Here is a 54,492-nt window from a genome sequence, read left to right as displayed (position 1 = left end):
CACATTGGCGATGCGGGGTTCCAGAAAGGCATCATAGACACCCTGATCCCTTTGCCCGTCTTGCGCGCGAAACGCTGCCGTTTCATTGAGAAAGGCTTGCCGTCCATCGTTACCGATTGCGGCCTGCAACAGCAGAATGCCGCCATTCCAGGAGTCGATTTTGCCAGTTGCCTGCCCGTTGGCATCATAAACTTCCGGCGGCTGAATGTCTGGAGAACCACCTCTTTTATAGCGATAGTCCCGGCCATTCTCGTTGTCAGATGCAATGCCTTCATGTGCTGAGGCTGTGTCAAAATCACTGATCACCGGCACAGTGCTCTCATTGTCACGGAACAGAATGTTATCCGCCTTCAGGTCCTGATGGATGATGTTCCGGTTTTGCAAAAACGCCATGCCGGAGAGCACTCCTTTTGCGAAATCATTCAGTTGAGGCTCTTCCAGACCGCGATCATCAGGAATGCGATTTGCCAGGGTGCCACCGTTCATCTCTTCCATAATCAGGAACGGTTCCCCAAACTGGGAAATACCTGAGCCGCGATATTCAATGATGTTTTCAGCTCCCTTGGCATCCTTGAAGTGCGAGAGGGCCGTGAGGATCTTGGTCTCATGGACCACCTGATCCGCACCGATAAACTGTAAGGAGCCATCTCCGTTTTTCATCGCATGGCACCGCTTGATCACGGAGTCTTCGATATCCGGAAACTTCTGCAGGTAACCTGTCGCCCCCGTGGCAAACACACTTTGCAGGCGATCGTTCTCTATCTGATTGGGCGGCGTAATCAGCCCTTCGATGTTCATCGAATGCTGTGTGGGCTCATAAGTCACCTTATCAGGCTGCCCACGCCGGCGTTGACGCCTTGCTTTGATGGTTGCGGGCACGGACCTGCGGTCAATCACCATGGTACCATCATTGCGACGGTTGACGCGGATTGGGCTGCCGGCCCGCGGCATCTCGTTGTAAACACGAGGTTGATGCTCCCCATCCTCCGGCTGCGGATCACGCTGATGCAGCTCACGATGCTCGGGCAGCTCCAGTTCCTCAAACTCTTCGTCCTCCATATCCTCCTGTTCACCTGCTTCATAAGGTGGCGGAGGATCATATGGAGGCGGGGCCTCAAACGGGATTTCAGGTTGCCGCAGATCCATACCACGTTGCTCAACACCCCGCTCTATGTCGCGCTCGTCCTCATCATCTCCAAGCGCCAGAAACTCACCCCGCTCTTCGATGACACGACCCTGCTGATCATGCGTTGCCCGCTGCTCGATCCCTTCCTCGATGTTTTCCTGCTCATCATCCTCAACGATGGCCATGAACTCGCCGCGCTCTTCCTCAGGCCCATCAACAATCATAGGCTCGACGTCATTGTCACCCTGAGGCGGAATTTCACCCAGCCGGACGTTGAGCGCCCGCTCCACAGCATCCAGCCATTGCTCTTGCTCTGGCGGCAGGTTTTCCTGATTTCCAGCGGGGTTTTGAGGTTGAGCAGGCACGGCGTTCCTCCCACAATCGGTCCTGAGAGACATATTGTGTCATGCTAAGAGAAACGCTTTCCGTTAAGTAATGCTTGTTGGAGTTTAGGTGTAAGCAGGCTTAGCTCATCTCGCAAAATTGCATCGTACTTATTTACTTTTGCTCAAGACCCATCAGCTTTCCACGCCAGCCCCATGGCGCCCTTTGCCGTGGCTGAAAGCTGTTGCGCCGGAAACGGTCTCTCCGCTGGAGATCACCGAAAGGCCGCGTCGCATTTCGTTTTTGATGGCTTCAGTCTCTGTCATGTCCCATTGCTCAAACATGGAAAGCCGGTCGCTGCGCATGCACATTTGCGGAAACTGCGCGATGTGCGCGGCAAGCTCCTTTGCTTTAGCGAGTGCCTCACCATCTCCCACGAGCCGGTTGACGAGGCCAAAGGCAACCGCTTCCTCTCCACTCACACTGCGCCCTGTCAGGATCATATCTGCAGCACGGGACTGGCCGATTAGGCGAGGAAGACGAATGGTGCCCATATCAATCAGTGGCACACCAAACCGGCGACAATAGACGCCAAACACTGCTGATCTTCCCGCAACACGCATATCCGCCCAGAGCGCCAGTTCCAGCCCGCCAGCCACCGCATGGCCTTCAATGGCCGCAATCACCGGCTTGGAAAGCCGCATGCGGGAGGGACCCATCGGGGCAAAATCGCCCTCTTCTTTCAATATGTTGAGGTTGCCTTCGGAAATGGCTTTCAGGTCAGCGCCTGCACAGAATGTGCCTTCAGATCCAGTGAACACGGCAACGGAAAGGCTGTCATCCTGATCAAAACGGGTGAAGGCATCCACCAGCAGCTGCGCCGTCTCCCCATCCACCGCATTGCGCCGCTCGGGCCGGTCCAGCGTAATGATCGCCATCGTCCCCTCAACCTCAAAATGAACCGCCATAATCCCCTCCCCTAAAATGCACGGGGAAGCCTAGCAGAACTTCACAAGCCCCGTCAGCCATTCAAAGGTGGAGTTCTAATCCTTCGGGCGATTGTGAGGGATTTGCTCTTTGGGCTTTCTTCGGAAAATGCGCCCGAGCACGACATCCAGTGTCTTCTCAAGAGTAAAGAAACCAGCACCTGCTGCCAGTATTATTAGGACAGGAAGACGCGTGAGGGCGTAGATGCATTCCCCAATAAAGAGGAGCCAACCAAGCACACCTGTAACAATAAGCGTTTTACTCGGTCTCTTCTTTCCACCTTCATTTTCCAAAAGCTCTCCCCCTCTTCACCGCATAAGTAATATTTGGCGAGGAAAGAGGAAATTACAATCATAGGTAGATATGACATGCGATGCAGTGGGTAGTGCTGGGAGAAGCAGCCATCCAGATGGTATAGACACTTTCAAATAAATCTGTCTATACCAACTTTTTACAGGATCTTCTGCGGTTTCAGAACTGCGCTCACCTGAGGCAAGCGCAGTCCAACGCATCTTACAAGCTGAAGGACGCCAAAGCGCTTGGGGAGGTCGCATTGACCAGAGAGAAGACCTGCTTAGCGAGCTCAGACTGCGTCAGTTGCGCTTTCTCCCGCGCCTGATCCACGTTCATGTCTTTTTCAACGTTAGCGGCAGCCTCAGAAACGACAGATTCTGTTGGCTGAGACAACCCAGCAATCTTCTCGTCACGGATCGCACCAATCTTGTTGTAAGCCTGATCAAGTGCACCTTGCCAGTTAGCAAAGGCTTCTCCCAGAACACTTACAACGCTCTCAGCATCATCACCCTCAAGCACCTCGGAGAAATCAAAGGTAAGGAGATTTACCCCGGCCAAACCTGCGTTTTCAGCAGCTTCCCCTTGAAGAACCCAAGTCTGCAAGCCAGTTAAGTCGTTTGGCTCACCATCCGTGCTACCTGGCAGAATATCTACCAGCGCGTTGAGAAGTTCTTGATCCTTGAGAAAGGGATTGGCTGGATTAAACTCGATACCATTCGCAAGCAGGCTGTTGACGCCTTCCTGAAAATTCTCGAGGTGATCAGCAAGCTCTGAATAGTTTCCATTATTTTCCGCAATTGATGCATTCATCGCGGTAAATGCAGCGCGAACTGGAGCAAGCTCAAACTGAAGTTCCGCAGCATGATACTTGAGCGTCATCTCTGCCAGCACATTTCTGGTTTCTTCAGAAATCAGGCTGTCCGAAGTTCCTTCACCCATTGCAACAGGCTTAAAGTCAATCCCTGTTGCGTTCTCTCGAAGAATCTTGAGGCCCTCCTCCGCATCTTGCTGAACCGCAGGGGAGTTGGGGTTTTGAATCTCAAAAAGCTGGACACTACTATTATTTAAACCAACAGAATTCATGTTTCTGCCCCTTTCTGGAAACAACGGGACATCTCGGTTAATCCGAGTCTGCAGAATAGCCTCATGCTCTTTCATCGAAAGTCTGCAGCAAACCTGACAACGGAATCTATTTCCAAGAAAACGACGCAATCAAAGGTGCAGCTATTCTATCACAATACATGCATTAATCACATGAATTCTCATAAGCCATGCAATACGTTACTTGATAAAATCGATTCCATACATACTGTGCTGAGCATCCAGTCTCGGTATAGACATTTTCAAATTAAACTGTCTATACTACTCCCATGACAGATCTTCCTCTCGCTTATCAAAACCTCGCTGCGGATTACATTCAGAAAACGCATGATGATAGCAGGGCTCTTCGGGGCTCAGTTTATCAGCAAGCGAAGGGGAATGTTGAGAACGTCTTCGTCAAAATGCCCGTGGGTGCCGGACGCAAGAGCCTTTATGTGGGGCCTGCTTTGCAGCCGGAAACGCAGGCCAAAGTGGAGCGGATCAAACAGGCCAGTGAGCGCGCCCGAGCACGCCGTAAAGACCTGAGCGTACTCAACAAAGTTGGTGTGCTTTCCACCCATAGTTATGCCGGTCGTGTGCTGGATGCCATGGCCTATCATGGCCTGTTCCGCAATGGTGCTATTCTAGTGGGCACTCTGGCCTATCAATGCTACCCGCTGCTGTTGGGCTGCACGCTGCCCTCCACCCAGCTGGCAACAGACGACGCGGATCTCGTGGCCGCCTCACTGGCGATCAAAGCAGATGAAGGCATTGATATGCTCTCTATCCTGAAGGATGCCGACCCCACATTTGAGCCTATTCCGGAACTGGATGGCCGTGCCAAGTCCTCGCGTTTTCGCTCTGGCATCGGCTTTGTTGTGGATCTGCTCACGCCAACACGCAAACGCGGCGAAAAGCAGCCGCTGGAGCTGCAAGGGTTAGATGCGGGCGCTATGAGCCTGCAGTATCTGGCATGGCTGATCGACGATGCCTCCCCCGCTGCTCTGCCTTACGGCGCAGGCATTCCCGTGTTCGTGCCGCGTCCAGCCCGCTACGCCGTGCACAAGCTCATCCTCTCACAAAAGCGAACGCATACGGCCACCAAGGTCACCAAAGATCTGGCTCAGGCCAAGGCACTGATTGAGGTGCTGGAACAAGCCTGCCCCGGCTTGATCGGCGACGAACTGCTGGACGCACAATCCCAAGGCAAACAGGCTGGAGCGATCCCATCGCCAAAGCCCTCAAAGCCCTCTGGCCCGACGGCTCCTGGCGGGACCGCCCTGAATTCGAAGAGTTTGCCGAGGGTGTTTAGCTTGTCTCAGCAACATTCAGGGGGCTGGAAGACCGGCAGGTTTCTTGAAGGACTAGAGAAGACAGGGTATATTAGAGAGACTAGGAGCGGGAAGCCTCAACTCCCCGCCCCAGTTGTTAGGTTACTTTAATGATGGCCCGGAACCAGAGTACCAGTCTGTTTCGGGCCTTCCTTATTTTGAGTTTCAATTCAAACCTCACCTAACCACCACCTCCTTTGACCAGGCTTTGCTACTGTCGGAGTGCCTAACCTCTCCGATTGCACGGACTGGCGCGTGCTGCTGCTTTGCAAAGGGGTGGTATTGGTGAGCGTATGCTGACCGGAACAGACCAGCAACATCATGATTTATCTAGACTATTCTCAATGGCGAGATTTCAACTCTGAAACCCAATAGTATTGCAGAATTCCACCTCACCCCGCCTCAGCCACGCTTGCGTGTTTTTGGAGGAAGGCGTGGAAGAGTTGGTCGAACTCTTTGGGCTTTTCGATGTAGGCGGTGTGGCTGCAGTTGGGGATGGTGTGGCGCTCGGTGGTGCCGCCGGTTTGCTCGTAGTGGTCGAGCGCGTTGGAGGTTTGGGTGACCATGGGCTGCGGCGGGAAGATGGCTTCTCCCGGCCAGCTGGGCAGGAAGCCCAGTTTGCCCAATGAGCCGAGGTCGAACATGGAGGCATCGGAGACCACCAGATCATCTGCACCATGCACCCACAACACGGGCGGTTTCACTGGAACCTTGCAGAAACCCAGTGGGTTTGCCTGTCGGTTGGGGGCGAGTGCATTGATGCTGCCGAAGTTGCCCGGTGCAACGCCCGGCCAGTTGGCGGAGGGGATCACATCTCCCGGATAGGATTTGTCGCCGGTATGCTGGGCGAAAACGGTGGCCATATAGTCGGTGAGTCGCTTGGGTTGAAAAGGTGGCTTCCAGACAAACGTGTTCAGGATGTTGCGCGGAGAAAAGTCGCTGTCTGTGCTGGTATCCCGCGACATCAACAGCTTAACGAACTCCGGGTTAACCGCTGCCGCGCCACTGCCTGCGCCATCTTCAAAGCACGGCGTTCCATCAGCGCGAGAGCAGCCGAAACCGTAGGGAGAGGACGGGCTCACCTGTGTGAGGGAGAGCACACGCTGCGGGTAATCGGCAAGGAACTGCCACAGCACACCGCCGCCAAGGGAATGTCCAACCATATGCGCGGCTTTCACGCCCAGCTCATCCATCAGCGCGGCCAGATCATCCGAGAAATCCTTGGTACCACGGGTGGCGTCCACCGACGCAGCAGGGTCAGCGCCACCATACCCGCGCAGGTCTGGCGCGATGGCGCGGAAGATGTTCGGCAGGCGCAGCATGGTTTCCTCAAACCATGTAGCCGCAGAAAGGTTGCCATGAACAAAGATGATCGGCACGCCGTCCTCAGGGCCGGAAAACAGAACCCGTGTTTTCAAACGAGCCGATTGAACCGTCCGCGCGTCCAGAAGTGTTGGAATCTCAATCATCTTCACCCCAATTTTTTGCGCGCGTCTCGCTCAAAACTCAAATACTGACTGGGTTAAACACGCAGGTATCGCTTAAAGCAGTTTGGTTGCGGCCTCATAAAAGCAAACCGCCTCAAATATTTAAAATTTTAGGAATGATGGAGGGGTGGATGCGCTGCTGTCAAGCTTATGAGGCGCGCAGACAAAGGGAGGGCTTTGCCTGCATGCCCCGCAGAGCCTAGTAGGCGTCGTGGTGGCGGACCCATGCCATGGGGTTGCCGGAGGTCGGCTCGTTGCGCCCCATCGGTGTCAGGTCCATGAAGGTGTAGGCAGCATTGGTGCTGTCGAGACCGCGGCTATAGGCGGAGTAGGTGTGATAGATCGTGCCATCCTCGCCTTTCACAAACACGCTGACGCCCGGCATTTCATCATGAGGTGCTTTCTCCAACTGGCGGAAGTTGTAGATGATGGGCTCGTCTGCTGGCATATCCTCAGGAAAGCCCACGTTAAAGTCTTGGTTGAACGAGGTGCCGTTCGACGAGACCCAGGTGAAGTCCCAGTCCATCCGCTCTTTGAATGGCGTGATCATGGACATGGGCGCACTGGAGACCACGGCAAAGGCGATATCCCGAGCAGCCAGATGCGGATCGAGGCCGTTGAAGCCATCGGCCCAGAACGAGCAACTGACGCAACCCGCCTTCCATTTGGGGCCGAACATGAAGTGATAGATGATGAGTTGCTCGCGCCCCTCAAACAGATCTTCAAGGGACACTTCACCCTTATCGCTCTGGAACACATAGGACTTTTCCAGCGACACCCAAGGCAGGGCTTGGCGGAGGCGGGTGATCTCATCTTTTTTGCGGGTCAGTTCTTTTTCCTGCTCCAGCAAGGCTTTGCGGGCAGAAAGCCAGTCTTCTCGTGATGCAATCTGTGTCGGTTTCATCGCAGTCATCTCCTATTGGTGCACTGGTTGCGGAGCTTGCCAATGGGTTGGCATGGTCGCCTCCACACGCGGATCCTCGTTCAGCCGTGCTTTCCACGCCGCCACAAAGGGGTAGAGATCCGGCGGGTGGCCGAACCCGAGTGAGGCCATCAAGTTGGATTTAGTCTCCACCGCCCGCTGGATGAGCCTGACTTCAGGAAACGCGATGGCATCTGCTGCGCTTGGCTCATCACCGCACAGATACGCCCTGCCGTCGGAGAGGATGCCTTCCAGATAGCGACACTCTGCGTGGGCGAGCTCAGTGGCGGCGGTCAGCTGCCTCGCCGCGTCACTGCCTGCCTCTGGTGGACTCCCGTCTCCGGCAAACACGGGCACAAGCAGCTGCCGGTTGGCTTCACGCAGATAGTCGCAGCATTCCATGGTCAGCTGCCAAATCTCTGCAGCCGCCTCTGGCGAGTGGCCAAACAGCGGCTTTTCAGGATAAGCGTGATCGAGCCAGGCAAGGATCGCGATGGAATCCCGCAGCACCCCATGGTCGCTGGTCAGCACGGGCACGGTTGCGCGTGGGTTGAGCGCCGTGAACTTCGGCTGCTTATGTTCTTTTTCAGAGGCTTTTAAGTAAATGACGTCAGCAGAAAGCCCTTTAAAGGCGAGAGCCAATAAAACCCGCCAGCCACGAGGAGCTCCACTGATCGTGTACAATGATAAAACCATCTTATTTCTCCCGTTTGCTATGGGGAGAAAGATAGACCTGTGGTATTATAGAGCAAGAAGGCAGTTTTTTCGTAGATACTACGGAAAACAATACTATTGAGGACTTGTCCCCAATGACAATCGCAGAGAAAACAACTGAACCAGAATGCCAACCTACTGAAACTGAAGAGCTTTGCCCGATGCCGGATATCGCTCAACTCATCGGCGGCAAGTGGAAACTGATTGTCCTGCAAATTTTGATTTTCAAGGGCACCAAGCGCTTCAACGAGCTGCGGCGGATGATTGATGGCGTCACTCAGACCATGCTGACCAGCCAGCTTCGTGCCTTGGAGCGGGATGGATTGGTGTCACGGAAGATCTACGCAGAGGTGCCACCGCGCGTGGAGTACTCCGCAACCGAGCGCGCCATTGCTCTGACGGACATGTTCCACGCCATGCACAAGTGGTGGATGGAAACGGAAGGGCAGAAGTAAGCGGCACGGATCACCCGGCGCCGCTCTTCGCCTTGGTGAGCTCCTGAATTTCCAACAGCACCTTCACCGCCAGCTTGCGGCTGGTGACGCTCAGCTGCCGCTGCCATGCATCCTCATGGCGAGACCAGCGGAAGGCGTGGTTCTTCAGAATGCGGCAGATATCCTCGCCTGGCTGCTCATCAAAAATAAACTGAATGCGGTTGATGCGCGGTTGCTCTCTCACCACCAGCCCGGGCACACGAATGCTGCTTGGTTCAATCTGTTGCTGTTGTTGCCGAGGGTTGTTCTGGGTCATTGCCTCGATCCTTTTTCAAATGCTTTGCCTCATCTCGCAAAAGCGGGTGTCAGCGGGCAGGCAGGATGGGATGCCCATATGCCCGCTGACGGCCTCTCCGCACCACCCGGCACAGGGGTGTGCTGCTGCGATCAGATCAATCGGCGTGGGGATGCTGGAGAAGCTCAAGAACCCGGTTGGACCGGAGCTGCAGCTCATCATTGTGACCAAGAATGGCCTGATTGATGGTCAGCAGCATGTCGTATTCCCGCGTGTGCTCCAGCCTGTTGGTCAGCACGATGTTGAGTGCCTCAACAAGGTTGTTCAGGTGACAGGAGGCAAGCTGCAGGCTTTCCAACTCCTGACAAAATGAGGAGCCTTCCTCTTTCAAAAAGTCCAATTCCGCCATGTACCTACCCCCTATACTTGTCGTTGAGCGGCTACTCCATTTTCTGGTTATGCCGCGAGTGCCTTCGGTATTTTGCAGGAGACACGCCAAACTGACGCGTGAATGCGCTGATGAAATTGTTGTAGTGGCGGTAGCCGATGTGTTGCGCAATTTTGGAGAGCGAGGCATCACTCTGCTCAATGGTTTTGCGCGCAATCTCCAGCCGCTCATTGCGGTAGACCTCAAACACGGTGCCACCAAAAATTCGCTTAAATCCGCTGTTCAGGCGCTTTTCGCCAAGGTTCACCTTGTACGCCAACTCACTCAAAGACAGCGGCGTGCTGAGGCTGCCCATCAGCAGTTTGTAGGCCCGCTGCACACTGGCGACCTCATACTCATTCAGGTTGCCGCTGCTGGACACCTGATTGCTGAGAAAGCTGGCCTTCAAGGCAATCAGTTGCAGCACCGCGCCTTCAATAAAAAGGCTGCGCATGGACCCAACCAGCGGACTGCTAATGACGGAGCGTACCAACCGGCGCATCTCGGGTGTAGGGCGAAACTCCAGCAGGCTGAACTCCTCGTCCCCCTCTTTCACAAAGGGCAAAAAAGTCGCCGGAAGATCCTTTTCCAGCGCCCGCATCAGATACTCCTCCGAAATGGAGTAGGAGAGCATCTGAAGGTCCGTTCCACGGGCAATCTGAAACTTAGTTGTAGACGGTCCGTATTTGACTAGATTCGCTCTGTCGGCACTAAGTGAGAACTGCTCTACACCCGCTACAGTTGCAACCAGTGAACCTTGCAGGAGAAAGTTTCCTGATATTGTACATGCCTTGTTTCTGAAGGAAGTATAGCAAGCGCTAAAATCTCGCTTTGGAAGTATTTTGGCAATTCTGACCTGAAGCTCTTGGCTATACTCTATATTACTTATTATCGCGGAAACATTTTCATTATTTACGTATATTGGGGCAGATGCATCAAAATACTTGCGAAAATGTCCGTCATTCAAATAGGACCCTTCTGATTGCATCTAAAATTCCAGTCATAACTATTCCAAAATTAAATTCATTATGCATTTATACCTAGCGCATATTTTTAGTATCAACTAAACAACCTGACTTAACCCCAATATTACCTTTGGGAATATTTTCAGCCTTTACGCATAGAAAAGTGGGGTCAAACGGCAAAAATGGGCAGCCGAACAGGTTCGCAGAAGCCTTAAAGCCCCTTGCGCCCGGCAGATGCCCATTCTCATTATCCTACTTAAAGCTCTGGCGGCTTTGATGTTTTGCGATTACCATAACCATTTGCAAAGGCGCGCAATTACCAGAAATCAGGCGAGCTGAACCAGCTGGATCAGGTTTCCGCAGGTATCATCAAATACTGCAAGTTTTACTTCACCAAATGAAGTTGGGGCCTGAACAAAGGTAACGCCAAGATCTTGCAGGCGCTGGTGCTCTTTCTCCAGATCTTCCACGCTGAAAGAAGCCGCCGGAATGCCATCCGCCGCGAGCGCTTTCTTGAAGGGAGGAACCGCCGGATGGCTGCTTGGTTCCAGCAGCAGCTCAATGCTGTTTTCATCCTCTTTGCTGACCACCGTCAGCCAGCGGCTTTCGCCCAGAGGGATGTCGTGTTTTGTCTCAAAGCCGAGCTTCTCGGTGTAGAACTCCAGCGCTTTTTGCTGATCATCGACAAAGACGCTTGTGACATAGATCTTCATTCATTCTCTCCAAACTTAGAGAGCCATCCGGAACGCAACTCTGCCAGCGGCTTGGTGTTCAACGAATGCAACTTCGTTGTTCCCTGCCACTCGATGGTGAGTACGCCCGCTGCCTCTAATGCTGAAAGGTGCCGCGAGAAAGCTTGCCTCGTTAAGTCGACACCGTATTCCTGTAAAACCCGAGTATGGATTTCGAAGAGCGATTGCCTGTCGCGCCGGGATAATTCGTCAATTATGCGCCGCCGTGTGGGATCGCCAAGTGCTTTGAACAGTGCGTTAAGATGATCATCTGATGCAGTCATACGCCCTTATGCAACAATTTCATTGCATAGTCAAATGCACCTTTTTTGTTGCATAAGGCAGATGCCTTCAGTTTCTGCTTAAACACTCAGGAAACCGCAGTGTAATTTTCTGGCAAAACCGTCATATTTTGCAGCATTTTAGGCTTTCAAAGCCTGTTGCATAGCGCGGTAGGATTGGGTTTGCAGGGCTTCGGGTGACAGGGAGAAGGTATCCGCCAGATCAGCAATCTCGCGCTCATACTCAGCAAGCTTGTCAGCATCATCCGTCATGATCGCCAGCTCAATAAAGCGGCCAAGGCCGGGCACGTCATCAAGGGTCACGTGGAACTTGCCAAGGAAGTAGATGTCACGGTTCTTCTCAAACCGTTCAACTTCCTCAAAGCCCAGAGACACGATCATCTTGTGAGCCTGATCCGCCTCCGGCAGATCCATGGAAACGCATTTGTCCGGTCCCGGCCCTTTGCTGATCCAGAGCGCACGGCCTGACGGACGCATAATGCGCAGCACGTGTTGCTGATCGTTGTGAGCAAGGCGTCTGTCGGCAAGGTCGTAGAAAATATCCTGCTCGGTGTTGCCAAGGGTGAAGGGCACCGCCCCGCGCGCTTCCAGCTGGCTGCGGATCACCTCAAGGTCGGCAACAGCATATTTGCGTTCCACCTCATAGGCTCCAACGAAGTGATCACCCGGATCACACAGCATGCCTTTGGTTTGCAGATCTGTTCCAGTCATCCCACACTCCCTCTGCTCAGGGGAGTATCCTTAAAAAGCAACAGGGGGAGACGCAAGACAGATAAAACACGAGAGCCACTGACATGTGGCTCCCGATGCAGATTTACAGCACAGACGTATACTGCGTGCCAACTCTGTAGCGCTTCATTTCAGCTTCCGTCATCCAATGCACGTCTTCTGGCGGGGCCGCTTCCAGCGTGTACCAATAGAACTGCGGATCAATGCCGATGCTCTTGTAGTAGTTGAGGTATTTGTTGTGCTCTTCATGTGACTTGGGCAGATCCAGCGCACTGTACTCGTCAGAGGACCACGAATGCACACCAATGCGCGCGCCCTTCACAACAACGCGTGTCTTGCCCGCCAGGAAGAAGTCCGTTCCACCAGAGGCGATGATGCCGTTGGAAGGAATGACCGTCGTCAGACCGCGCTCATGCACGATGCGGGCTGCTTCCAGATTGGCATAGTCATCATCCGACCCCGGCACATCCAGCATCACGATACGCTTGGTCTTCGGGTACTTTTGCAGCGCCACCAGCAGGTCATCCGGTGTGGAGGTGCTGATCACCCCATTCATCACCAGCTCATCCCCCAGCCGATCAAACCGCGCGATCTCATAGTCATCTTCCACGGACCCACACGCCGCAACCACCAGCACAAGCAGCGCCGCAGCAGGCCAACCAACGATCTTCTTCAAGAGCAGCATTCTATTCCTCTTCCTTATCGCCCTTCGTTTCTCACCCCCTGCTTCTCATAGGAGCGATGAAGGCCGAGTGATCGGGCAGAGTTGGCTAAAGGCACCAGCATCAATGCGGCTCATTTGAATCAGAATGATCGTTCTGATATAAACTGATTCATGCCAAGAAAAGCCAATATCAGCACACAAGATTTGACCGACCGCGCACTGGAGCATTTTTGGAAGAACGGCTTCCACGCCTCCTCCATGGATGATCTGGTGAAATCAACCGGTGCCACCCGTCACGCCATTTACGGCGCATTTGGCGGAAAAAAGCAGATGTTTCTAGCCTGCTTTCAGCGCTATCAGGATCTGGTCGTCTCTCCCGCATTCACTCAAGTGGAAGAGGACGACGCGACACTGGAGCAAGTTGCCAGTTACTTTGAAATTCAGATCACCCGCGCAGAAGAAATCGGCCTACCCGGACCCGGTTGTCTTGTCGCCAACTCCGCCACCGAAGTCGCCCCGCACGACACTGAGGTTCATGCCAAGGTGGACGCACACAACACCCGCCTGAAGCAGGGCTTCCTCAATGCGTTGAACAACGAGAAGCCAGATGTGCCTCCCGAGGAGCTGGAGATGCTCGCAGGATTGCTGGTGGTGTTCACCAACGGCCTCTGGTCCACCTCTCGTCTCACCAAAGACGGCGAGTTTCTGCGCACCAGTGCAGACCAATTTTTAGAGACAATCAGAACACGGATAACTGCCCCATGACCGCACTCGCTCTCTCAAACCCCAAGCGAGCCTTTTGGCTTGCCATATTGCTCAACCTCATCTGGATCAATGCTTCCGAAGTGTTTCGCTATTTCGCGTTTGTGATGCCGCTCATGCGCAGCGCGCTGCCGCAAATCCATGATGTCGCGCCAATGAACCTGCCGGTGTTTATGGTGTGGGGCCTGTGGGACACGGTGCTTGTACTCGCTGCAACCGGCCTCAGCTGGGTGCTGCTCGAGCGGTTCGGCCCAACCATCCGCAACGCATTTTACGCAGGCAGCGCAATCTGGGCTACGGTCTTCGTCATCCTTTGGCTCGGCCTCTGGAACATGAACCTCGCCCCAACCCAAGTCATCCTCACCGCCCTACCCCTCGCCTGGCTAGAAATGATCATAGCCGCCCTCATCGTAAGATGGGCGATGAGACGGGGGTAGTTGGCTGTTGCACATTTCCGCAGTACCCTGCCCGCCGGACTGTGGGAGAGGTTTGAGATGGAACGCATAACAGGGAGTTGTTTGTGTGGGGCGGTTCGGGTTGTGGCGTCCGGGGAGCCGGATAGGGTTGGTGTTTGCCACTGCATGGATTGCCGTAAGCACCATGGAGCGGTGTTTCATGCCTCGGCAATTTATCCGGAAGATGCTGTAAGCGTTGAGGGTGAGACCAACAGCTATCAGGGCCGCTTCTTCTGCCCGCGCTGCGGCTCATCCGTCTATTCCACCAGCGAAGGCGAGGTGGAGGTTCATCTGGGCATTCTGGACGAGCCCAACCAGATGGCCCCAACTTACGAACTCTGGACCACCCGCCGCGAAAACTGGTTGCCAGAATTTCCGGTCTCCAAGACCTATGAGAGGGATCGGGTTGAGGAGGAGTAAAGCCGCCGTTGCATTCTCTTGATCGCCGGTACCCCAGATCGAAACCGACATTTACTCATCAGCTCACTCGCAGGTTCACTCAAAGAAACCTCTAATTGCCGCTTTTAAGCTTAACTAAAACCGCCCTCTTGATCGCGCTTAGAGACGTAGTGACAATTGCTCAGACGAGATTGTTTGAGGATTGTCTGCGTAAAGGTTGCTGAAGATGCCAACACTAACAAAAGCACCGGATCTCCCCAAAAGCTGGCCAAGCGGTGGTATTCCTAGTGAGAATGAGGCCAGAAGAAGCATCAAGATCCTTCAGGCCCGTGCAAAGCTGGCCGGAGACTCACAAGCCCGAAAACTAGCCGATTTGGCATTACAAAAGCTCGGAAACTTCTTACTTTTTGATGCAAAGAGGGCTGATCCAAACAAGCAAAAACAAGCGGATGACATCAAACCAAAAGTCATGAAACTGTTTGAAGCTGCGCACAAGCTGAGCGCTGGCCTGAAGCTGCCAACCGGGTCATTCACGGTCAAAGTTGTTAAACAATCTAAGCCCAAGTTTTACCACAACGCCTCAAGCGCTGGTAAAAAGGCAGTCTGGACGTTCCGCTATGAAGATGTTGGTTTTCCTGCTTCAAATGGAACCTTTGATATCGAAATGGACCGAAGTTATGCCTCGCTGAAAGGCGATGAAAACAAACAGGCCAAAAAGATCGGTGACGCGGCTATTGCTGAGACAAAAAAGCGAACAAAATCAAGCGATGTCAAAATGGTGAAGTAGGCTACAGACCTCTTGATCTGCGAAAAGCTAAACCTGCTCCTCGCAGCCTTCCCGCTCCATGAAGGCTGTCAGGCTGGTGTCTTCGTCGGCGATGAAGTGCTCACCGGTGACGGTGAGTTCGGCGATGCGGTCGAAGCGGAAGGTGCGGAAGTCCTGGCGCAGTTCGCACCAAGCGGAGAACATCCAGCCGTCGGTCAGGTTCCAGATCACGAGTGGGCGCAGGCGACGGGTTGAAGTGCTACCACCCGCATTTGTGTAGGTTATCTCAACCACTTGCTGCGTGCGGATTGCCTCGCGCAGAATACCCACATCAGCGGGTGCGCTGTTCTTGCTTTGCAGGCTGTAATAGGGCGCATCGGCCAGTTTGCGTTCTTCCGGCGCTGGCAGACCTGCCTGAATTTTTGCCCGAACCTCTCGCGCTGCACTCATCAGTGCCGGATCGCCCGTGCTTTCAACAAAGGCGAGGCCAACGGCCAGCGCGTCGATCTGGTCATGCGTAAACGTGGTGTTGGGCAGGTCAAATCCCGGCCTCAGCAAATAACCAACACCGGCCTCCCCCTCAATGGGCATGCCGGAGGCCTGCAAGTGAGCGATATCGCGGTAGATGGTGCTGACGCTGACTTCCAGATGCTCGGCCAGCTCATTAGCCCGGCTGACACCACGAGTGCGCATCTCGTTCACCAACCGGAAAAGTCTTTCTGCCCGCCGCATAACTCTCACTCACACCCAAATTCCAGCGCAGGCTACTCTGCCTCCGTCGTGCAGAGCATAGCACAGCTTAAGCGCCTCGAAACTATGGACTTTCGAGGCGCAGCTGATGGTGTTGATCAATCCGCAGCGGTGGCTTCAATCTCAAACATCAGCGGGGGAATGGCGAGCCGCGTAACGCCAAGCAGCGTCATGGGAGGAGCCGCCTGCACCGGACCAAAGCGGGCGCCAAGCAAATCGAAATGCTTCATGGCCTCATCCACGTCGGTGGCATAAATCCGCAGCTGGGTGATGTTGGCAAGGCCCATATCCGCAGCGCTGAGAACAGCCTCCAGATTATCCAGAGCAAGCGCAATCTGGCTGCGCATATCGCCGGGATGCTGCGGATTGCCCTCGTCGTCCACGGAGGTCTGGCCCGCGCAGACCACCTGCCGCTTGGTGCCCTCAATCACCTCCGCCTGATTGTACCCCAGCTTCAACGACCACGCCCACGGATTCACAGCAGTTCTCTTCATAGGATTTTGCTCCCTCATCAAGTTGTCAGAGAGCCCCTTAAAACCACAGGCCTCCTCTCACCGTTGTGAGAGGAGTATCCGAAACTTCACAGGTAACTGAGCCACTCAGTTTCCTGCAAGTCGCCAGGAATTGAGCGCAATTTCAATATCTTCCTGAGTACGGCAGTACCAAATCCGTTGAGTTTTCGCCGTTTCCAGATGAGCCAGGATCTTGCTTTGGAAAGTAGAGCTGTTCCGAAGGCTGCGGAACGCGAACCGATACTGCTGAACAGGCTAGTCAAAGTTCCCAGCTGGAAGTTCTGCCCGCGTCTTACCTCGGTTCTGCCAAGGCCGAACCAGTAAGCGCCAAGCCCGTAAAATCAAAGGCGGGTCGAGCCAGATAATGGCATCAGCTTTTGGCAGAGCATGGGTCAGCAGACTTGGGCCGCCCTCAAGTATCCAAGCCTCCTTCGAAATAACCTGCTCCAGACCTTGCTCAATCTCAGCCCTTGGCCGGTGCTGCCAATCGCTAGTGAGCTTGATCTTGTCAAAAGAAATCAGCGGAATCTCTGGCCTCACCGCACTTAGGCGAGCAGCCACAAAGCTTTTGCCAGCGCCATTGGCACCAGTAACAATCAACTTCCGCATCTGACACCACTCAAAGACAAACAAGCCAGAGCCTAAGCGAGTCACCCCAAGTGAGCAACGTCACTCATGGAAAACGAGAGACCGAGGTCTTCTCTTTTCCTTCAAAAGTAGTGTTACAATAAAAATCAAGCTACCAAGCAGAAATACAAAATAAAACTATATACTCATTTTGATATTTAACTACACCAAAACTACACAACTGAGTATCAAAATTACCTCCAGATAATATATCTCATATTTAATAATATGAACTCTGGAGCCCCATATGCCCAAACGTAAGATAACTCCGGTAGAGCAGACATGGGCTCAGAAAGTTTATAGCTGTTTACAACTTAATTTCCCCGAGGACCAAACTGATGGCACTGAGCAGGCATCAGAAGGCCTGCTTGACTTTGAGATAAAAGAGGCACTTCAAAGCAAATCTACCGTGACAGCACTTAAGGATGAACTTAATGCCGTTTTCACCCAAGATGTAGCCGGAAAAGTTGCTGATCATTTTTTAGCGAAAAGGAGCACTATTCGAACACTGAAATTACTTGAAAGGGCGCTTAAATCTCCAACTGAGATCTCCGAAAAAACCGTAAAAAGAGCAAATGATCTTTTCGACGATGCCAAGGACTTTGGAACCAGACTAACCATGGAGGTTTTCTTCGAAGGCAAGTCAGTACCAGAAGATCCTATAGAGGCTTCCAAGCAAATCACATCCAAAGTTATGAAATTGGCAGAAGATGCAGATGACGACGGCATTTCAAGTATCACCCGTTCACTCAATGTTCTGAGTAACGCTGACAATCCCGTCCTGAAGGAAGCAGTCGCTCTTTCATTAAAAGATGTTCATACCAATATCGTGTATCCCAAAAATCAGAGAAGAAAAAACGCAGCACAAGGGGGCGAAGTTCCCCGCACACCTGGCGAAGTCACCACGAACTTTCTCTCTCTGCTAAAAAAAGAAAAGCAAAATCCGGATCTAGACCAAACAGCATCTATCGCATTGGACAAAGTTGATGAAGTTGTAAGAAAACAGATTCTTGGCCATCAGCTGTCAGTGCCGGAAACACGGGCTATATTATACAAGTCAGCAAAAGAGCTAAAAGACAACGGCCTTGAGGAACTTGCAGCACGGGCGATAGAATTTTCCGTACAGATGGGAAAATCAGACGAGCAACCCCTTACAAGACTACACGATGCCGTTTACTCAAGGGTACTTGACAGCAATCTGGTTGCAGACCTTGTTCACAATCCCCCGCAGTCAGTTTTAGATGCCGGACACACAGCAAAGCTAGGCACTCTTCAAACGGTTTCAGAACAGACACCCCGTGTCCAGCAAGATCTTGCCAAAAATCTTCAGTCGGCTCTGCAGCGCGATAAGAGGTTTTGGATAACTGAATGCCCGCAACTACAAAAACTGGCAGACTGCCCAGCAGAGGACGCATTTAAGAATTTACAAGATTTTCTGAGCGCTCCAACGACCAATGGTTACGAAGCCATCGCTGTCCCAATGTTAACGGTTAAACTCTGTGTGAACCTTAATAATATCCTCACCAATCAATGGCCTGAAGACCGCCCTCCAGTAAAAGAGGGAGAACAAGATCTGGTCAGCTTTATACATAAAGCGAACAAAGCTTATCAGCTTGTACACCGAGAAGCTAATCGCAGAACAGCGCCAGGAAATCTTTTCGGCACCAGTGAAGTATCAGATAAATTACAGGCTGGAATTACACTCGATTACCAGCCTGGTGCTGTCACCTTTGAAGACGACCAAACTAAAATCCCAAGCACGCATCCATCCCGACGCAATATCCCGGTGCTGGAAAAACCGTCGCAAACACAGCTTAAAGCACTAAAACATGGGATACCGGTTGCCAGCGGTGTCTCGGGTTCAACAAACCTGAATCTGTTTTTCTTAAAGCATCTCATGGAGAACAGCGATAATGAGAATACAGTTCCGGACCCGAAAGATTACATGCTCCTCACCACCATGTTCCTGACCTATGACGGCGGACATGCAATTCATGAGGCACTATGGACCGGACAGTACCTGGATGGAGAGTTAGAGCTTAATCTTGGTTTAGAAAAAACTACTCCAGATGATCAACCATCTAATCCAACTGACTACGTGTCAGACCTCAATGATTTTATTGGCCTTTATGACGGAACAGAAACGGGCCAGGCTCTGGGGAGAGCAAAAGAACATGCACTCGACGCGACGGTAAATTATTTTGATGAACATAGCTACGCGGCAGAAAACGCCAAAGATAAAGCCTAGAGCGCGTTCCATATGATGGGATTCAATGAAATGATAAGAATTCGCTCCGATAAATATGTCAGAGTGTGTAGCTTGAGTGCTAATGAACGCGACACGCTCTAGATCCCAAGGCTATGAGGAGCATCATGAGCAACATCGAAACACTCATAACCAATCTTGGCAAAAAAATTGGATTACCACATCTGAAATTGGATAAGGACGGAACTTGTTCACTTGATATTGAAGAGGAGTTCATCCTTACGATTGCCGCTAATAAACAAGATGAAATGATCTTGTTTGCTCATCTGCCTGATATTGAAACAGATAAGCGCCTGACTGGGTATCAACTCCTGCTTCAGGCCAATTTACTCGGCAAAGGCACCGGCAATGCAGCACTTGCAATGACCGAAGGCGATAACCAACCCGCTCTAAACTCAAGATTTTCAGCCTCAGAACTCGATTTCCAAATGTTTGAGGAAAGACTGGATGAGTTCATAAAACTCGTAAAACTTTGGAGCCTGACTATTAACTCCCTTAATGCCTCTCAGTATTAAAGTGAGGTGGTCCCGTTTGTTTGGACAGGTGAGCGCGTTTTATAAGTGGATCCGCTCCCCGATTACGCAGCAGCTTGAGTTATGCGCTGCGGGTGGTTGTAGTAAGGGCTTTGTCAATTTGTTGAAATTGGCGAATTGAGTTAAGTGAAAACCACGTTTGATCTTGATGCTTTACCGCGCCTGAAAGGCTACCGTTTCCGCGCAGTATCGTCGGCTACACCGTTTGGGCCTGTCATCGATTTACGTTGAGCCTGCGCGATGTGAAAGCTTTGCGGTCAGGGCTAGCCGCAGCACGCCTCATCCAGCTGGATTGGTGGGCAAGGGACGGTGCCGTAAGAGCAGTAGACGCAGCAGTCGCCGGGCAGAGGTTTCAGCAGGGTGCCGCAGCCTTTGCACTCATAAAACCATTGGCAGGCATCGGTGGGCATCACTTCGGTTTCGCGGTGGCCGCATTCCGGGCAAGTCACGGTGCTTTCAAGCATCACTGTTTTGGTCATGGCATCACATCAGGCTGATCAGGTGGTCGTTTATGGCGGTTTCGTTGAACACGATAGCCCAGGCCAGTGCCGTCACGATGGTGCTCAGCAGCAAATGTGTTTTCAGGCGGACCACAGAGCCCCGGTGCACAGCAACACCCCACGCCAGCATCAACAACACGGAAGACGCCACCAGCACGACGTAGCTTGCAGCCGCGATCTTGCCGAACACCGCCAGCCAACTGCCGCCAAGCCCGGCCAGCATCAAAGCGATGGGCAGCACACAGCAAGTGGCAACCCCCAGCGAGGTGAACGAGCCCGCATAGCTCATTTTGAGAAAGGTCTTCATTGGCCGGTCCGTTTGTTCGGTTGAGAAGGTTCTGCCTCAGGCTTATAAATGCTGTAGTGGCTACAGGATCAAGGCGGGAGAGTTCACATGTTCGCGATTGGAGAAGCCTCAAAGCGCAGCGGCGTTGCCATTGAAACGATCCGCTACTACGAGCGCGAAGGCATCGTTGCCAAACCAGCGCGGGGATAATGGGCGCCGCGCCTACACTGAGAAGGAAATCGGCCACCTGCGCTTTATCAAACGCTGCCGGGATCTGGGCTTCACCATCAAAGATGCACAGGCACTTCTGAGTCTCGGCGAGCAGCAGGACGAAAACTGTAAAATCGCTCATGATATGAGCAAAGCACATCTGGAATCTGTGCGTGAAAAAATCGAAAGCCTTCGCCAACTGGAAAAGGCGCTGGAGGAGCTGATGGGAAATTGCGAAAGCGGCAATGTGCAGTGTCCGCTGCTGGAAAATCTACACGCGGACTGACGCGACGGGCTGGCGAGGCTCGCCAAAACACAGCAACGCAGAAAAACGCAAAAGCGCGCAAACCAACGCACATTTCAACGCAAACGAGATATCCCCGTTGGGAGCGGGCGCTAAGCCGTTTCCAGCACTGCCGGGTCAGCCACCACAGCACGCAGCACCAGATCAGACACGCTGCGGGCAATTTCCTCAACGTCCTTGTCGGTTTGCTCGGGACGCGGGGAGTACCAGAAGCATGGGCCGTTCATCAAAATAATGATGGAATGCAAGGTGATGGAGACGGACTGATTGGCGAACACGCCAGCTTCTATGCCCTCTGTCAGCACCGCACGATACAAGTTCTCATAGGAGCGGCGCATTTCAATGATCTGCTCAATCATCTCCTTCTCATGCGGTTTCGCCGACCCACGGAAGAACATGCGCGTGTCTTCGCTGACAACACGGTGATAACTCAGGAATTTGAGAATGCGCAGCACATGGGCAAACGACATGGCGCGCAGCTTCTCCAGTGGGGGAATATCCTGCGCGGCGATTGGGCTAACCCGTTCCATCAGCAGGGAAACTGAGCGCAGGCGCACCGCATAAAGCAGTTCGCCCTTGGAGCGGAAATGGTGGTAGACACGGCCTTTCGTGGACCCCAGAAGACCGGCGATATCATCAATGGAAGCCACATCCGGCCCCATCTTCATGAAGCACTCGGCGGCAGCATCCAATATCTCCTGCTGAGACCGGCTCAAATCTTCAATCATTCCCGAATTCCCTCAAGCCCCACGCAATCTTTCCTTTAGATACACAGGTTTACAGCATACGCCCAAAGCAAAACCGTAGCACACCTAACAAAATTGTGTACCAGAAAACCCTTTACCAAAAGCACCGGTAACTTGTATAAGTTCAACCTATGATAGATGGAATTGGCTCCTCATTTGCTGGACTTGCTCGCCCCGCGTCTTACAACGCGGCCCAGCCTGCACGCGTAAACCAGCAGGAAACAACGCCTTTTTCCATTGAGCATGCGGTTCCGAAGGATTCGGTCACGATCACCAGCGACCTTTCCGCCAACCCGGTTGCAGCCTCGTCCTCCTCTGAAAAGTCCAAGAATGAAAACGGACAGCTTTCCGAAGGAGAACAGGAGCAAGTTCAAGAGCTTAAGACCCGCGACGCGGAAGTTCGCGCTCACGAGCAAGCCCATGCAGCAGCCGGCGGCGCATTCGCTGGTGCACCAAGTTACACCGAAACCCGCGGCCCCGACGGCCACAGCTATGCCATTGGCGGCGAAGTCTCAATTGACTCCGCACCGATCTCCGGAGACCCAGAAGCCAGCATCGCAAAGCTGACCACCGTCATCGCAGCAGCCCTCGCACCCGCACAGCCATCCGGTCAGGATCAGGCCGTTGCAGCTCAGGCTCAAACCAACCTGGCACAAGCCTACACCGAGCTTCGCGAGAAGAATCTTGGCGGTGGTGAAGAGCAGGAAGCCAGCGAAGTCAGTGGCTTACAGTCTCTGCTGCAGGTTCAGGAATACCCTGAAACCGCCTCCGACCCATCTGCCCTGCTCCTCAACGCAACCCAGGCTTATCAAGCTGCGGCGGTTTAACGCTATCTGGGCAGTACTCAGTTTATTCCCGTAGTCTCTACACCTCTTGCGCGCAATAACTCTATGAAAACATGATATTTTCTTGAGCGCTTACCTGTGCCTACCAAGCAAAAGTGCACCACAGCCCACTAAAATTTTTTCATAGAGTCACAAGAGAGATAAGTAAAAGTCATTGACACGTATTTTGTACTAGCCTAAGGCGGAAATGCACTTAGCGTCACTAGAGTTTGCTGTGAAACTGACAAAAGCCAAAGCGACTGTATTAGCTGCACTGTTTGTGTTGATGCAGCTTGTTGCACCTCCCGGAATGATGGTTTCCGGAGGAGAGGACGGCTTTGAGATTGTCATCTGCACCGCGCAAGGTATGCAAACCGTGCTGCTTGATGAACATGGCAACGAAATCCAGCAGGCTGAAGAGCAGGAAGCTACGACAATTGCGCGTTCGGCAATGTTGTTGCCAAGGCACTCAGCGCTTCCCCTCACACAGAGTTCGACGCTTCTCCCCTTCCTATTGATGTGGTTACGCTTCCGACAAGTATTGCACTTACGGAAACGACCGTGCGCATTGCTGCGCCCAGAGCACCTCCCGTCCAAGCATAAACTGGTTTGTCCCGGCCTTTTTTAGTTTGGCTAATATGCTGACATAAAAGGGCTATTTTCTCAAAGGACATTCTGGCTCCGTCATGCAAACCCATGGCAACCAAAGGTTTTCTGCAGGCTGCTTGCAGGAAAGCCAGTGCCACAATTGCATGCATCGGACCCGCAGGACGCCGCTCCTGCCACTCGCTTATCCCCTCAATCTCAGCAATGGCTGAGGTTGGCTCTGATGGCTCATCAAGCGCATGGTGCACTCACTTGGCTTTGAAACCGACAACCGTATTGGCCTGCTGGCTCGCAACATGGTTTGTGATCCTGCAGCTTATCGCGCCGCCCGGCATGATGCCGCGCGCCGGTACGGATGGTTTTGAAATCACGATCTGCACTTCGCAGGGCCTTCAGCAGATTTTCATAGAGACCTCTGATGAAGACGATGAGCAAAAAGACAAGCAGAACAACGCGTTCTGTATGTTCTCATTTGCTTCGCTGAAGCTACCAGAAGCTGCTTCTCAGAGCATTTTTGTCCTTGAACCTGCAAAGCCAATGCATGTCTTCGCCCCCAACGAGGTGGGGCACTATGCAATTCCACGGCGAAGCCATGCCCCGCGAGCCCCTCCGGTCTTTCTCTGATTTTCGCAAGATTACAGACAAAGATTGGAATTGAAATGAACAAGTTCAAACAACTACTTAGCGTCAGTGGCATTCTGGCAGCGTCGCTTCCTGCTCTGGTTTCTGGCGTCTCCACAGTGCACGCGGAAGACATCCAGCAACTGCGCATTGCGGTGAAAAAAGACCGCTACAGTGTGGATCCGAAGAAGTTCAACTTCACCACCCGCCGTCCAGCCGGGCAGATCGTGGAAACCGCTGTAAAGCCAGACGAAAACTTCATTCCGCAAGGCGTTCTGTTTGAAACCTGGGACTACAAAGACGGCGTCTACAGCATCAAGCTGCGCGAAGGCATCAAGTTCCATGACGGACAAACCTTTGATGCAAAAGCCGCAATCGACGCGTTGAAGCTGTACGATCAGGGCCGCTCTGACTTCCTGCAGATTGATCAGGAGAGCTTTAACCAGACCGGACCTTACACCTTCACCTTCAAGTCCGAGATCAACTCCTCACTCGTCATTGAAAACATGACCCACCGTGGAGCCTCCTTGTTCTCCATTCATGGTGATCGCGCAGAAAATCCAATCGGAACAGGCCCTTACCTGCTGGACAGCTATCAGCCTAAACAGTCCATCAGCATGAAGCGCAATGAGGCGTACTGGGGTGAGAAGCCGAAGGTCGAGAACATCACCTATCACTTCATTGCTGATGATCAGGTCCGTTTGCTGGCACTGCAGAACAAGGAAGTCGACATCGTAGCCGAGGTCACCCCTCAGATGCTGCTGAGCCTGCCAAAAGATGGCTCTGTTGTGGTGCACGAATCCCGCCCAATCCGTTACGTGGCTCTGCTGACCAACCTGCACGGCAAGGCGCCTTACGACACGCTGAAGGACAAGCGCGTTCGTGAAGCGCTGGCGTACGCCATCAACCGCGAGCAGCTCGCTCAGGTGCTGTTCAACGGCAAAGGCGTTGTTGCGAAAGGCATTTTGCCAAACTGGATGTTTGGTCTTGGTGACGATCACGTCGACGGCTTTGACTACAACATCCAGAAAGCAGAAGCCCTGCTGGATGAAGCGGGCTGGACCAAAGGCAGCGATGGCATGCGCAGCAAAGACGGCAAAGCGATGAAACTGCGCCTTGTTGCTGCTTACCCGAACGTTTCCAGCGTGCGCCCTATGCCAGAGCTGTTGGAGCAGATGTTCCGCACTATCGGCATCGATATTGAGCTGGTTCAGGTAGATGATTCAGGCGTTTACGACGACACCTATCTGGCAACAGGCGAAGCGGATCTGTACATGGAGTTTGCCTCCAACAACAACGCAGACCCAACCTACCTGCTGTACAACCTGTTCCACTCCAAAACCCCGTGGGGCTACCAGTATACCGCACCGGGTGGCAAGCTGGACACCATCCTCGACAACGCCCGTCAGGCGCAGAGCCGCGAAGAAGTCATTGAACTTGTTCGTGAAGCGCACCGTGAAATCGTGCAGACCAAACTGGCTGCTATTCCAATCCTGATGGTGCCGAACTTCAACCTGTCCCGTCCGGGCCTGAAGATTCCAATGTTCGAGCACGCTGACTGGATCGACTACGGTCAGGTTACTCAGACCAAATAAGAGAGGCGCAGCACAGGCCATCGCAACGCGGTGCGCTGTGCTGCCTTTTCACGAAAGATAAGCAAATGAAGCAGTTTGTTTTCAAGCGCACGCTTTCGGGAATACCAACTCTGTTTGGCATGACCCTGATTGGTTTTCTGATCATAGGCCTCACCCCTGGTGATCCCATCGAGATGGAACTGCGCCGTCTGGGCGTGGCGTTTTCCGCTGAGCAAGTGGATGCCTTGCGCGCAGAGTACGGGCTCGATAAGCCTCTGATACAACGCTATTTTATCTGGCTGATGGATCTCTTCCGTTTGGATCTGGGCACATCCATCGCCTCGGGCCGGCCCGTGCTGGAGCTGTTCAAAGAGCACTTGCCGATCACAGCAACGCTGTCTGTTCTGGCCTTTGTCAGCTCGCTGGTCCTGTCGCTGGTGCTCGGCACCGTAACGGCTGTTTCACAGCGCACATCGCTCTCCACCAGCCTTTACGTGCTGACCATGTTTCTGGTCTCCGTGCCATCCTTCTGGCTGGCGCTGTTTCTGCTTGCAGTGTTTGCGTTGGATCTCGGGTGGTTCAAGCTGCTGCAGTTCGGCAATGCGCAAGATCTGATCTTGCCCGTGATTACGCTGGCGCTTGGCAATGCGGCCGTGATGAGCCGATTGGTGAGAGAGCGGATCATTGCGTGATGAGCGAGGATTATATTCGTCTGGCCATCACGAAGGGTCTGTCCCGCCGCGCTATTTTGGGCCGCCATGTGTTGAAATCCATTCTGCCACCCCTTGTCACCAACTGGGCAATCTCATTCGGCTCGCTGCTTGGCGGCTCGGTAATTATCGAAAATATCTTCAACTTGCCGGGGCTTGGTCAACTGGCTCTGCAGGCCATCGCAGAGCGGGACTTCGCAATTTTGCAGGCGTATCTGCTGTTTATGGGACTGGTGTTCTTTCTGGCGAACTTCCTAGCAGACCTAACAAATCACTGGCTCATGCCTCAACTCAAGGAGGATGACCATGGCTTACGTTGAGAGTGCCAGATCCCTCCCTCTTTCGCGGGTTACAGACCTCTTCAGAGGCAAAACCACGTTTCTACTGGGCGGTCTCTTCCTATGCGTCTTCATCACGCTGGCTTTAGGCGGAGAAGCCTTCGCGCCACACCCACCCAACCAGATCGACTTGCTTCACCGCCTCAGCGCACCTAACCTGACCTATCCGCTTGGTACAGACCATCTGGGCCGCTGTATCCTCTCCCGTCTGATGGCTGGAACAGCACTTTCTCTGGGCACAGCGCTCACAACAGCCGGCCTTATCCTCGCCATCGCACTGCCTGCCGGCATGCTCTCAGCTCTCTGCAAGGGTTGGGTTGATGCGATTTTGATGCGGATTGCAGATATCTTCCTCGCCTTTCCCATGCTGGTCTTTGCCCTCGCAATCATCGGCTATCTGGGCGCATCCCTGACCTCCGCCGTCATCGGCGTTGCTCTGGCTTGGTGGCCAAGTCTGGCGCGTTTGGTGCGAACCCTCACGCTGGATGCTGCCTCTAAGGAGTACGTGCTCGCCTCCCGTCAATGCGGCAGAAGCCTTTGAGTATAATCACAAAACACATCCTCCCGCAGATCTTACCACCTCTGCTCGTGGTCCTCTCCCTGGAGATGGCGGGTCTTCTGCTGGTGCTCTCGTCCCTCAGCTTCCTCGGTCTCGGCGCACAGCCCCCTGCTGCAGAATGGGGTGCCATGCTCAACGAGGCACGGCCTTTCTTTGCCGAGCGCCCAAGCGTGGTGCTAGCACCAGGCATCGTCATCATCCTCGCCGTTCTCAGCTTCAATCTGGTGGGCGAAGGCATCCGTTTTCAGCTGGACAAGAGGAAACCCTACAGATGGTAGAAACACCGCTTCTTCAGGTCCAAGACCTCACCATCGCCAATGCAGCCCAGAACAGCGAGCCACTGGTTGAGGAGGTGAGTTTTGAACTTGCCGCGGGGCAACGCTTAGGCCTCATCGGCAAATCCGGCTGCGGTAAGTCTCTGACATGCCATGCAATTACCGGCGCTTTACGTGCTCCACTTGAAGCAACTAGGGGCTCGATCCACTTTCAGGGCAAAGACCTGTTGCAGATGCAGCATGCAGAAAAGCAGCGGATCAGAGGTACAGGCATCTTCTGCATTTTCCAAAGCCCCAGCAGCGCGTTGCACCCCAGCCTGACTGTTGAGAGACAACTGCTGGAAACCGCTAACAATGTCTCGCTGCTCGGACAAGACGCCCACAATGCAATCTGTCAGGCTCTTGAAGCTGTCTCTCTCCCCAAGCATTGCCTGAAGCAATACCCCAATGCTCTCAGTGGAGGCATGAAACAGCGGGTAATGATGGCTATGGCCTTGATTTTAAAGCCAACTATTCTGATAGCCGATGAACCAACCACCGGTCTTGATGTGATCACCGAGCATGAAACCTTGCAGGCGCTCGATGTAGTTCGGCAGGAAACCGGTTCTGCTCTGTTGTTTGTCAGCCACGACCTGCGCATTGTCCGCCAGACCTGCACCTCCGTGCTGGTGATGGATGCTGGCAGGATCGTCGACGCGTGCGATCTCAACCAACCCGTCGCGCCAGACTGCCACCGCGCCACTGCTGAAATCACCAGAGCTATGGAAAGGCTTCAACTATGACCATGGAAGCAAGACATCTCTCCATCGCCTATGGCGACAATCAGGTGCTTTCGCAAGTCAGCCTGACCCTGCATCCCTCGCGCACCACAGGCCTTGTTGGCCGCTCTGGCTGCGGAAAATCTACGCTGGCCAAGGCAATGACAGGGATCATCCCCACACCGCAAGATGCCCTGTTTCACAACAACCAGATCTTCTTTCCCGACCTCAGCAAAACAGGAAATATCATCCACTACATGTGGCAGGACCCATTGGCTGCACTCAGCCCTTTCCTGAGCGCGCTGGACCTGATCTGCGAGCCACTGAAAGCCATCCATAAGCTGCCTAAAGCTGCGCGGCAAAGGCAGGCCCGTGAGCTACTCCAAATGGTTGGGCTGGAAGATGCCTGCGCCGCAAAACGCCCACATCAACTTTCCGGCGGACAATGCCAACGCATTGCACTGGCACGCGCTTTGGCCGTGAAGCCCAAGTTTCTGGTGTTGGATGAACCGCTTTCCGCACTGGATCTGGTCACTCAAGAGCAGATCACATCCCTCTTGCGCAAGGTGCGCGCAGAGATGAACATGGGCATCCTCATCATCTCCCACGACCTGCAAACCCTGGCAAAACTAGCAGATGATATCGCCGTCATGGATGGCGGCAGGATCGTGGAACACAAAGCAACAGAGGAGTTCTTCGATGCTCCTGAGCATGAGTTGTCACGTAGATTTGTTGAGATCTCGAGGTATTCCGCTCCAGCTGCCTAGGCATTGAAATTTTTCAATAAACTGTGCTGCCCTGCGACAAAACACTCCGATAGTCTCTGGCGAAAACCATTTCGCCAGTTTGTATTTTGGATTGAGCATGCCCCTTCTGGAAAAGAGTGACATTGAACAGATCAGCCTAGACGCCCAGCTTGGCAAACTCAGAAGGAACAAGGTGCTCTACAACGCTCTCCCACAACGACAGCAGGAAAGCACTCTGCTTGGGTCCGGGCTCGTCGGTGTGATGCTGTTCCAGACGAGCGACACCACGCTGCAGCTGGCTCTGGGACGAGCGGACGTCTACAACGTGAACCCCGAAGTGACGGCCCACCGCAAACCACTCGGGTACTGTGAACTCACCTTCTCCAGCAAAATCAAAGGCGTCCAGTTACGGCTTGATCTTGCCGCGGGCATCCTCTCCGGCACGTTGCAGCTGGAAGAGGAGAACGTCACCCTCACTTGCTTCTGCCACGCTTTAAGCGACAGCATCATACTTGATGTGAAGCAGGTCGTGACTAGTTCCACACTCACCTATCATCCAATCGAAAACCCGCAGTCCTCCCGCACCCGAAACTCACACCCGCACGACAATGGACCGTTTGAGCTAGCAGACGTTCGGTCCTACGCAGATGATATTGGCGCGTACACAAGCACGACCTATCGTGAGCGTGGTATGAAGCTGGAGAGGTGATCGTTGCCACCTCAACTCAGCGCCATCACCAAAGCCTCCGGCATTTCTGCCGTGTAGAGTACGATCGCTACAACAACGGGCAACTCGCGGAGACCGCACGCGCCAACCTTCAGGCAGCACTAAACGAACCCTATGAAACACAAAGGCAATCCCATGAGGACGAATGGGCGGAGTACGCCAGCAGAACGCTGATTTCGCTGCCGGATGAGGAGCTTGAGTCCTATGTTGATTTCCAGTTCTACAAGCTCCGCTGCCTCACTCGGCCGGATGGTGCGCTGATTGATCTGCAAGGCGTTTGGTTTGATCCCACAACCCCGTGGCCCGGCGTCTGGCACAATCTCAACTCCCAGCTTACCTATTGGATCTGCGCATATGGCAATCGCTCTGATCTGATGAAACCACTCATTCGCCAGTTAGAGGAACATGAGCACCAACTGGCAAAAATGGGTGGAGAGGCAGGTGGTTACAATCTTTACACCGTCACCAACGCAGACTTCTGCCAACCAGGACCAAAACCGACGCCAATCGCACCCTTCACCGAAGGTGCTGGCATTGCGGATGGTACGGCCTACCACACACAAAACGTGCAGGATGCCACGCTTGGGAACTTCCTCTGGCTCGTCCATAACCTGTGGCTCTCAGCCTCATATGAAGACGATCAGGATACGCTTCATACAGTCGTTAAACACTTCCTGAAAAAGGGAATTCAGTTCTACCGGTATCATTTCATCTATGCGTCCGATGGTTCCATCCATCTGCCAGAAACGTTCTCACCAGAATACAAGTCCGCCCGCAATTGCAACTATGACCTTGCCGTGCTGAAGTGGGCGATCTCCACCTATCTGGCCCTTGAGCCTGACACTGAAGAAAGGCTGGAATACGCTGAGATTCTGGGGCGATTGGTGGACTATCCCTACTCAGAGGAGACTGGGTATCTGATTGGTCAGGATGTTAGCCTAACCGACGCGCACCGGCATTACAGCCACTTGCTGATGGCCTATCCGTTTTACCTGCGCAATGCGGATCAAGAGGGCGAGAAGGAACGTATTCAAAAGTCTGTCGATCATTGGCAGAGTTTCTCAAAATCACCTCATGAACCACACGAGAAACTAGTTGGTTACTCCTTTACCGGGGCAGCTTCACTCTACGCCGCCATTGGCGAAGGCGACCTTGCCCATGAGTATTTGCGGGCGTTTCTCGATACTGGTGCAGGCGGACGCATGCATCTGACCAACACGCAATATTATGAACACGCCGGAGTTGACGCGACCACGGTGGAAGTTCCTCTCACGGGGGCAACGGCGGCTATAGACATGCTGCTGCAAAGCTGGGGTGGAAAGATCCGCGTGTTCCCGGCAATCCCGCAAGGCTGGAAAGATGCCTCATTCTTCAACCTGCCAGCCCACGGCGGATATCTGGTCAGCGCTGTCCTGCGTGACGGTGTGCTTGCGTTCCTCTCTGTAAAAGCAAAAAGGACGGGTGAGTTTACTTTGCAGTCTAAGTTTCTTCCTGAAGAATTGCGCAACACCAGCATTCATTTGGCTGCAGGTAAAAATTACGTTTGGGCAACACAAAAATTTGATATTGCTTCTTTCCTTAAAGAAGAACAGTCCAAGATCAGGTTCACCAAGCAAGGAATCGTAATTCCACGTAAAAAACAGGATATTTATTAAAATATTTTCATAGTAATACTTTGATATACCACTGAGGAACTACTTATTCTCATCCCGTAAACATTGCAATGCGTCGAGATTCCCGATCTCACGCAATAAATATTTCATGGCTGGATCATTGAGGAGTGAGCCGCCGTGAGATGGGGGGAGAATTTGATGAAGAGCGTTACACTCACATCGATTGCTGCTTTGACGCTGCCGTTTCTGGCCGCCAATGGCTGGGCTTACAGCGAAGCGCCAATGCTCAAGCAGCTGGTCGAAGCCGGTCAATTACCACCGGTTGAAGAGCGCCTGCCGAAAAATCCACGCGTCATCCCGGTCTACGACAGCATCGGCACCTATGGCGGTGTCCTGAAGCGCGCTTTCAAAGGCCCAAGTGACCGCTGGGGACCAACCAAGCTCATGGAAGAGCGTGTGGTGGAAACCTACATGGATGGCGACAAGAACCTGTCTCTGGTTCCGGGCTGGATCGGCGAATACTCCGTGAGTGAAGATGCCCGCGAGTTCACCTTCACAATCCGCGAAGGTCTGCGCTGGTCTGATGGCGCGCCTGTCACCACTCGTGACGTACGCTTCTGGTATGAGGACGTGTTCCTCAACGAAGACCTGATGCCATCCATCAAGGCGCTGTACACCTCCAACGGTGTGCCAATGAAGCTGTCTTTTGCCGACGATTACACCTTCACCGTCTCTTTTGAAAAGCCATACCCGCTGTTCCTGACCGTTCTGGCCAAGGAAAGCACGGGCCGTCCGGGCCTTGATCGTCCAGGCTTCATCGAACCATTCCACTACCTCAAGGACTACCATCCAACCCACGCAGATCCGGCCAAGCTGGACGCAGCTATTGCCAAACATGGTGCGAAGAAATGGACCGATCTCTGGGACTCCAAAGGCCAGATCCAGGCCTGGTGGTTCAATCCGGATATGCCGGTCCTGACTGCATGGCGGGTGAAAACACCGCCGCCATCCGACACCGTGGTCATGGAGCGCAACCCTTACTATTACGGCGTGGATGCAGAAGGAAATCAGCTTCCTTATATCGATCAGATCGAGCACCGCTTGTTCCAGGACCCGGAAGCCATCAACTTCATGGCTATTCAAGGCGAGATCGACCTACAAAACCGCCACATCAACGTAGCTGACTTCACGCTCCTGAAGGAGAACGAGGCCAAGGGCGACTACACCATTGAGAAATGGACCAAGGCGCTCACATGGAGCATTATGCCGAACCTGAATTCGGCAGATGCAACCAAACAGGCTTTGTTTGAAGACATTCGCTTCCGCGAAGCGCTTAACGTTTCCGTAGATCGCGAAACTATCAACGAGTTGGCGTTCTCCGGCCTTGGTGAAGCCCGTCAGGCCTCCCCGATTTCCGGTTCTCCATTCTATGATGAAACCGCTGAAAGCCGCTGGACAGAGTATGATCCAGAGCGGGCTGCTGCTCTGCTGGACGAAATCGGCCTGACAGAACACGATTCCGATGGTTTCCGTCTGATGCCGGATGGTCGTCGCCTCAGTTTCGTACTTGAGACTCGCTGGGATATTCAGGGTGAGCTGCTGGAAGTGGTGCGAACTTACTGGCAGGACATGGGCATCGAAGTGCTGGTCCGCATTATCGACCGGACTTTGTTCCAGCAGCATGTTGAAACCGCTGATTTCGACATGATCCTCGACACGTTCGATCGCTCTTCCGTCATCACCGCTGATCCGGTTCGTTTCCTCGGTCGCGGCGGCTTTGCGCAGAACTACTTCAACTGGTGGTACTCCAACGGCAAGTCCGGTGAAGAGCCACCGAAGGATCACGCGATCCGCGATGTTTGGGCAGCTTGGGATTCAGCACAGACAGCAACAAGTCTGGAAGAAGCAAATGCCTATGCAAAACAGATGGTTGACGTTCACACCAAGAACGTTTGGCACATTGGACTGGTGGGCGAAACACCAGCAATCTATGTGCGCAAAAACAATCTGAAGAACTTCCCTGCGGGGTTTGTCCATGACGACGCGTTACGCGGCGTTGGCCTCGCATACCCGCAGCAGCTCTACTTTGAGAAGTAAGCACCTCAATTGAGCTCTGCGTAACATGCCCGCCTAACCCGAATTAGGCGGGCATTGTTGTTTTGAGAGACTAACTCACGCCTTTTCAGGCTTCCAGTCCGGTTGGGTTTCGAAAATCGCGGTGGTTTCTGGCAGAGTGTCCCAATGTTGCTTGTCGCGGTTGAAGATGACGACTTGCACTTCCAGATCTTCAGCTTTGTCCATGGAACCGAGTGGCAACGTCATGTGATCTGGCGCGTTGGTATTGCGGCCATAGATTGGGCTTCCGCAGTTTGGGCAGAACGCTTTGGTGACCTGCGAACCGTTGGCGGAGGTGTAGACATATTCTCCCAGGTCGCCGGAGATGTTTACCTGGTCCACACGGAACATAGCGCCGACTGAATGACCGGTGCCGCTGGTTCTGCGGCACTCTTCGCAGTGGCATTGCGCGGTGACCACAGGGTCGCCGTCAATTTGGTAAGACACCGCCCCACACATACAACGCCCGGATCGTTTCATTGCTTACTCCACCAGTTCGCCGATCACCTCGCAGGCCATGGTGGCGATGAGAGGAACGGCTTTGCGCATCATATCTGCGGCTTCAGGATTGGACGCATTGCCCGCTTCCGCACGCGCCACAACCCCTTGAATAATAGCCGCTAATCGGAACATGGAGAACGCCAGATAGAACTCCCAGTTCTCAATTTCGCTGAGCCCTCGACGCATACAGTACTGGCGCACGTACTCCTCTTCAAGCGGAATGCCGAGCGCAACGCGATCCAGTCCCGCAAGACCCCGCAGTCCTTTGAAGGACGGCAAACGCCACTGCATGCACTGATAGGCAAGGTCCGCCAGAGGATGGCCAAGAGTGGAGAGCTCCCAATCCAGCACCGCAACAATGCGAGGTTCTGTGGGATGGAAGATCAGGTTGTCGAGCCGGTAATCCCCATGGACCAGAGAGGAAGAACCGTCATCTTCCACCATGTTTGCTTCCAGCCATTCCATCAGTCGGTTCATGGCTGGAATGCTGACGGTCTCGGAAGCCTTGTACTGCTTGATCCAGCGCCCTGTTTGCCGCGCGAAGTAGTTGCCCGGCTTGCCGTAATCCATCAAACCAACAGCATTGGGAGAAACATCATGCAGCGCTGCAAGCACGCGGTTCATCTCCGCAAAGATCGCCATACGCTCTTCGTTTGAACATTCCGGCAATGCCGGATCCCAGAAGATACGCCCCTCAACGTACTCCATGACGAAGAACATGGTACCGATTGGAGATTCGTCCTCCGACAGGTGGTAGACCTTAGGCACCGGTACATCACTGTCTGCCAGCGCGGCCATCACCTGATACTCACGATCCACCATGTGTGCGGACTTCAGCAGGTTTCCCGGAGGCTTGGCGCGCATGACGTATGTCTTGTCGGAAGTCACCAGTTTGTAGGTCGGATTGGATTGTCCGCCCGGAAACTTCTCAATTTCCAGAAGCTCACCAAATTCCGGCACGTGTTGCTGCAGGTAAGCCTGAAGCGCTGGTTTTTCCAATGTATGCAAGGCGTTCGTCATGGGCTCCCTCCTCCATGAAACATCCACTAGCTTGACAGTTCCTCCGTCCCGTGAACAGTCAGGCTCTCACTTTGCTCTGAAATCAGGCGTTGGCCATTGCCTTAACCAACTTGGCGACACCCTCCATGGCGCTATTGACTGGTTCCGCATCCGTGCGATCAGAAATCCGGCCCCAGTTGGCAGCGATTGCCTCTGGCGTGCGATCCCCCTCCGCCAGATGAATGCCTTGCGTTTCCACCATTTCAGCCAGTGTGTAGGTGCCAGCAGCAGCTACAAGCACTTTGCGGGTTGGGGCAGCCTGAGAGCACAGGAACACAACAGCGGGAGTGATGTTTTCTGGCGCCAGCATCTTCAGCGTGCCAGCATCCATGATGGTTTCAGTCATACGCGTGCCCGCAGAAGGTGCGATGCAGTTTACGTGAATGTTGCTCTTGGCACCTTCAAGGCCGAGCGTATTCATCATGCCCCACAGGCCTGCTTTTGCCGCGCCGTAGTTCGCCTGACCGAAGTTGCCATAGATACCAGAGGGAGAGGTGGTCATGATGATACGGCCATAGCCTTGCTCTTTCATCACGTTCCAGACAGCCTTGGTGCAGAGCGCTGCACCGTTGAGGTGCACATCTACCACCTTGTTCCAGTTGGCCATTTCCATCTTGGCAAAGGACTTATCGCGCAGAATGCCAGCGTTGTTGATGAGAATATCAACGCGGCCAAAGGCTTCGACAGCTTCCGCAACCATCGCATTGACCGCAGCTTCATCCGTCACATCTGCAGCATTTGCAATTGCTCTGCCACCCGTTGCCTTGATCTCCTCAACAACCGTCTCCGCCGCTGTTGCGGAAGAGCCGGAGCCGTCAACCGAGCCGCCGAGATCATTCACCACCACGGCAGCACCGCGCGCAGCAAGCTCCAGTGCATAAAGGCGGCCAAGCCCACCGCCTGCACCTGTGATAATCGCTACCTGACCGGCAAAATTCATCGTGTCCTGCGTCATGCAGCTACCTCCTCAAAAAACGTCATAGTCAGCCATTGTGCGACCAACGCAGGGCTTTCAACACCCTCAATCTCTATTGAAAGACCAAACTCCTGGAGGATCTGCCCATCTCCCTTGCGGGTCAGACCATCCAGAGTGAAACGTCCCCGAATGCGTTTACCAGTGGCGACGGGATGCAAAAAGCGGATTTTATTGAAACCATAGTTGATGCCCATGGTCCGCCCTTTCACATCCGGCAGGGATTCGATAGCGAACTTGCTGGCGAGTGAAAGCGTAAGGAACCCATGGGCGATGGTTCCCCCAAAAGGGGTTTCCGCCTTAGCACGCTCGGGATCCATATGGATGAACTGCTCATCAAACGTCAGTTTGCCGAAGGTGGAGATCATCTCCTGATCCACTTCCACCCAGTCAGACAAGCCAATCTGCTGGCCAACACGGGCCTCTAGTTCTTCTACTGTCAGTTCCACAGGGCTTCTCCCTATCCAAACAGGTTTGTGCCAGTGGCAATGTGAATGCCGCCATCCAGTGGGATCACCTCACCCGTCACGTAAGATCCGCCCTTGCCACACAGGAACAGTGTTGCACCTGCAATATCGTCCGGGTGGCCGATCCGCCCAAGAGGCACGCCTTTGCCGACACGAGCAGCTTTCTCGTCCGTATCCGTCGCAAACGCTGTCATGTTGGATTGGAACGGCCCCGGTGCGAAGCCGTTGAACGTGATGTGTTCATGCGCCAGCTCTTTGGCGAGAATTCGCGTCAGCTGGTGCACTGCGGCTTTGGATGCGGAATATGAATATGCGCCGTCCCCAATTGGGGTAGAGCCCATTACGGAGCCAAGATTGATCACACGAGCCGGATCTTCCGGACGTCCGCTGGCTTTCAGTTCTGGCAGCAAGGTCTGGGTCAGGTGGAACAGGCCCGCCACGTTCACATCCATCACACGCTTCCACGCGAAGTAAGGGAAAGAGCCCAGTGGCTCGCCCCAGGTGATGCCAGCGTTGTTGACCAGAATGTCCAGCTTCGGGCTCCGCTCACGCACTGCTTCAGCCAGTGCAAGCACACCCTCCTCAGAGCCTACATCCCCCTGAAATGCTTCAACAGATCCGGCAGCTTCCGGATTGTTGGCTTTCAGGTTGGCATTAATTTCATCTGCAGTTTTCTCAACCACATCCAGCTTGCGAGAGCAGATGAAAACGCGTGCTCCGCCTTCTGCCAGCGCTGTTGCAACCATGCGGCCAATGCCGGTGCCACCGCCTGTTACCAGCGCCGTTTTGCCAGCAACACCAAACAGTTCCTCAAGATATCCCATGAAGACACCCTACCTCCCATAGTGTTCTTCGAGCTGCCACCGCATCTCCTGTGACCTGACTGTAGCGCATCCTCAACCGAAAACCGGTACCCATTATTTAGGGGGATGCAACCTTAAACCAATGGTCAAGCGTGCTCCTCGCCGCGTGCAGTTGACAACATACTCACTAGTATGTTTCCGTATATCAAGAGTTGTAAAGCAAAATTTTTAGCAGATATCTTTTGTCTCTCCAGCCTTGGATCCTGATTGTGCGTGGGAGCTCATAATCACACATCCTATTGATATTAAGCGGATTTTTCCCGCATCGGCGAAAGGATAAAAGAGCTCAAATGTCTTGGGAGGGTCATTGATGAGCGACACTTTATTAGCCGAACGTCCAGCTATGGACCTTGGGGTGAGCACGCGTGTGGCACCACTGATTGAACAAGTGCGCGCCATGGTTCGCGATGAAATCATGCCCCTTGAAGATGAGTTCCATGATGAGATTCCCGTGGGCGACCGCTGGCAGCATACTCCGCGGCAGACAGAGATTCTGGAGAGCCTGAAGGCAAGCGCACGCGCCAAAAGCCTCTGGAATTTCTGGCTGACGGACTCTGAGCGTGGTTATGGCCTTAGCACCGTTGAATACGCGTATCTGGCAGAGGAGATGGGCAAATCCCCCCTCGCACCAGAAGTATTCAACTGCAACGCCCCAGACACCGGCAATATGGAAGTGTTTGAGCGCTATGGTTCTGACGCCATGAAGGAGACATGGCTGAAACGCATGCTCAACGGCGAAATCCGCTCTGCTTATCTGATGACAGAGCCGGACCACGGCTCCTCTGACGCCACCAACATCCGCATGTCCTGCGTGCGTGACGGCGATCATTATGTGCTGAACGGCGAGAAGTGGTGGTCTTCCGGCGCCGGTGATCCACGCTGTGCCGTCTACATCACCATGGTGTACACCCCAACAGATGGAAACAAGCACCAACAGCACTCCATGATCGTGGTGGACGCCAACACACCGGGCATCACCAAGCTGCGCCCGATGCAGGTGTTTGGCCATGACCATGCACCACACGGTCACTTACATTTGCGGTTTGAAGATGTGCGTGTGCCGGTTGAGAACCTGCTTCTGGAAGAAGGACGCGGGTTTGAAGTTGCACAAGGCCGCCTTGGGCCGGGCCGCATCCACCACTGTATGCGTGCAATTGGACAGGCAGAACAAGCAATAGAGCTGATGTGTAAGCGCTCTATCAACCGCGAAGCTTTCGGCAAGCAGCTCTACAAGCTGGGTGCCAACTTCGACATCATCGCTGAATGCCGCATGGAGATCGAGCAGGCCCGCCTCCTCTGCCTGAAAGCCGCATGGATGATGGATAATGCCTCAGCCCGTGAAGCTGCGTTCTGGATCAGCCAGATCAAAGTGGTCGCGCCGCGTATGTCTCTGAAGGTCACTGACGAGGCTATGCAGATGTTTGGCGGTCAGGGCATCTCGCAGGACACACCATTGGCAACCAACTGGATGAACCTGCGCACCTTGCGCTTTGCGGATGGACCGGACGCCGTGCATCGCAATTTCATTGGTCGCTCAGAGCTGCGCAAACACACTCAGGAAAAGATCTGATAGGGCAGGAGAGCTACGGCTCTCCTTTTCTTTGCATCTGCACTCCAAAACAGGGAGAACGCAATGACATCGCTTGATGAATTCCGCATGGAAACAAGGGCTTGGCTGGAAGAGAACTGCCCTCAGGACATGCGAAAAGCTGTAACCACCGAAGAGGACATCTGTTGGGGTGGCCGCAACTGGACGTTCAAGTCCGAAGCGCAAAAGCAGTGGCTGGAGCGGATGGCCGAACGCGGCTGGACCGTTCCAAGCTGGCCGAAAGAATACGGCGGCGGCGGTCTGAGCGGAGATGAGGTCAAGATCCTCAAGGAAGAGATGAAGCGCATCGACGCCATGTCTCCGCTGGAAAGCTTTGGCATCTGGATGCTTGGTCCTGCACTGCTGAAATACGGCTCCCACGAGCAGAAACTGGAGCACTTGCCCAAGATCGCCCGCGGTGAAATCCGTTGGTGTCAGGGCTACTCCGAACCGGGGTCCGGCTCCGACCTGGCTTCCGTCCAGACCAAGGGCGTGGACATGGGCGATCACTTCCTCGTCTCCGGCCAAAAGATCTGGACGTCCTATGCCGACAAAGCTGACTGGATCTTTGCACTGGTGCGTACTGAGCCAGACGCGAAGAAGCACAAGGGCATCTCTTTCCTGCTGTTTGATATGACCAGCGAGGGTGTTTCCACCAAGCCAATCCGCCTCATCTCTGGCAGTTCTCCCTTCTGCGAAACCTTCTTTGATGAAGTGAAGGTGCCCATGGAAAACGTGGTCGACGAGCGCGGCAACGGCTGGACAATCGCCAAGTACCTGCTGACCCACGAACGCGAAATGGTCAGCAATCTGGATGCGATCTTCGGCGGTTCTGCGGGGCTTTATGAAACCGCCGTGGAATCGATTGGTCTGGATGAAACCGGTCGGCTGGATGATCCGCTGCTTCGCGCCGATATTGGCGACTTCCTCGTCGATGAGATGGCTCTGACCGCACATTTGGCTGCTGCGAAGGACTTTCACCGCGCTGGCAACCAGCTGGGTGCCCGTTCTGCGGAGCTGAAGTATCTTGGCACAGAACTAAACAAACGCCGCCAGAGCCTCGTTGTACAGGCTGGAGGGCTGGAAGCGCTGTCTGGGCCAGAAGAGAACAGCGGCATCGGCAACCAGTCAGCTTCCTGGTTACGCTCCAAGGGCAACAGCATCGAGGGTGGTACCTCCGAGATCATGCTTTCCATCATTTCAAAGGCAGTTCTGCGTCTGCCATCACTGGGTTAAGGAGAGAAAACATGGAACTTTTCAGCTCTGAAGAAACCCTATTGAAGGACTCCGCCGCTGGCTTCATGTCAGAAAACGCCCCGGTGCAAGCGCTGCGTGATCTGCGTGACCAGAAAGAAGCCCTCGCTTCAATCAGGAGCTCCATAAAACTCTCGCCGAGATGGGTTGGTTCGGCATGCTTCTGCCGGAAGAGGCTGGCGGTTATGATTTCGGCCACCGCGCTGCAGGCCTTGTGGCAGAAGAAATGGGCCGCAACCTGACAGCCTCCCCGTTCCTCTCAACCGCTGTTTTGAGCGCAATTGCCCTGCGTCAGGCAGGAGGCGAGCATCTGAGCGAATGGGGGCCGAAGATCGCAGCTGGCGAAGCTGTCATGGCTTTGGCAATTGATGAAGGCGCAAAACACAATCCTTCCCGCATCAAGGCAACTGCTGAACCAGATGGGAACGGTTTCATCCTCAATGCCAGAAAACGCGCGGTGTTTGACGGATACAATGCAGATCGCCTGATTGTGGCTGCAAAGAGTGGGGATGAGACCTGCCTCTTCCTCGTCGATCCAAGTGCCGCTGAAGTGGACGTTGAACGCAATGCCATGCTGGACAGCCGCAATGCGGCGAACATCCAGATCACCAATCTGCATCTGGACGGCAAAGATCTGCTTTGCCCGCTCGACAAAGGTACCGAGGTGCTGGAAGCCACACTCCGGTCTGGGCGCGCAATCTCTGCCTCAGAACAACTTGGAGTTGCCAGAGAGGTTGCAGAGCGCACAACAGCCTATCTGAATGAGCGCAAGCAATTTGGTGTTCCAATTGGCATGTTTCAGGCACTTCAGCACAGAATGGCCGACCTTTATTGCCAGATTGAAGAAACAGCATCTCTCATCTCTGCCGCGCTGAGATCGATAGATACAACCTCAGATAGCGCTGAGGAACTCACCCGAGCAGCGAAAGCCAAGGTTGCTAAGGTTTCACGACTGGCGACAGAAGAAGCGGTGCAGATGCATGGTGGAATCGGTATGACCGATGAAGTTGATGTCGGATTGTTTATGAAACGCGACCGAGTGTTAACAGAGATGCTCGGTGATAGCGCTCACCATATAGACTTTCTGCTAAAAAGACGGGGTCTTTAACTGTATAATCCGTATTTCTACTTGTGATTGTTTCTAAAGTAACTTCATAATCGCAGTTATCTGGTCCACCCCTTTGGATCAGCGAGAGCCAGTCCGCAACAGCATTGCCCGGTGTTGCAGACTGGCTCTCTCTTTTTGGCTAACCAAATCAACTCATCAGATCTTCATTCCAGGCATGTTGAGAGAGGATGTGTTACCCCCGTCCACGGCCAATGCCTGCCCCGTAATGAAGCTGGCATCCTTACTGGCAAGAAATGCAATTGTAGCTGCAACTTCAGCAGGATCGCCGTGCCGACGCAGCTCTGCGCGAGAGCCGAGCTTGTCCTCTTTGCCCACACTGCGGGCGTGATCAAACACCGGTTTTGTCATTCCGGTTTCAATCAGACCGGGACAAACCGCATTCACACGCACCCCATGTTCACCGAAATCACAGGCCGATGTCATCGTGAAATTGATGAGCGCCGCTTTGGAGGCACTATAGGCATTTCCACCTGCGCCAGCGCGAATCCCCGCAACTGAGGCAGTATTCACAATAGAACCACGGCCCGAAGCTTTGAGCTGTTCGCGGGTGTACTTGGTAAATAGCATCGCACCCAATACATTCACCTCGTAAACCTTGAGCCAGTCGCCGAAGTCTTCATGACTGCCGCCCCACGAACCTTCGCAGATAACGCCAGCATTGTTGCAAAGGATACTGATGCCGCCAAAGGTGTTTTCAACGGCCTCCACGCAGGTTTCAACGGCCTCCTCATCGGCGACATCCACGACGTAAATGCGCGCTCGGCAGCCTTCAGGAAGCAGCGAGGCGGTTTCATCCAGTCCCTCCTCGTTGCGGTCCACTAATGCAACAGCAGCACCTTCCTCGGCCAGCCGAATGGCGGTTGCACGCCCGATGCCACTGCCGGCACCTGTGATCAGCGCTGTTTCTCCTGCAAATCTGGGTTGCATCGTCAAGTCCTCCCCGTTTCCAGAACAACTTTGCCAACCACGCGCCTTTCTATCAAGTCTCGAAGCGCCTGAGGCGCTTCTTCAAGCGAATAGCTCCTACTAACAGTTGGGTTGAGTTTGCCCTCCTGCAGCCATTTAAGCAGCTCTGAGAAGTTATTCTGGTCGTTCCTTGGCTCTCTCATACGGAATGCGCCCCAGAACACACCCATGACCGAGCATCCTTTGAGCAAGGGCAGGTTAGTCGGGATGGAGGGAATATCGCCAGCAGCAAAGCCTACAACCAATGCGCGACCGTTCCAGGCTGTTGATCTCAGCGCCTGTTCAAAGAGGTCACCACCGACTGGATCATAAACCACATCAACGCCTGCCTTGCCGACAATCTCTTTCAGGCGCTCCCTCAGATCCTGCGTGGAGTAGTTGATCAGCTCATCCGCCCCAGCTTTGCGCGCCGCTTCCAGCTTTTCAGCAGAGCTGGCTGCCGCAATCACTTTGGCACCCATAATCTTGCCAATCTCAACCGCTGTCAGCCCAACACCACCGCCAGCACCGAGAACAAGCAGCGTCTCTCCCGGTTGCAACTGTGCCCGTTGCTTCAGAGCGTGCATGGATGTGCCGTATGTCATCGTAAAACCAGCTGCCACTTGCGCTGACATGGTTTCTGGCCGCTTCATAACGGCGGATGCATCCACCACAACCTCTTCGGCATATCCGCCCTGTTGCAGCAGAAGCGCCATAACGGGGTCACCGGGCGCGAAGTCCGTCACACCTTCACCAACCGCTTCAATTCTACCCGCGACCTCTCCACCTGGCACGAATGGCATTGGTGGCTTGATCTGGTACTTACCTGCAATCACCAGCGTATCCGGAAAGTTGACGCCTGCAGCTTCCACTGCAATCCGCACTTGTCCTTTCTTTGGCTCTTTGCGTTCAACATCTTCAACCCGCAACGCTTCTGGTGGGCCGTATTCCGAACAAACAACAGCACGCATGATTTCCCTCCCAAATCAAAACATACTCGTGAGTATGTTACGGAAACACAGTGAGCGCAACCACAACGCTAGGTGTAACTCCCCTCCCCTGTACTCAAGACGCACCAAATTTGAGCAAGCAGCTTCGTAATCAGGAAACCACGGTTTGCAGAAGCCCCCCGCTCTCTCATCATCCGTTTACACGCTCTGGTGAGAATAGGTTAGTTAAGCACGTGCAGAGCATGGAAAGACCTGATGGCTGAACAGGATAAGCCCAATCTTGCTGATGAATTCAAACGCCTGGAAAGCTCACCCGAAGGGCTGACTGGTTCCACCGCATCCAACAGGCTGAAGCAATACGGCCCCAATGCGCTGGAAGAGAAGAAAACCAGCAAGCTGGTCCAACTGCTTCTGACATTCTGGGGGCCAATCCCGTGGCTCATCGAAATCGCAGCAATCCTTTCCGCAATCATTGAGCACTGGGCTGATTTCACCATCATTCTGTTCATGCTGGTTCTGAACTCCGGTATCGAGTTCGTTCAAAGCAGCAAAGCTGCTGATGCACTGGCAGCGCTGAAATCCTCCATGCACTGAAAGCCCGCGTGAAGCGCGACGGGAAGTGGGCTGACATTCCCGCAACCGACATCGTGCCCGGCGACATCATCAATCTGGAAAACGGAGACATCATTCCTGCTGACTGCATTTTAGAGAGTGGGCCGTACCTTGCCGTCGATCAAGCAGCACTCACAGGCGAGTCTCTTCCGGTCGATAAACAAGTGGGGGATGTGGCTTATTCAGGATCCATCATCAAACAAGGCACAATGCAGGCCTTGGTGACGGCGACCGGGGGAAATACGTTCTTCGGCAACACAGCCAAGCTTGTTCAGTCCGCCGGCAACATTTCACATTTCCAGAAAAGTGTTCTGGGCATCGGCAAGTTCCTTATTCTGGGCACGGCTCTGCTTGCTGCGCTTATCATCGTCAAACAGCTCTATCTTCAACAAAGCATTCTCGACATCATCGAGCTGGTGCTCGTGCTGGTCATCGCCTCAATCCCTGTCGCCATGCCAGCCGTGCTTTCAGTCACCATGGCCCTTGGCGCACTCACTCTTTCCAAAAAGAAAGCCATCGTCTCTCATCTGCAGGCCATCGAAGAACTCGCAGGCGTGAATGTGCTGTGCTCGGACAAAACAGGGACACTCACCAAAAACGAACTCACTTTGGGCGAACCAGTTCTGTTTGATGCTGCGAGTGAGAAAGAGCTGGTGGTTATGGCTGCTCTTGCTTCCAGCACAATCGAGAAGGACGTTATCGACCACCTGATTGTCAGCAAGGCAGAACGGGGCATCCTGGAACTTTACAAGCAGAACACCTTTACACCGTTTGACCCAGTCAGCAAGAGAACTGAAGCGGGTGTCTCCGGTCCACGCGGGGCATTCAAAGTGATCAAGGGCGCTCCGCAGGTGGTGATCGATCTCTGTGCCAACGCGCCTGAAGAGAAGGCTGCAGCCAGCAAGGCCGTGCATGAATTTGCAGCGAAGGGACTCCGCGCCCTCGGCATCGCCAAAACCAACGAACAACACGAGCTGCGGCTGCTGGGAATTCTTTCGCTCTACGACCCACCACGCGATGACTCCAAAGCGGTGATCGAAGAAACTCAGAATGCGGGCATCACCGTTAAGATGGTGACAGGTGACGATGTTGCTATTGGCAGGGAGATTGCAGGACAGCTGGGTCTGGGCACTTCACTGGAAAGCGCAAGTCAGGTCTTTTCCGAAAACAAGGACATGGACAATCTGCCCGCCAACATCCGCGAGGAGATCGTCAACGCAGACGGCTTTGCACGCGTATTCCCAGAACACAAATACGGCATCGTGAAAGCGCTCCAACAATCCGGCGACTACGTTGCCATGACAGGAGACGGCGTAAACGATGCACCCGCATTGAAGCAGGCGGATGTGGGCATTGCCGTTTCAGGCGCAACAGATGCTGCCCGTTCAGCAGCAGATCTGATCCTCACTCTGCCGGGTCTTTCCGTCATTACAGATGCAGTGATCGAGGCACGCAAGATCTTCGCGCGCATGATCAGCTACGTAGACTACCGCGTGGCGATGACTATCAACCTGATGGTGTTCGTTTCCGCCAGCGTGCTGTTGCTGGAAGAGGTGCCTTTGACAGCCATCATGATTGTTATGTTGGCACTCCTCGATGATATCCCGATCATCACCATTGCCTACGACAACACCGAGGCCGCACCCGCGCCTATGGAATGGCAACTCGGAAACATGCTGCGCACAGCAACCGTGCTCGGACTCATATCCGTTGTCGAGAACTTCATCCTCATGATGGCCGCACGACATTGGCTGGATGTGCCAGCCGCAGAACTGCAGAGCGTCATGTTCCTGCAGCTGGTTGTGGCCGGACATTTGCTCCTGTTCGTCTGCAGGCACGATCACTGGTTCTGGCAGGCACCTCGACCCTCCGCCAAATTGCTCATGGCAATTATCACCACGCAATTGCTCGCAGTTGTCATCTGTCGATCTGGCTTCCTTGTTCCAGCTATCAGTTGGGAGTTGATCGGCATTGTCTGGGCGCAGGCGATCCTCTGGATGTTCGTACTGAACGTTGCCAGAAAGCTCTGCCGCTAAAAGATGTGAGGGGTGCTCTTTCGCTCCTCCAGCAGACAGATTAGATATAGAGCATTGTCTGCAACCGGAGTTGGCGCGTGCCGAGCTTACCCCTTCCCTTTTTCACCGCACTGTTTCTGTGCTTCATCCTACTACGCCTTGTTGCGGGGTATGGTCGCAAACTGCCACCAATGCTTCTGGTGACGATCTGCCTCTATGCTCTGCAATCCGTTCTGCTTGGCATCAAGTGGGGCATGGGTGGATTGCCATCATGGTCGACTGCTGGATTAGCGCTTTTGCTTCCACCAGCAACTTGGCTTTCCTTCCTGCAACTCACCAACCGATTTTCTAAAAAGGCCATTGGCTGGACAGCAGGTGCAACAACGGCTTCATTTGGCGTTCTTGTAGTAGCACCAAACTTCAACATTCCCAGCCTGATCGACCTGACCAGCGTTGCTGTCTATCTCGGATACGGTGCACTCTTCTTCCGATCGGCAACCGTGAAGCAATGGGAGTGGACCAGTCATCTGCCGCTCGACCAGATGTTCCCGACACGTCAAGCCCAACTCATCGCAGGTGCTGTGTTCTCGACCTCAGCGCTTGTTGATCTTGCGGTCGCCTCAGACTTCGCCCTAAATAGAGGCAGCCATGCTGCGACCATTGTTGGCACCGCGAACCTCGTCATGTTGGTTGCTCTGATCTCGCTCGTGGTTCTGATGAGCCGGAAGCCATCCGTCTCGCAGCAACCCGAAGCGCAGAATGAAGCGGAGAAGGTCTCGGCTACACCGGAGCAAGTTGAGCTGGTGGACGCGCTAGACCAACTGATGCGGAGTGAAAATCTCTATCGTGATGAGAACCTGTCTCTCGACAAGCTGGCTCGGAAACTGCGTGTCCCAGCCCGGCAGATTTCGACAGCTGTCAACACAGTGCGGGAGATCAACCTGCCTCAATACACCAACGGATTTCGTGTGACGGAGGCCTGTCATCTTCTGGAGACGACAGACACTCCGATCACCGCAATCATTTATGAAGTTGGCTTCACCACCAAGTCCAACTTCAATCGCGAGTTCCAACGTGTGACGGGAAAGAGCCCAAGCACCTGGCGGAAAGAGAGCAGGACTTCTGGTGTCACTGAGCCAGCCTAAAAGATCTCTCGCAAGATATCTGTGGCGTGCCTCCAACCACGCATGACACCTACGTTGGAGATCAGCTTTTCGACATTGATGCGGATGTTCTCTTTAGGAACATCCGCCGGGAATTTGAGATAGACAGCTGCCATCTCACCATCCAAATTGAAGCTGGAAACATCTCCCTTGAAATAGATTACAGACTTATTGGCAGAGACTGAAAACTCTCCAAACCGACCAACAAAGTCACCCGCCAACTTATCCATTTCAACGCTGACATCCATAGGTCTCGGCAGTCTCAAAACGGCTGAAGGGTCACACCAACCGAGGAGCCAGGAGCCTCTTCGTTTGAAGTGAATGTCCAGGCTGCCATCCTCATGATGGGTCGCTTCAGCCGTCAAACTGCATCCACGTGCATCACTGGTTTCGAGTTGGATCGGCCCCTTTGAGCTATTTGCTCCGACGATCCGAAGGCCAAAATTGCTACCCGTAATTCTGACCTTTTCCACCTGATGAGACGAGAGCGTCTGAGTGCTTTCGCTTCCCGTTGAGACCATCGCATATGCCGCGACTGCTATCACTGCGATCGCTATAAGTACCTTTGTGCCGTTGCCGGTTGCCATCTGCAAACTCCTTGATTTCCTGCAGAAACCATGGAAGTTCCGAAGATAGGTCGCGACCTAGATCTTGAAATAGGACCTAAAACACGTCCTGAAACACCATCAAGGACCTGCTCATTCCTTGATGAGCAGAGGCACAGCAGTCTCTTTGATGGCAGGAGGAAATGGGCAGGCATGGCGAGTCTCCCGATCCAGATGAGCGCAAATCAGCTCCGTCGTTGCAAGTAGTTTTTGCGTTTCCGCGTTATACATTTCATGCAGGATATAGAGCGTCTTCTCATGAATATCCGTCAGCCCGGATCTACAAAAAAGGAGATCTCCAGCCAACGCTTCGGCGTGGTATTTCGTGGTCTGCTGCACGGCTGCCATACCTCGATTGTACTCTCGAAAATATGCTGAAGTTAGCCCGACAAGTGAGAACAGATGCCAGTTGGCTTCATCAAATTTCTCCGTGTACCACTGCACATTCATGTGCCCCATGTGGTCCAACTGATAGGGATAGACGACGCCTCGATAGGTCTCGATCATGCTACTTTCCAATGGTGACTGAGCGGCTAAATCACTCCTTCACCCACTCCCAGGCCTTGTCCAGATTTGCCATATCGAAGTGCTTTTCGCCTATGCCGAGCATCGCTGCGAATGGACTATCCATCGCCACAAGCCACTCCCAAATCTTCCGATCAGAGACAATTGCAATCCGGTGAAAGCTCTTTGCATGGGTCATCGCCCACTTCAAATCTTCGTATCCAGCCTCGGTACCCCAGTGAGCTTTTTCATTCAAAATCACCAGAACGCTGACCTTGGCATGCTTATCCAGCACCTCTTCTACCTGAGAAATCAGGTTCAATTCTTCGGTGATATCGACCTTTCCATCGACCTCAAACCCGAGCACATTCTCAGAACTTTCAGGAAGTTTTTTGATCATTCTGGCACCTCTTTCGTTGGCCGGAATAGTACTCGAACTCCACCTTCTATCCTGTTTCAGAGGCCTCGTAGTTTCGAGATAATTTGGAAATCACCTGCCAACTGAAAAGTTGACAGCTGTCCACTTTTATAAAAGTGTAACGGTTTCACCACGTCTGTCAGGTCTGAGACAGTTGAATACAATTGAAATTTGAAACCAAAAGCTGCACTCCCCATTGTAGTGATGTCTAATATACTCCAAGGAGATCACTATGTTTCATCAGGCTGGAATGCACGGATTCCACTTCTTCCCGTTCCCAATCGTACTCATACTATTGCTCATAATCGGTTTTCTGATCGCTCGGTCCTATGGCTACTTTGCCGGTTCAAGTCCAGCAAAAACGACCGAACCTGAGCAAGCGAAATCGTCAAATTCCGAAGCACTGGACATCCTGAGCAGACGTTTCGCGAAGGGGGAAATTGATGAAGAGGAGTATCAAAAACGGTCTCAGGTCCTTCGTCTGAACCTGTAGATTGATGGTTCATCGGCGCTCGGAGCTGCTAAATCAGAGCGCCGTTCTCTCTGTTTTGCATCACGTTGTCAGCTGACAACTCTTGGTCAGGTACACCACCAGAGAGACTCTGACGGATAGAACAGCCTCTATAAGAACCATCATTGGCCACAGTAGATGAGATCTTTATCGGTCTCATTCCTCCCTCAGGTTTCTATCTACTCAGCCATTCAGAAGCTGCTTGTCTGCAGGTTCCACACTATCACCTCCCCCCAAAGACAGCAGAGTACACACTCCAGTTAGGGGCGTTTGCAACAACGTTTGCATCAAGATCGCCACAACTCTTGTTAAAGTGTAATCACTCAGAAATGCCAAAATGGAGGCACTATCTGGCGGAGTTGTACCTCCATCAGTGGGCGCATCGAAAACCTATGTTGTTTCAGTGGGTTGAACTGTCACCCGATGATTACCGCAGTCACAGTTTAATATCACTTACCGGGCTCGACGACATTTCGTTACATCTGATTTCTTGCTGAAAATGTTGGACTGGGCCAGTGTTTGAACAAGGTTGAAAGCGGACACCGCAGTCGCAATCGACCGCACACTGCTGATCTCCCACGTAACCCCAACACCGCGAAATCAGCAGTGTGCACCATCACTTACTGCAAAACCACTCGGGCTATCATGTCTTACCTTCGCGCATTTTGGAACTCGCCGTATACATTCTGGTTTATTCTAGCTCTGCCAGGACTTCCCATCATTGGCGGGCTACTTCGTGAAGGCGAAAAACTGGAGCACCTGCTCCATCCTTCTGGAGAGTTTGCAGCACGTTTTCTCATAGTCAGCTTGATGATCACACCACTGATGTTCCTGACAAATGGACAACGTTGGGTGCGTTGGCTGCTGGCACGCCGTCGTTACATTGGTGTGGCTGCTGGCTGTTACGCCGCGCTTCATCTTGCCATCTATCTTCTCGACAAAGGTTCACTTGGCCCGATCCTTGAGGACCTCGTCAAAATCGGCATCTGGACGGGATGGCTTGCATCGCTGATTTTCATTCCTTTGACGATCACAAGCAATGACTGGTCCATCTCAAAACTCGGCAGAAGCTGGAAGAGCCTTCAAAAACTTGCTTACCCAGCCGCCGCGTTGGTACTGGCCCACTGGATCCTTTTGGACTTCAAAATCGGTCCTGCCCTGGTTCACTTCACGCCACTCATCCTGCTTCAGGCTTACAGATACGTGCACGTCACCAATAAGAGAAAAGAGAGAAAACTCACCGCCCACGCTTAATCCCAAGCAAGCACCAAACTCACCCACCTTCTTGCCTCAGAAGGTGGGTTTTCTTTGCTCTCCTTTTGTAGTGAGGACAGCCTCTCCTTTCAGAGGTACTCTAATGCAATGGAGGAGGGACCATTTATGACAGAAACTGATTTTCCAAAGATTGAGAGCGCAAGCCTTAAGCATCCAACTGCGCTCAACCTTTCATTGCCAGACCCACTACCCGATGACATTCAAGAACTTTTCGGGAAATGCCAAAGCAAGCTCGGTCTAATTCCAAACGTTTTGATCGCCTTTGCACACCGCCCAGACAAACTGCGCGCCTTTTCTCAGATGTACAATGAGCTGATGCTTGGGGAATCCGGCGTCTCCAAACTGGAGAGGGAGATGATTGCGGTGACCGTGTCTTCCATCAACTCCTGTTGGTACTGCCAGGTTGCCCATGGAGCTGCTGTTCGCGAGTACTCCAACAAACCCGAACTGGGTGAATCGATGGTGATGAACTATCGCTATGCGGATCTAACCGAGAAGCAACGGATCATGCTCGACTTCGCGACCAAGGTGGCAAAGTCATCCTCGGAGATAGGGGAGGGGGATCGCCAGCAACTTCGCGATGCAGGGTTCACCGAGGAAGACATCTGGGACATTTGTGAGGTTGCCGCGTTCTTCTCCATGTCCAATCGCATGGCCTCTGCAACGGGTATGCAGCCAAATCCTGAATATCACTCGACTGCGCGATAAGGCGAGTAGGGGAGGGGCTCTACAGCTGTCAACTTGGCGCAGAAAAAGTTGACAGCTGTCAACACACAAACCTCTTGCCAAGCATCCAATGCAAGAGTATATCGTTTATCGACGATATACGGAATCAATGATGACAGATACCACCTGTGTAACCGAATTTGCGCCGACTTCTCTCAATGAAGAGGAGGAGGAAAAGCTGGCTTTGCAAGCGAAAGCACTGGCGCATCCTGCGCGGGTTCGCCTTCTCAAGATCATGGCTTCTCAACCGGGCTGCGTTGGTGGAGATCTCGTCAACTCTATCGGGCTCGCACAATCGACCGTGTCCGAACATCTTCGAATTCTTAAGGATGCAGGCTTCATACTGGCAGAGGTCCAGCGTCCGCGTGTTTGCTACTCAGTCAATCGAGCTGAACTGAAAAGCTTCAATTTCCTCTTTGAAAGCAGCTTCAAGCTCTAAAAATTTGCCAGAACATATCTCTATCGACGATAGACAGGAGAAATCATGGGTACTTTCGAACGCTACCTCTCAGTCTGGGTAGGTCTCGCGATGGCGCTTGGGGTAGGGGCGGGGCTCCTTCAACCTGGACTGTTTCAGTTCATCGGGGATCTGCAAGTTGGTGGCATCAACCTGGTCATCGCGGTTCTCATCTGGTTGATGATTTACCCAATGATGGTACAGGTCGAATTCACTGAAGTGCGCAACTGCTTTGTGAAACCTAAAGGCCTGATCGTAACGCTTGCCATGAACTGGCTGGTCAAGCCGTTCACCATGCGGCATTGGCTGTGCTGTTCATGCGCCATCTGTTTGCCCCCTTCATTCCGGCTGCTCTTGCCGATCAATACATCGCTGGCATGATCTTACTCGGTGTTGCGCCTTGTACCGCGATGGTGTTTGTCTGGTCTTACCTCACAAAGGGCAATGCAAGTTACACCGTTGCGCAGGTCGCAACCAATGACTTGATCATGATCTTCGCGTTTGCTCCGATCGCCGCATTCTTGCTGGATGTGTCAAACATCATTGTACCGTGGGATGTTCTGCTCGTTTCAACCGCTTTGTTTGTTGCGCTGCCATTGGGGGCAGGGTGGTTGACCCGCATTGCGCTTAAAGACAAAGAGCACCTTTCATCTTTCAGCGCTGGCATGAAACCATTCTCCATCGCTGGTCTGGTGGGAACTGTGTTTATACTGTTTGGCCTTCAAGCAACAACATCATCGCCTCACCAGCAGACATCGTGCTGATCGCGATCCCGTTGTTGATCCAGACCGTGCTGATTTTCTACGTGACTTACTTCTGGATGAAGAAATGGCGCCAGCCGCATAATGTTGCAGCGCCAGGTGCCATGATCGGCGCCTCCAATTTCTTCGAGCTCGCCGTTGCTGTTGCAATTAGCTTGTTCGGCGTGACTTCAGGTGCGGCACTGGCAACCATCGTCGGTGTGCTGGTTGAAGTTCCGGTGATGTTGGCGTTGGTTTCTTATGCTAATCGGACCCGCGGTCAGTTTGCCAGTGATGATCAGGTCTCGACTTCAACCGATCATTCAAAAACATAACTCAAAGGGCAGGGGAGCGATCTCCTGCCTTTTGCCTTTGTCAAAGCTAATCCAGCTCACATTCTATACGGATTGGCACCTTACCTAAACGACTAGGCTATACTTCATAGTTCACCAAGGGCATTATCACCCAAATACTCTTAGCATGTGCGAGCTGATGGTAAACGAAGGTTGATAATTAGATGGCCGATGAAATTTGGGTCAGTAGTGTAAGAAGCAATTCAGCTCTTTTTGACAAGCCTGGCATTCGCGAAAAATACTACGGCCACGACTGGGCACCGCCAAAGTTTGAATTTGGTCCGAGTCCAGAGGAATTTGAGGATAGCTTCCATCGTTACATTCTGGGCGACAAGCTAAAGCGCGAAGAATTCCTTGAAGCTGCTTATGTGTTTAACCCTAAGTTCTGGAAGCGTGTTCAAGATCTTTTCGCTCTTGAAGGATATTTCTGCGCGAAAGGAGAGTTTGCAGAGATCCTCAAACGCTTTGATATGGGTGGAGGAGAACTAGTTGAGTTTCCCATCTATGAAACTGACAAGACCACGCAGTTACCTGGCCCGTTCTTCTTTATCAACTGGGGCTCACAAAAACATTGCTTCTTGCCTGAAGAGAGCAATGGGGTAAAGGCAACTGCTCGAAATCCAGAAACAGGGTTTCACAGATGGCGTGCTGCGATCGAGCCTCAAGACGAAGATATCGCAGTTTCAGCAGATGCGCTGCAAGGTGCAGACCTTTGGATCGAGCCTTTGCTGCGCTCCAAGATTTTTATGAGTGGGCAGTTACATGATACCATCGTGAAGGCTTATCCAAAAATTGATTTTCGATTTTCTAAAGCCAGAATCCTTTGACTATTATAAGTATTCTACTCACGAACTCTCTTTACTTTTGATAGAGCCATTATGTCCAAAGTACCTGTCTTTTGTAGTGCCGCAACTGTTTTCCTGATCGACAAGATTATTGAAGAACCTCAGGTTCTGTTATTGCGTCGCACCAAACCACCTGTTCATACTTGGAGCCAGATTTCTGGAGGCATTGAAGGAGATGAAACAGCCTGGCAAGCCATGATCCGCGAAGTACAAGAAGAGACCGGCATAACTCTCAAGGACCTCTGGTCTGCTGATGCGGATATCCATTTTTACGTTCCTGAACAGAACAGCTTCTCCATTCTTCCGGTCTTTGTCTCACATGTCTCGCGGAATACTCCGGTCACGCTCAACAAAGAACACGATGCCTATCAGTGGTTCTCGTTTGCTGATGCAAAAGCGCTTGTTAGTTTTCCCGGCCAACGCCAGATACTAGATCTGATCGAAGACGAGTTCATCAACCGCACCCCAACGCCCCACCTGCGGATCAATCTGTCGACGTCGCAGGAAACAAAAGCTCCCGATCTTTACGCGAGAGCCAGCCCGTAAAGTGATTTGTGCAGGGCGAGTTTGCCGTCTTTTGCCCGGTCAACACAGGCGCGGAAGTAACCAGCTGGTCGTGAAATGCCTTCCGGATCGCGCAGGGTCTTTTCTACGGTTACCACCAGCACGGCAGCGGCCATTTTCTCACCCAATGTCAGGATCGCCTGTTTCCAGCCATCCTCCGACAAACCGATGGCCAATCGCAACTGTTCGGCGCTTTGCAGCAAGTCGAACCAACTGGAGAAGGGCATACCCAGAATTTCTTGGGTTTGTGCGGTTGCACTGTCGATCAAACCAATGGAAATAGCCGATAAATGCTCACTTAAACCGTTATCCAACTGGGTTTCTTGCTGAGATTGCAATTGAGCTGTGCCGCTGGATTTGGCAGAGAATTTGCTTGATTGATCTTTTTCAAGAGCAATATTCTGAGCTTCGTTAGAAGCGAAGTTAGTGTTTGAGTAGCCATCGTTAGATGGCTGCCGTTGTTTACTATTTATAGGAGCTAGAGGGGTTGTAATATTATAAGGGGTGACATGAATGTCATGGTCGCCTGACATTTCAGTAGTTTTATCTGAATTATCAGCTGTTTGTGTCTCCCCTTCTTG

The 54,492-nt window shown here is 53.1% G+C and carries 66 protein-coding genes and 1 pseudogene (2 of these 67 running past the window's edge); 36 read left to right on the top strand and 31 right to left on the bottom strand.

The window, feature by feature from the left end:
* The 4 genes from JCM12308_RS10940 to JCM12308_RS10925 all read right to left on the bottom strand — a co-directional run.
* Positions 1-1,491, bottom strand: partial view of a protein kinase domain-containing protein gene (locus JCM12308_RS10940; RefSeq protein WP_054783732.1) — the 5' portion only. Its footprint begins 117 nt before the window's first position; 1,491 of the gene's 1,608 nt are visible here — the first part of the coding sequence; the start codon lies at positions 1,489-1,491; its stop codon lies beyond the left edge, outside the window.
* A gap of 153 nt (positions 1,492-1,644) precedes the next feature.
* Positions 1,645-2,418 (bottom strand): crotonase/enoyl-CoA hydratase family protein, encoded by a 774-nt coding sequence (locus tag JCM12308_RS10935; protein ID WP_054783731.1) that lies wholly within the window; start codon positions 2,416-2,418, stop codon positions 1,645-1,647.
* A 75-nt stretch (positions 2,419-2,493) separates the two neighbouring features.
* Entirely contained in the window at positions 2,494-2,730 is a 237-nt protein-coding gene (locus tag JCM12308_RS10930) for a hypothetical protein (RefSeq protein ID WP_054783730.1), read from the bottom strand.
* Between the two features lie 220 nt (positions 2,731-2,950).
* The gene (locus JCM12308_RS10925) at positions 2,951-3,814 is read right to left on the bottom strand and encodes a hypothetical protein (protein WP_054783819.1); all 864 of its coding nucleotides are present in this window, start codon (positions 3,812-3,814) and stop codon (positions 2,951-2,953) included.
* Positions 3,815-4,101: 287 nt separating this feature from the next.
* On the opposite strand from JCM12308_RS10925, the gene JCM12308_RS10920 reads away from it, so the two are divergent.
* Positions 4,102-5,253, top strand: coding sequence for a GSU2403 family nucleotidyltransferase fold protein (locus JCM12308_RS10920; protein ID WP_208978454.1), 1,152 nt, complete (start codon positions 4,102-4,104; stop codon positions 5,251-5,253).
* 281 nt (positions 5,254-5,534) lie between these two features.
* Here JCM12308_RS10920 and JCM12308_RS10915 read toward each other — a convergent pair whose 3' ends face one another.
* The 3 genes from JCM12308_RS10915 to JCM12308_RS10905 form a co-directional block, all read right to left on the bottom strand.
* Entirely contained in the window at positions 5,535-6,611 is a 1,077-nt protein-coding gene (locus JCM12308_RS10915) for an alpha/beta hydrolase (RefSeq protein WP_054783818.1), read from the bottom strand.
* 217 nt (positions 6,612-6,828) lie between these two features.
* Positions 6,829-7,533 carry a DUF899 domain-containing protein gene (locus tag JCM12308_RS10910; RefSeq protein ID WP_054783729.1) on the bottom strand — a complete coding sequence of 235 codons (705 nt, stop codon included), beginning with the start codon at positions 7,531-7,533 and terminating at the stop codon, positions 6,829-6,831.
* Positions 7,534-7,545: 12 nt separating this feature from the next.
* On the bottom strand, positions 7,546-8,247 hold the full coding sequence (locus JCM12308_RS10905; RefSeq protein WP_208609190.1) for a glutathione S-transferase family protein: 702 nt from the start codon (positions 8,245-8,247) through the stop codon (positions 7,546-7,548).
* A 113-nt stretch (positions 8,248-8,360) separates the two neighbouring features.
* On the opposite strand from JCM12308_RS10905, the gene JCM12308_RS10900 reads away from it, so the two are divergent.
* Positions 8,361-8,720, top strand: coding sequence for a winged helix-turn-helix transcriptional regulator (locus JCM12308_RS10900; protein WP_054783728.1), 360 nt, complete (start codon positions 8,361-8,363; stop codon positions 8,718-8,720).
* Between the two features lie 10 nt (positions 8,721-8,730).
* On the opposite strand, the gene JCM12308_RS10895 is transcribed toward JCM12308_RS10900, so the two are convergent.
* The 7 genes from JCM12308_RS10895 to JCM12308_RS10865 form a co-directional block, all read right to left on the bottom strand.
* The gene (locus tag JCM12308_RS10895) at positions 8,731-9,015 is read right to left on the bottom strand and encodes a hypothetical protein (protein ID WP_054783727.1); all 285 of its coding nucleotides are present in this window, start codon (positions 9,013-9,015) and stop codon (positions 8,731-8,733) included.
* Positions 9,016-9,151: 136 nt separating this feature from the next.
* On the bottom strand, positions 9,152-9,403 hold the full coding sequence (locus JCM12308_RS27780; protein ID WP_128647376.1) for a hypothetical protein: 252 nt from the start codon (positions 9,401-9,403) through the stop codon (positions 9,152-9,154).
* A 31-nt stretch (positions 9,404-9,434) separates the two neighbouring features.
* The gene (locus JCM12308_RS33280) at positions 9,435-10,409 is read right to left on the bottom strand and encodes a helix-turn-helix transcriptional regulator (protein WP_488389899.1); all 975 of its coding nucleotides are present in this window, start codon (positions 10,407-10,409) and stop codon (positions 9,435-9,437) included.
* Between the two features lie 303 nt (positions 10,410-10,712).
* Complete coding sequence (locus JCM12308_RS10880; protein WP_008548964.1) at positions 10,713-11,099, bottom strand: VOC family protein; 387 nt, start codon at positions 11,097-11,099, stop codon at positions 10,713-10,715.
* On the bottom strand, positions 11,096-11,401 hold the full coding sequence (locus JCM12308_RS10875; RefSeq protein WP_054783725.1) for an ArsR/SmtB family transcription factor: 306 nt from the start codon (positions 11,399-11,401) through the stop codon (positions 11,096-11,098). Before JCM12308_RS10875 ends, JCM12308_RS10880 begins: the two co-directional genes overlap by 4 nt.
* A gap of 138 nt (positions 11,402-11,539) precedes the next feature.
* Positions 11,540-12,130: a class IV adenylate cyclase gene (gene cyaB / locus JCM12308_RS10870; protein WP_008549121.1), complete on the bottom strand. Its 591-nt coding sequence runs from the start codon at positions 12,128-12,130 to the stop codon at positions 11,540-11,542.
* Between the two features lie 103 nt (positions 12,131-12,233).
* A complete protein-coding gene (locus JCM12308_RS10865) occupies positions 12,234-12,833 on the bottom strand; it encodes a COG3904 family protein (protein WP_054783724.1) in 600 nt (199 codons plus the stop codon).
* A 150-nt stretch (positions 12,834-12,983) separates the two neighbouring features.
* On the opposite strand from JCM12308_RS10865, the gene JCM12308_RS10860 reads away from it, so the two are divergent.
* The 4 genes from JCM12308_RS10860 to JCM12308_RS10845 all read left to right on the top strand — a co-directional run bounded on the left by JCM12308_RS10860 (position 12,984) and on the right by JCM12308_RS10845 (position 15,215).
* Positions 12,984-13,577 (top strand): TetR/AcrR family transcriptional regulator, encoded by a 594-nt coding sequence (locus tag JCM12308_RS10860; protein WP_054783723.1) that lies wholly within the window; start codon positions 12,984-12,986, stop codon positions 13,575-13,577.
* Entirely contained in the window at positions 13,574-14,011 is a 438-nt protein-coding gene (locus JCM12308_RS10855) for a hypothetical protein (RefSeq protein WP_054783722.1), read from the top strand. Before JCM12308_RS10860 ends, JCM12308_RS10855 begins: the two co-directional genes overlap by 4 nt.
* 57 nt (positions 14,012-14,068) lie before the next feature.
* Entirely contained in the window at positions 14,069-14,449 is a 381-nt protein-coding gene (locus JCM12308_RS10850) for a GFA family protein (RefSeq protein WP_054783721.1), read from the top strand.
* Between the two features lie 205 nt (positions 14,450-14,654).
* Positions 14,655-15,215, top strand: a complete 561-nt coding sequence (locus JCM12308_RS10845; RefSeq protein ID WP_054783720.1) for a hypothetical protein — start codon at positions 14,655-14,657, stop codon at positions 15,213-15,215.
* Positions 15,216-15,242: 27 nt separating this feature from the next.
* Here the strand turns inward: JCM12308_RS10845 and JCM12308_RS10840 are convergent, their stop codons facing one another.
* From JCM12308_RS10840 to JCM12308_RS10830, 3 genes are all read right to left on the bottom strand, one after another.
* Positions 15,243-15,926, bottom strand: coding sequence for a helix-turn-helix transcriptional regulator (locus JCM12308_RS10840; RefSeq protein ID WP_054783719.1), 684 nt, complete (start codon positions 15,924-15,926; stop codon positions 15,243-15,245).
* A gap of 116 nt (positions 15,927-16,042) precedes the next feature.
* On the bottom strand, positions 16,043-16,438 hold the full coding sequence (locus JCM12308_RS10835) for a RidA family protein (protein ID WP_054783718.1): 396 nt from the start codon (positions 16,436-16,438) through the stop codon (positions 16,043-16,045).
* Positions 16,439-16,711: 273 nt separating this feature from the next.
* Entirely contained in the window at positions 16,712-17,065 is a 354-nt protein-coding gene (locus tag JCM12308_RS10830) for a P-loop NTPase family protein (RefSeq protein WP_128647375.1), read from the bottom strand.
* 265 nt (positions 17,066-17,330) lie between these two features.
* On the opposite strand from JCM12308_RS10830, the gene JCM12308_RS10825 reads away from it, so the two are divergent.
* Both JCM12308_RS10825 and JCM12308_RS10820 read left to right on the top strand, forming a co-directional pair.
* Complete coding sequence (locus tag JCM12308_RS10825; RefSeq protein WP_054783717.1) at positions 17,331-19,331, top strand: hypothetical protein; 2,001 nt, start codon at positions 17,331-17,333, stop codon at positions 19,329-19,331.
* A 125-nt stretch (positions 19,332-19,456) separates the two neighbouring features.
* A complete protein-coding gene (locus JCM12308_RS10820; RefSeq protein WP_054783716.1) occupies positions 19,457-19,864 on the top strand; it encodes a type III secretion system chaperone in 408 nt (135 codons plus the stop codon).
* 281 nt (positions 19,865-20,145) lie between these two features.
* On the opposite strand, the gene JCM12308_RS10815 is transcribed toward JCM12308_RS10820, so the two are convergent.
* Together JCM12308_RS10815 and JCM12308_RS10810 are read right to left on the bottom strand one after the other, a co-directional pair.
* Complete coding sequence (locus JCM12308_RS10815; RefSeq protein WP_054783715.1) at positions 20,146-20,361, bottom strand: GDCCVxC domain-containing (seleno)protein; 216 nt, start codon at positions 20,359-20,361, stop codon at positions 20,146-20,148.
* A gap of 4 nt (positions 20,362-20,365) precedes the next feature.
* Positions 20,366-20,689, bottom strand: a complete 324-nt coding sequence (locus tag JCM12308_RS10810; protein WP_054783714.1) for a hypothetical protein — start codon at positions 20,687-20,689, stop codon at positions 20,366-20,368.
* Positions 20,690-20,776: 87 nt separating this feature from the next.
* Here JCM12308_RS10810 and JCM12308_RS29620 point away from each other — a divergent pair, with 87 nt between their 5' ends.
* Both JCM12308_RS29620 and JCM12308_RS10805 read left to right on the top strand, forming a co-directional pair.
* Complete coding sequence (locus tag JCM12308_RS29620; RefSeq protein WP_208978453.1) at positions 20,777-20,878, top strand: MerR family DNA-binding transcriptional regulator; 102 nt, start codon at positions 20,777-20,779, stop codon at positions 20,876-20,878.
* Positions 20,856-21,164, top strand: a complete 309-nt coding sequence (locus JCM12308_RS10805) for a MerR family DNA-binding protein (protein WP_208978452.1) — start codon at positions 20,856-20,858, stop codon at positions 21,162-21,164. Before JCM12308_RS29620 ends, JCM12308_RS10805 begins: the two co-directional genes overlap by 23 nt.
* A 110-nt stretch (positions 21,165-21,274) precedes the next feature.
* Here JCM12308_RS10805 and JCM12308_RS10800 read toward each other — a convergent pair whose 3' ends face one another.
* On the bottom strand, positions 21,275-21,910 hold the full coding sequence (locus JCM12308_RS10800; RefSeq protein ID WP_014284733.1) for a TetR/AcrR family transcriptional regulator: 636 nt from the start codon (positions 21,908-21,910) through the stop codon (positions 21,275-21,277).
* 149 nt (positions 21,911-22,059) lie between these two features.
* On the opposite strand from JCM12308_RS10800, the gene JCM12308_RS10795 reads away from it, so the two are divergent.
* The 13 genes from JCM12308_RS10795 to JCM12308_RS10750 all read left to right on the top strand — a co-directional run bounded on the left by JCM12308_RS10795 (position 22,060) and on the right by JCM12308_RS10750 (position 33,376).
* Positions 22,060-22,755 (top strand): putative metalloprotease CJM1_0395 family protein, encoded by a 696-nt coding sequence (locus tag JCM12308_RS10795; RefSeq protein ID WP_008548870.1) that lies wholly within the window; start codon positions 22,060-22,062, stop codon positions 22,753-22,755.
* A gap of 232 nt (positions 22,756-22,987) precedes the next feature.
* Positions 22,988-23,380, top strand: a complete 393-nt coding sequence (locus JCM12308_RS10790) for a hypothetical protein (RefSeq protein ID WP_208978451.1) — start codon at positions 22,988-22,990, stop codon at positions 23,378-23,380.
* 182 nt (positions 23,381-23,562) lie between these two features.
* Positions 23,563-23,982 (top strand): DUF2946 family protein, encoded by a 420-nt coding sequence (locus JCM12308_RS10785; RefSeq protein WP_164845289.1) that lies wholly within the window; start codon positions 23,563-23,565, stop codon positions 23,980-23,982.
* 35 nt (positions 23,983-24,017) lie between these two features.
* The gene (locus tag JCM12308_RS10780) at positions 24,018-25,574 is read left to right on the top strand and encodes an ABC transporter substrate-binding protein (RefSeq protein WP_054783712.1); all 1,557 of its coding nucleotides are present in this window, start codon (positions 24,018-24,020) and stop codon (positions 25,572-25,574) included.
* A 65-nt stretch (positions 25,575-25,639) separates the two neighbouring features.
* Positions 25,640-26,245, top strand: a complete 606-nt coding sequence (locus JCM12308_RS32220; protein ID WP_208978450.1) for an ABC transporter permease — start codon at positions 25,640-25,642, stop codon at positions 26,243-26,245.
* Positions 26,245-26,583, top strand: a complete 339-nt coding sequence (locus tag JCM12308_RS32215) for an ABC transporter permease subunit (protein ID WP_208978449.1) — start codon at positions 26,245-26,247, stop codon at positions 26,581-26,583. Before JCM12308_RS32220 ends, JCM12308_RS32215 begins: the two co-directional genes overlap by 1 nt.
* On the top strand, positions 26,570-27,142 hold the full coding sequence (locus JCM12308_RS32210) for an ABC transporter permease (protein WP_208978448.1): 573 nt from the start codon (positions 26,570-26,572) through the stop codon (positions 27,140-27,142). Before JCM12308_RS32215 ends, JCM12308_RS32210 begins: the two co-directional genes overlap by 14 nt.
* Complete coding sequence (locus tag JCM12308_RS32205) at positions 27,139-27,438, top strand: ABC transporter permease subunit (RefSeq protein WP_208978447.1); 300 nt, start codon at positions 27,139-27,141, stop codon at positions 27,436-27,438. Before JCM12308_RS32210 ends, JCM12308_RS32205 begins: the two co-directional genes overlap by 4 nt.
* Complete coding sequence (locus JCM12308_RS10765) at positions 27,432-28,217, top strand: ABC transporter ATP-binding protein (RefSeq protein ID WP_054783711.1); 786 nt, start codon at positions 27,432-27,434, stop codon at positions 28,215-28,217. Before JCM12308_RS32205 ends, JCM12308_RS10765 begins: the two co-directional genes overlap by 7 nt.
* A gap of 2 nt (positions 28,218-28,219) precedes the next feature.
* Positions 28,220-28,960 (top strand): ABC transporter ATP-binding protein, encoded by a 741-nt coding sequence (locus tag JCM12308_RS10760; protein ID WP_208978446.1) that lies wholly within the window; start codon positions 28,220-28,222, stop codon positions 28,958-28,960.
* A 97-nt stretch (positions 28,961-29,057) separates the two neighbouring features.
* Positions 29,058-29,648: a hypothetical protein gene (locus JCM12308_RS29600; RefSeq protein WP_208978445.1), complete on the top strand. Its 591-nt coding sequence runs from the start codon at positions 29,058-29,060 to the stop codon at positions 29,646-29,648.
* Positions 29,645-31,321: a glycosyl hydrolase family 95 catalytic domain-containing protein gene (locus JCM12308_RS10755; RefSeq protein ID WP_208978444.1), complete on the top strand. Its 1,677-nt coding sequence runs from the start codon at positions 29,645-29,647 to the stop codon at positions 31,319-31,321. The genes JCM12308_RS29600 and JCM12308_RS10755 overlap by 4 nt, the downstream gene beginning before the upstream one ends.
* Positions 31,322-31,477: 156 nt before the next feature.
* Positions 31,478-33,376 (top strand): ABC transporter substrate-binding protein, encoded by a 1,899-nt coding sequence (locus tag JCM12308_RS10750; RefSeq protein WP_054783709.1) that lies wholly within the window; start codon positions 31,478-31,480, stop codon positions 33,374-33,376.
* 75 nt (positions 33,377-33,451) lie between these two features.
* On the opposite strand, the gene JCM12308_RS10745 is transcribed toward JCM12308_RS10750, so the two are convergent.
* The 5 genes from JCM12308_RS10745 to JCM12308_RS10725 all read right to left on the bottom strand — a co-directional run bounded on the left by JCM12308_RS10745 (position 33,452) and on the right by JCM12308_RS10725 (position 37,218).
* On the bottom strand, positions 33,452-33,874 hold the full coding sequence (locus JCM12308_RS10745) for a GFA family protein (protein WP_208609186.1): 423 nt from the start codon (positions 33,872-33,874) through the stop codon (positions 33,452-33,454).
* A gap of 3 nt (positions 33,875-33,877) precedes the next feature.
* Positions 33,878-34,915: a phosphotransferase gene (locus tag JCM12308_RS10740; protein ID WP_008549427.1), complete on the bottom strand. Its 1,038-nt coding sequence runs from the start codon at positions 34,913-34,915 to the stop codon at positions 33,878-33,880.
* Between the two features lie 82 nt (positions 34,916-34,997).
* The gene (locus JCM12308_RS10735; RefSeq protein ID WP_054783707.1) at positions 34,998-35,909 is read right to left on the bottom strand and encodes an SDR family NAD(P)-dependent oxidoreductase; all 912 of its coding nucleotides are present in this window, start codon (positions 35,907-35,909) and stop codon (positions 34,998-35,000) included.
* Complete coding sequence (locus JCM12308_RS10730; protein ID WP_014284718.1) at positions 35,906-36,376, bottom strand: MaoC family dehydratase; 471 nt, start codon at positions 36,374-36,376, stop codon at positions 35,906-35,908. The genes JCM12308_RS10735 and JCM12308_RS10730 overlap by 4 nt, the downstream gene beginning before the upstream one ends.
* Positions 36,377-36,387: 11 nt before the next feature.
* The gene (locus JCM12308_RS10725) at positions 36,388-37,218 is read right to left on the bottom strand and encodes an SDR family oxidoreductase (protein ID WP_054783706.1); all 831 of its coding nucleotides are present in this window, start codon (positions 37,216-37,218) and stop codon (positions 36,388-36,390) included.
* Positions 37,219-37,567: 349 nt separating this feature from the next.
* Here JCM12308_RS10725 and JCM12308_RS10720 point away from each other — a divergent pair, with 349 nt between their 5' ends.
* The 3 genes from JCM12308_RS10720 (at position 37,568) to JCM12308_RS10710 (ending at position 41,207) form a co-directional block, all read left to right on the top strand.
* Positions 37,568-38,827 carry an acyl-CoA dehydrogenase family protein gene (locus JCM12308_RS10720; RefSeq protein WP_244271877.1) on the top strand — a complete coding sequence of 420 codons (1,260 nt, stop codon included), beginning with the start codon at positions 37,568-37,570 and terminating at the stop codon, positions 38,825-38,827.
* Positions 38,828-38,890: 63 nt separating this feature from the next.
* The gene (locus tag JCM12308_RS10715) at positions 38,891-40,081 is read left to right on the top strand and encodes an acyl-CoA dehydrogenase family protein (RefSeq protein WP_054783704.1); all 1,191 of its coding nucleotides are present in this window, start codon (positions 38,891-38,893) and stop codon (positions 40,079-40,081) included.
* Positions 40,082-40,241: 160 nt separating this feature from the next.
* Positions 40,242-41,207 carry an acyl-CoA dehydrogenase family protein gene (locus JCM12308_RS10710; protein WP_244271876.1) on the top strand — a complete coding sequence of 322 codons (966 nt, stop codon included), beginning with the start codon at positions 40,242-40,244 and terminating at the stop codon, positions 41,205-41,207.
* 156 nt (positions 41,208-41,363) lie between these two features.
* Here the strand turns inward: JCM12308_RS10710 and JCM12308_RS10705 are convergent, their stop codons facing one another.
* Positions 41,364-42,155 (bottom strand): SDR family NAD(P)-dependent oxidoreductase, encoded by a 792-nt coding sequence (locus JCM12308_RS10705; protein ID WP_054783703.1) that lies wholly within the window; start codon positions 42,153-42,155, stop codon positions 41,364-41,366.
* A gap of 2 nt (positions 42,156-42,157) precedes the next feature.
* Positions 42,158-43,144 (bottom strand): NADPH:quinone oxidoreductase family protein, encoded by a 987-nt coding sequence (locus JCM12308_RS10700; protein ID WP_054783702.1) that lies wholly within the window; start codon positions 43,142-43,144, stop codon positions 42,158-42,160.
* A gap of 234 nt (positions 43,145-43,378) precedes the next feature.
* On the opposite strand from JCM12308_RS10700, the gene JCM12308_RS29595 reads away from it, so the two are divergent.
* From JCM12308_RS29595 to JCM12308_RS10690, 3 genes are all read left to right on the top strand, one after another.
* A complete protein-coding gene (locus JCM12308_RS29595; RefSeq protein WP_208978443.1) occupies positions 43,379-43,717 on the top strand; it encodes a cation-transporting P-type ATPase in 339 nt (112 codons plus the stop codon).
* A gap of 8 nt (positions 43,718-43,725) precedes the next feature.
* On the top strand, positions 43,726-45,771 hold the full coding sequence (locus JCM12308_RS10695; protein ID WP_208978442.1) for a plasma-membrane proton-efflux P-type ATPase: 2,046 nt from the start codon (positions 43,726-43,728) through the stop codon (positions 45,769-45,771).
* A 77-nt stretch (positions 45,772-45,848) separates the two neighbouring features.
* Positions 45,849-46,895, top strand: coding sequence for a helix-turn-helix domain-containing protein (locus JCM12308_RS10690; protein ID WP_054783701.1), 1,047 nt, complete (start codon positions 45,849-45,851; stop codon positions 46,893-46,895).
* Here JCM12308_RS10690 and JCM12308_RS10685 read toward each other — a convergent pair.
* From JCM12308_RS10685 to JCM12308_RS10675, 3 genes are all read right to left on the bottom strand, one after another.
* The gene (locus JCM12308_RS10685; protein WP_054783700.1) at positions 46,892-47,500 is read right to left on the bottom strand and encodes a hypothetical protein; all 609 of its coding nucleotides are present in this window, start codon (positions 47,498-47,500) and stop codon (positions 46,892-46,894) included. The two genes, JCM12308_RS10690 and JCM12308_RS10685, sit on opposite strands and share 4 nt — an antisense overlap.
* Positions 47,501-47,611: 111 nt before the next feature.
* Entirely contained in the window at positions 47,612-48,025 is a 414-nt protein-coding gene (locus JCM12308_RS10680) for an acyl-CoA thioesterase (RefSeq protein WP_054783699.1), read from the bottom strand.
* Positions 48,026-48,056: 31 nt separating this feature from the next.
* On the bottom strand, positions 48,057-48,422 hold the full coding sequence (locus JCM12308_RS10675) for a SpoIIAA family protein (protein ID WP_054783698.1): 366 nt from the start codon (positions 48,420-48,422) through the stop codon (positions 48,057-48,059).
* Positions 48,423-48,672: 250 nt separating this feature from the next.
* Between JCM12308_RS10675 and JCM12308_RS10670 the strand changes: the two genes are divergently transcribed.
* From JCM12308_RS10670 to JCM12308_RS10640, 7 genes and pseudogenes are all read left to right on the top strand, one after another.
* A complete protein-coding gene (locus JCM12308_RS10670; protein WP_054783697.1) occupies positions 48,673-48,933 on the top strand; it encodes an SHOCT domain-containing protein in 261 nt (86 codons plus the stop codon).
* 663 nt (positions 48,934-49,596) lie between these two features.
* A complete protein-coding gene (locus JCM12308_RS10665) occupies positions 49,597-50,205 on the top strand; it encodes a protein-methionine-sulfoxide reductase heme-binding subunit MsrQ (protein WP_008549150.1) in 609 nt (202 codons plus the stop codon).
* Between the two features lie 126 nt (positions 50,206-50,331).
* A complete protein-coding gene (locus tag JCM12308_RS10660) occupies positions 50,332-50,934 on the top strand; it encodes a peroxidase-related enzyme (protein WP_054783696.1) in 603 nt (200 codons plus the stop codon).
* A gap of 130 nt (positions 50,935-51,064) precedes the next feature.
* On the top strand, positions 51,065-51,391 hold the full coding sequence (locus JCM12308_RS10655; RefSeq protein ID WP_054783816.1) for an ArsR/SmtB family transcription factor: 327 nt from the start codon (positions 51,065-51,067) through the stop codon (positions 51,389-51,391).
* 45 nt (positions 51,392-51,436) lie between these two features.
* Positions 51,437-52,484, top strand: a pseudogene (gene arsB, locus JCM12308_RS10650) (ACR3 family arsenite efflux transporter).
* A gap of 182 nt (positions 52,485-52,666) precedes the next feature.
* Positions 52,667-53,329, top strand: a complete 663-nt coding sequence (locus JCM12308_RS10645; protein WP_054783695.1) for a hypothetical protein — start codon at positions 52,667-52,669, stop codon at positions 53,327-53,329.
* Positions 53,330-53,380: 51 nt separating this feature from the next.
* Positions 53,381-53,893, top strand: a complete 513-nt coding sequence (locus tag JCM12308_RS10640; RefSeq protein ID WP_054783694.1) for an NUDIX hydrolase — start codon at positions 53,381-53,383, stop codon at positions 53,891-53,893.
* On the opposite strand, the gene repC is transcribed toward JCM12308_RS10640, so the two are convergent.
* Positions 53,872-54,492, bottom strand: partial view of a plasmid replication protein RepC gene (gene repC / locus JCM12308_RS10635; protein ID WP_054783693.1) — the final stretch only. The gene runs 681 nt beyond the window's last position; 621 of the gene's 1,302 nt are visible here — the last part of the coding sequence; its start codon lies beyond the right edge, outside the window; its stop codon occupies positions 53,872-53,874. The genes JCM12308_RS10640 and repC overlap by 22 nt on opposite strands.

The organism is Pseudovibrio denitrificans JCM 12308, assembly GCF_001310815.1.
GTDB lineage: Bacteria > Pseudomonadota > Alphaproteobacteria > Rhizobiales > Stappiaceae > Pseudovibrio > Pseudovibrio denitrificans.
Note: the sequence above shows the minus strand (reverse complement) of the source record. Positions and strands in the feature narration are given on the sequence as shown.

Coding starts and splice junctions, on each gene's coding strand:
- JCM12308_RS10935 (WP_054783731.1), bottom strand. CDS start 2,418: ATGGCGGTTCATTTTGAGGTTGAGGGGACGATGGCGATCATTACGCTG.
- JCM12308_RS10925 (WP_054783819.1), bottom strand. CDS start 3,814: ATGAATTCTGTTGGTTTAAATAATAGTAGTGTCCAGCTTTTTGAGATT.
- JCM12308_RS10920 (WP_208978454.1), top strand. CDS start 4,102: ATGACAGATCTTCCTCTCGCTTATCAAAACCTCGCTGCGGATTACATT.
- JCM12308_RS10915 (WP_054783818.1), bottom strand. CDS start 6,611: ATGATTGAGATTCCAACACTTCTGGACGCGCGGACGGTTCAATCGGCT.
- JCM12308_RS10910 (WP_054783729.1), bottom strand. CDS start 7,533: ATGAAACCGACACAGATTGCATCACGAGAAGACTGGCTTTCTGCCCGC.
- JCM12308_RS10905 (WP_208609190.1), bottom strand. CDS start 8,247: ATGGTTTTATCATTGTACACGATCAGTGGAGCTCCTCGTGGCTGGCGG.
- JCM12308_RS10900 (WP_054783728.1), top strand. CDS start 8,361: ATGACAATCGCAGAGAAAACAACTGAACCAGAATGCCAACCTACTGAA.
- JCM12308_RS10895 (WP_054783727.1), bottom strand. CDS start 9,015: ATGACCCAGAACAACCCTCGGCAACAACAGCAACAGATTGAACCAAGC.
- JCM12308_RS27780 (WP_128647376.1), bottom strand. CDS start 9,403: ATGGCGGAATTGGACTTTTTGAAAGAGGAAGGCTCCTCATTTTGTCAG.
- JCM12308_RS33280 (WP_488389899.1), bottom strand. CDS start 10,409: ATGCAATCAGAAGGGTCCTATTTGAATGACGGACATTTTCGCAAGTAT.
- JCM12308_RS10880 (WP_008548964.1), bottom strand. CDS start 11,099: ATGAAGATCTATGTCACAAGCGTCTTTGTCGATGATCAGCAAAAAGCG.
- JCM12308_RS10875 (WP_054783725.1), bottom strand. CDS start 11,401: ATGACTGCATCAGATGATCATCTTAACGCACTGTTCAAAGCACTTGGC.
- cyaB (WP_008549121.1), bottom strand. CDS start 12,130: ATGACTGGAACAGATCTGCAAACCAAAGGCATGCTGTGTGATCCGGGT.
- JCM12308_RS10865 (WP_054783724.1), bottom strand. CDS start 12,833: ATGCTGCTCTTGAAGAAGATCGTTGGTTGGCCTGCTGCGGCGCTGCTT.
- JCM12308_RS10860 (WP_054783723.1), top strand. CDS start 12,984: ATGCCAAGAAAAGCCAATATCAGCACACAAGATTTGACCGACCGCGCA.
- JCM12308_RS10855 (WP_054783722.1), top strand. CDS start 13,574: ATGACCGCACTCGCTCTCTCAAACCCCAAGCGAGCCTTTTGGCTTGCC.
- JCM12308_RS10850 (WP_054783721.1), top strand. CDS start 14,069: ATGGAACGCATAACAGGGAGTTGTTTGTGTGGGGCGGTTCGGGTTGTG.
- JCM12308_RS10845 (WP_054783720.1), top strand. CDS start 14,655: ATGCCAACACTAACAAAAGCACCGGATCTCCCCAAAAGCTGGCCAAGC.
- JCM12308_RS10840 (WP_054783719.1), bottom strand. CDS start 15,926: ATGCGGCGGGCAGAAAGACTTTTCCGGTTGGTGAACGAGATGCGCACT.
- JCM12308_RS10835 (WP_054783718.1), bottom strand. CDS start 16,438: ATGAAGAGAACTGCTGTGAATCCGTGGGCGTGGTCGTTGAAGCTGGGG.
- JCM12308_RS10830 (WP_128647375.1), bottom strand. CDS start 17,065: ATGCGGAAGTTGATTGTTACTGGTGCCAATGGCGCTGGCAAAAGCTTT.
- JCM12308_RS10825 (WP_054783717.1), top strand. CDS start 17,331: ATGCCCAAACGTAAGATAACTCCGGTAGAGCAGACATGGGCTCAGAAA.
- JCM12308_RS10820 (WP_054783716.1), top strand. CDS start 19,457: ATGAGCAACATCGAAACACTCATAACCAATCTTGGCAAAAAAATTGGA.
- JCM12308_RS10815 (WP_054783715.1), bottom strand. CDS start 20,361: ATGACCAAAACAGTGATGCTTGAAAGCACCGTGACTTGCCCGGAATGC.
- JCM12308_RS10810 (WP_054783714.1), bottom strand. CDS start 20,689: ATGAAGACCTTTCTCAAAATGAGCTATGCGGGCTCGTTCACCTCGCTG.
- JCM12308_RS29620 (WP_208978453.1), top strand. CDS start 20,777: ATGTTCGCGATTGGAGAAGCCTCAAAGCGCAGCGGCGTTGCCATTGAA.
- JCM12308_RS10800 (WP_014284733.1), bottom strand. CDS start 21,910: ATGATTGAAGATTTGAGCCGGTCTCAGCAGGAGATATTGGATGCTGCC.
- JCM12308_RS10795 (WP_008548870.1), top strand. CDS start 22,060: ATGATAGATGGAATTGGCTCCTCATTTGCTGGACTTGCTCGCCCCGCG.
- JCM12308_RS10785 (WP_164845289.1), top strand. CDS start 23,563: ATGGCTGAGGTTGGCTCTGATGGCTCATCAAGCGCATGGTGCACTCAC.
- JCM12308_RS10780 (WP_054783712.1), top strand. CDS start 24,018: ATGAACAAGTTCAAACAACTACTTAGCGTCAGTGGCATTCTGGCAGCG.
- JCM12308_RS32220 (WP_208978450.1), top strand. CDS start 25,640: ATGAAGCAGTTTGTTTTCAAGCGCACGCTTTCGGGAATACCAACTCTG.
- JCM12308_RS32215 (WP_208978449.1), top strand. CDS start 26,245: ATGAGCGAGGATTATATTCGTCTGGCCATCACGAAGGGTCTGTCCCGC.
- JCM12308_RS32210 (WP_208978448.1), top strand. CDS start 26,570: ATGGCTTACGTTGAGAGTGCCAGATCCCTCCCTCTTTCGCGGGTTACA.
- JCM12308_RS10765 (WP_054783711.1), top strand. CDS start 27,432: ATGGTAGAAACACCGCTTCTTCAGGTCCAAGACCTCACCATCGCCAAT.
- JCM12308_RS10760 (WP_208978446.1), top strand. CDS start 28,220: ATGGAAGCAAGACATCTCTCCATCGCCTATGGCGACAATCAGGTGCTT.
- JCM12308_RS29600 (WP_208978445.1), top strand. CDS start 29,058: ATGCCCCTTCTGGAAAAGAGTGACATTGAACAGATCAGCCTAGACGCC.
- JCM12308_RS10750 (WP_054783709.1), top strand. CDS start 31,478: ATGAAGAGCGTTACACTCACATCGATTGCTGCTTTGACGCTGCCGTTT.
- JCM12308_RS10745 (WP_208609186.1), bottom strand. CDS start 33,874: ATGAAACGATCCGGGCGTTGTATGTGTGGGGCGGTGTCTTACCAAATT.
- JCM12308_RS10740 (WP_008549427.1), bottom strand. CDS start 34,915: ATGACGAACGCCTTGCATACATTGGAAAAACCAGCGCTTCAGGCTTAC.
- JCM12308_RS10735 (WP_054783707.1), bottom strand. CDS start 35,909: ATGACGCAGGACACGATGAATTTTGCCGGTCAGGTAGCGATTATCACA.
- JCM12308_RS10725 (WP_054783706.1), bottom strand. CDS start 37,218: ATGGGATATCTTGAGGAACTGTTTGGTGTTGCTGGCAAAACGGCGCTG.
- JCM12308_RS10720 (WP_244271877.1), top strand. CDS start 37,568: ATGAGCGACACTTTATTAGCCGAACGTCCAGCTATGGACCTTGGGGTG.
- JCM12308_RS10715 (WP_054783704.1), top strand. CDS start 38,891: ATGACATCGCTTGATGAATTCCGCATGGAAACAAGGGCTTGGCTGGAA.
- JCM12308_RS10710 (WP_244271876.1), top strand. CDS start 40,242: ATGGGTTGGTTCGGCATGCTTCTGCCGGAAGAGGCTGGCGGTTATGAT.
- JCM12308_RS10705 (WP_054783703.1), bottom strand. CDS start 42,155: ATGCAACCCAGATTTGCAGGAGAAACAGCGCTGATCACAGGTGCCGGC.
- JCM12308_RS10700 (WP_054783702.1), bottom strand. CDS start 43,144: ATGCGTGCTGTTGTTTGTTCGGAATACGGCCCACCAGAAGCGTTGCGG.
- JCM12308_RS29595 (WP_208978443.1), top strand. CDS start 43,379: ATGGCTGAACAGGATAAGCCCAATCTTGCTGATGAATTCAAACGCCTG.
- JCM12308_RS10685 (WP_054783700.1), bottom strand. CDS start 47,500: ATGGCAACCGGCAACGGCACAAAGGTACTTATAGCGATCGCAGTGATA.
- JCM12308_RS10680 (WP_054783699.1), bottom strand. CDS start 48,025: ATGATCGAGACCTATCGAGGCGTCGTCTATCCCTATCAGTTGGACCAC.
- JCM12308_RS10675 (WP_054783698.1), bottom strand. CDS start 48,422: ATGATCAAAAAACTTCCTGAAAGTTCTGAGAATGTGCTCGGGTTTGAG.
- JCM12308_RS10670 (WP_054783697.1), top strand. CDS start 48,673: ATGTTTCATCAGGCTGGAATGCACGGATTCCACTTCTTCCCGTTCCCA.
- JCM12308_RS10665 (WP_008549150.1), top strand. CDS start 49,597: ATGTCTTACCTTCGCGCATTTTGGAACTCGCCGTATACATTCTGGTTT.
- JCM12308_RS10660 (WP_054783696.1), top strand. CDS start 50,332: ATGACAGAAACTGATTTTCCAAAGATTGAGAGCGCAAGCCTTAAGCAT.
- JCM12308_RS10655 (WP_054783816.1), top strand. CDS start 51,065: ATGACAGATACCACCTGTGTAACCGAATTTGCGCCGACTTCTCTCAAT.
- JCM12308_RS10645 (WP_054783695.1), top strand. CDS start 52,667: ATGGCCGATGAAATTTGGGTCAGTAGTGTAAGAAGCAATTCAGCTCTT.
- JCM12308_RS10640 (WP_054783694.1), top strand. CDS start 53,381: ATGTCCAAAGTACCTGTCTTTTGTAGTGCCGCAACTGTTTTCCTGATC.